The sequence below is a fragment of the Bacillus sp. z50 genome (genome assembly GCF_058313585.1).
On sequence record NZ_JBZFQL010000002.1, the window covers coordinates 1 to 57,671 of the forward strand.

General features: G+C 37.0%; 46 protein-coding genes, 17 tRNA genes and 2 pseudogenes (1 of these 65 running past the window's edge). 6 read left to right on the plus strand and 59 right to left on the minus strand.

Annotation, left to right across the window (positions count from 1 at the left end; all coding sequences use genetic code 11):
• Positions 1–739 precede the first annotated feature (739 nt).
• The 9 genes from AC4G3N_RS05830 to yneA all read right to left on the minus strand — a co-directional run bounded on the left by AC4G3N_RS05830 (position 740) and on the right by yneA (position 8,375).
• Complete coding sequence (locus tag AC4G3N_RS05830; RefSeq protein WP_066103996.1) at positions 740–955, minus strand: YneF family protein; 216 nt, start codon at positions 953–955, stop codon at positions 740–742.
• A 167-nt stretch (positions 956–1,122) separates the two neighbouring features.
• Complete coding sequence (gene sirA, locus AC4G3N_RS05835; RefSeq protein ID WP_491089883.1) at positions 1,123–1,566, minus strand: sporulation inhibitor of replication protein SirA; 444 nt, start codon at positions 1,564–1,566, stop codon at positions 1,123–1,125.
• A gap of 656 nt (positions 1,567–2,222) precedes the next feature.
• Entirely contained in the window at positions 2,223–3,707 is a 1,485-nt protein-coding gene (locus AC4G3N_RS05840; RefSeq protein WP_140461415.1) for a DUF4153 domain-containing protein, read from the minus strand.
• Positions 3,708–3,788: 81 nt separating this feature from the next.
• Complete coding sequence (locus AC4G3N_RS05845) at positions 3,789–4,430, minus strand: HAAS signaling domain-containing protein (RefSeq protein WP_490553348.1); 642 nt, start codon at positions 4,428–4,430, stop codon at positions 3,789–3,791.
• On the minus strand, positions 4,427–4,759 hold the full coding sequence (locus AC4G3N_RS05850; protein WP_066104010.1) for a PadR family transcriptional regulator: 333 nt from the start codon (positions 4,757–4,759) through the stop codon (positions 4,427–4,429). The genes AC4G3N_RS05845 and AC4G3N_RS05850 overlap by 4 nt, the downstream gene beginning before the upstream one ends.
• A gap of 120 nt (positions 4,760–4,879) precedes the next feature.
• On the minus strand, positions 4,880–6,886 hold the full coding sequence (gene tkt, locus AC4G3N_RS05855; protein ID WP_491089884.1) for a transketolase: 2,007 nt from the start codon (positions 6,884–6,886) through the stop codon (positions 4,880–4,882).
• Between the two features lie 138 nt (positions 6,887–7,024).
• On the minus strand, positions 7,025–7,255 hold the full coding sequence (locus AC4G3N_RS05860) for a DUF896 domain-containing protein (RefSeq protein WP_066104018.1): 231 nt from the start codon (positions 7,253–7,255) through the stop codon (positions 7,025–7,027).
• A gap of 76 nt (positions 7,256–7,331) precedes the next feature.
• Positions 7,332–7,982: a YneB family resolvase-like protein gene (locus tag AC4G3N_RS05865; protein WP_066104021.1), complete on the minus strand. Its 651-nt coding sequence runs from the start codon at positions 7,980–7,982 to the stop codon at positions 7,332–7,334.
• A 69-nt stretch (positions 7,983–8,051) separates the two neighbouring features.
• Entirely contained in the window at positions 8,052–8,375 is a 324-nt protein-coding gene (yneA, locus tag AC4G3N_RS05870; protein ID WP_491089885.1) for a cell division suppressor protein YneA, read from the minus strand.
• A 153-nt stretch (positions 8,376–8,528) separates the two neighbouring features.
• Here yneA and lexA point away from each other — a divergent pair, with 153 nt between their 5' ends.
• On the plus strand, positions 8,529–9,155 hold the full coding sequence (gene lexA / locus AC4G3N_RS05875) for a transcriptional repressor LexA (RefSeq protein WP_066104026.1): 627 nt from the start codon (positions 8,529–8,531) through the stop codon (positions 9,153–9,155).
• A gap of 195 nt (positions 9,156–9,350) precedes the next feature.
• On the opposite strand, the gene AC4G3N_RS05880 is transcribed toward lexA, so the two are convergent.
• The gene (locus AC4G3N_RS05880; protein WP_491089886.1) at positions 9,351–11,822 is read right to left on the minus strand and encodes a helicase-related protein; all 2,472 of its coding nucleotides are present in this window, start codon (positions 11,820–11,822) and stop codon (positions 9,351–9,353) included.
• A gap of 474 nt (positions 11,823–12,296) precedes the next feature.
• Between AC4G3N_RS05880 and AC4G3N_RS05885 the strand changes: the two genes are divergently transcribed.
• Positions 12,297–12,947: a 2OG-Fe(II) oxygenase gene (locus tag AC4G3N_RS05885; RefSeq protein WP_491089888.1), complete on the plus strand. Its 651-nt coding sequence runs from the start codon at positions 12,297–12,299 to the stop codon at positions 12,945–12,947.
• 223 nt (positions 12,948–13,170) lie between these two features.
• Here the strand turns inward: AC4G3N_RS05885 and AC4G3N_RS05890 are convergent, their stop codons facing one another.
• From AC4G3N_RS05890 to AC4G3N_RS05935, 10 genes are all read right to left on the minus strand, one after another.
• The gene (locus AC4G3N_RS05890; RefSeq protein WP_491089889.1) at positions 13,171–15,081 is read right to left on the minus strand and encodes an AMP-binding protein; all 1,911 of its coding nucleotides are present in this window, start codon (positions 15,079–15,081) and stop codon (positions 13,171–13,173) included.
• Between the two features lie 19 nt (positions 15,082–15,100).
• Positions 15,101–16,633 carry an acyl-CoA carboxylase subunit beta gene (locus AC4G3N_RS05895; protein ID WP_491089890.1) on the minus strand — a complete coding sequence of 511 codons (1,533 nt, stop codon included), beginning with the start codon at positions 16,631–16,633 and terminating at the stop codon, positions 15,101–15,103.
• A gap of 25 nt (positions 16,634–16,658) precedes the next feature.
• Complete coding sequence (locus tag AC4G3N_RS05900; RefSeq protein ID WP_066104044.1) at positions 16,659–17,432, minus strand: enoyl-CoA hydratase; 774 nt, start codon at positions 17,430–17,432, stop codon at positions 16,659–16,661.
• Positions 17,432–18,349, minus strand: a complete 918-nt coding sequence (locus AC4G3N_RS05905) for a hydroxymethylglutaryl-CoA lyase (protein WP_491089891.1) — start codon at positions 18,347–18,349, stop codon at positions 17,432–17,434. The genes AC4G3N_RS05900 and AC4G3N_RS05905 overlap by 1 nt, the downstream gene beginning before the upstream one ends.
• Positions 18,350–18,365: 16 nt before the next feature.
• Positions 18,366–18,581, minus strand: a complete 216-nt coding sequence (locus AC4G3N_RS05910; protein WP_066104050.1) for an acetyl-CoA carboxylase biotin carboxyl carrier protein subunit — start codon at positions 18,579–18,581, stop codon at positions 18,366–18,368.
• Between the two features lie 11 nt (positions 18,582–18,592).
• Complete coding sequence (locus AC4G3N_RS05915; RefSeq protein WP_139891593.1) at positions 18,593–19,945, minus strand: acetyl-CoA carboxylase biotin carboxylase subunit; 1,353 nt, start codon at positions 19,943–19,945, stop codon at positions 18,593–18,595.
• Between the two features lie 12 nt (positions 19,946–19,957).
• On the minus strand, positions 19,958–21,595 hold the full coding sequence (locus AC4G3N_RS05920; RefSeq protein ID WP_491089892.1) for an AMP-binding protein: 1,638 nt from the start codon (positions 21,593–21,595) through the stop codon (positions 19,958–19,960).
• Between the two features lie 34 nt (positions 21,596–21,629).
• Positions 21,630–22,772 carry an acyl-CoA dehydrogenase family protein gene (locus tag AC4G3N_RS05925; protein WP_140461404.1) on the minus strand — a complete coding sequence of 381 codons (1,143 nt, stop codon included), beginning with the start codon at positions 22,770–22,772 and terminating at the stop codon, positions 21,630–21,632.
• Positions 22,773–22,839: 67 nt separating this feature from the next.
• On the minus strand, positions 22,840–23,454 hold the full coding sequence (locus AC4G3N_RS05930) for a TetR/AcrR family transcriptional regulator (protein ID WP_066104057.1): 615 nt from the start codon (positions 23,452–23,454) through the stop codon (positions 22,840–22,842).
• A gap of 301 nt (positions 23,455–23,755) precedes the next feature.
• Positions 23,756–25,348, minus strand: a complete 1,593-nt coding sequence (locus AC4G3N_RS05935) for a long-chain-fatty-acid--CoA ligase (RefSeq protein WP_491089893.1) — start codon at positions 25,346–25,348, stop codon at positions 23,756–23,758.
• A 515-nt stretch (positions 25,349–25,863) separates the two neighbouring features.
• Between AC4G3N_RS05935 and AC4G3N_RS05940 the strand changes: the two are divergent.
• Positions 25,864–26,718: pseudogene (locus tag AC4G3N_RS05940) on the plus strand (tyrosine-type recombinase/integrase).
• Between the two features lie 912 nt (positions 26,719–27,630).
• Here the strand turns inward: AC4G3N_RS05940 and AC4G3N_RS05945 are convergent.
• On the minus strand, positions 27,631–28,389 hold the full coding sequence (locus AC4G3N_RS05945) for an SDR family NAD(P)-dependent oxidoreductase (protein ID WP_140461402.1): 759 nt from the start codon (positions 28,387–28,389) through the stop codon (positions 27,631–27,633).
• Between the two features lie 164 nt (positions 28,390–28,553).
• On the opposite strand from AC4G3N_RS05945, the gene AC4G3N_RS05950 reads away from it, so the two are divergent.
• Positions 28,554–29,465, plus strand: coding sequence for a LysR family transcriptional regulator (locus tag AC4G3N_RS05950; protein ID WP_491089894.1), 912 nt, complete (start codon positions 28,554–28,556; stop codon positions 29,463–29,465).
• Between the two features lie 491 nt (positions 29,466–29,956).
• Here the strand turns inward: AC4G3N_RS05950 and AC4G3N_RS05955 are convergent, their stop codons facing one another.
• The 8 genes from AC4G3N_RS05955 to AC4G3N_RS05990 all read right to left on the minus strand — a co-directional run bounded on the left by AC4G3N_RS05955 (position 29,957) and on the right by AC4G3N_RS05990 (position 37,288).
• Complete coding sequence (locus AC4G3N_RS05955; RefSeq protein ID WP_491089895.1) at positions 29,957–30,745, minus strand: 2-keto-4-pentenoate hydratase; 789 nt, start codon at positions 30,743–30,745, stop codon at positions 29,957–29,959.
• 19 nt (positions 30,746–30,764) lie between these two features.
• Complete coding sequence (locus AC4G3N_RS05960; protein ID WP_066104075.1) at positions 30,765–31,574, minus strand: FAD synthase; 810 nt, start codon at positions 31,572–31,574, stop codon at positions 30,765–30,767.
• 45 nt (positions 31,575–31,619) lie between these two features.
• Entirely contained in the window at positions 31,620–32,090 is a 471-nt protein-coding gene (locus tag AC4G3N_RS05965) for a flavin reductase family protein (protein WP_491089896.1), read from the minus strand.
• A 102-nt stretch (positions 32,091–32,192) separates the two neighbouring features.
• Positions 32,193–33,206 carry a 4-hydroxy-2-oxovalerate aldolase gene (gene dmpG, locus AC4G3N_RS05970; protein ID WP_491089897.1) on the minus strand — a complete coding sequence of 338 codons (1,014 nt, stop codon included), beginning with the start codon at positions 33,204–33,206 and terminating at the stop codon, positions 32,193–32,195.
• 12 nt (positions 33,207–33,218) lie between these two features.
• On the minus strand, positions 33,219–34,094 hold the full coding sequence (locus AC4G3N_RS05975; protein WP_491089898.1) for an acetaldehyde dehydrogenase (acetylating): 876 nt from the start codon (positions 34,092–34,094) through the stop codon (positions 33,219–33,221).
• A gap of 72 nt (positions 34,095–34,166) precedes the next feature.
• A complete protein-coding gene (locus AC4G3N_RS05980; protein ID WP_066104087.1) occupies positions 34,167–35,357 on the minus strand; it encodes an acyl-CoA dehydrogenase family protein in 1,191 nt (396 codons plus the stop codon).
• 147 nt (positions 35,358–35,504) lie between these two features.
• A complete protein-coding gene (locus AC4G3N_RS05985; protein WP_225983690.1) occupies positions 35,505–36,332 on the minus strand; it encodes an alpha/beta fold hydrolase in 828 nt (275 codons plus the stop codon).
• Between the two features lie 11 nt (positions 36,333–36,343).
• Positions 36,344–37,288 carry a VOC family protein gene (locus AC4G3N_RS05990; RefSeq protein WP_491089899.1) on the minus strand — a complete coding sequence of 315 codons (945 nt, stop codon included), beginning with the start codon at positions 37,286–37,288 and terminating at the stop codon, positions 36,344–36,346.
• A gap of 206 nt (positions 37,289–37,494) precedes the next feature.
• On the opposite strand from AC4G3N_RS05990, the gene AC4G3N_RS05995 reads away from it, so the two are divergent.
• Positions 37,495–39,345, plus strand: a complete 1,851-nt coding sequence (locus AC4G3N_RS05995; protein ID WP_491089900.1) for a V4R domain-containing protein — start codon at positions 37,495–37,497, stop codon at positions 39,343–39,345.
• Positions 39,346–40,529: 1,184 nt separating this feature from the next.
• Here the strand turns inward: AC4G3N_RS05995 and AC4G3N_RS06000 are convergent.
• From AC4G3N_RS06000 to AC4G3N_RS06085, 18 genes are all read right to left on the minus strand, one after another.
• Positions 40,530–40,601: transfer RNA gene (locus tag AC4G3N_RS06000), tRNA-Glu, on the minus strand.
• A gap of 3 nt (positions 40,602–40,604) precedes the next feature.
• Positions 40,605–40,679 (minus strand) — tRNA-Asn (locus tag AC4G3N_RS06005).
• A gap of 89 nt (positions 40,680–40,768) precedes the next feature.
• Positions 40,769–40,842: transfer RNA gene (locus tag AC4G3N_RS06010), tRNA-Gly, on the minus strand.
• A 90-nt stretch (positions 40,843–40,932) separates the two neighbouring features.
• Positions 40,933–41,006 (minus strand) — tRNA-Trp (locus AC4G3N_RS06015).
• Positions 41,007–41,014: 8 nt separating this feature from the next.
• Positions 41,015–41,098, minus strand: a tRNA-Tyr gene (locus tag AC4G3N_RS06020).
• Positions 41,099–41,110: 12 nt separating this feature from the next.
• Positions 41,111–41,183 (minus strand) — tRNA-Thr (locus AC4G3N_RS06025).
• A 44-nt stretch (positions 41,184–41,227) separates the two neighbouring features.
• A tRNA-Phe gene (locus tag AC4G3N_RS06030) sits at positions 41,228–41,303 on the minus strand.
• A 16-nt stretch (positions 41,304–41,319) separates the two neighbouring features.
• Positions 41,320–41,396: transfer RNA gene (locus tag AC4G3N_RS06035), tRNA-Asp, on the minus strand.
• Between the two features lie 5 nt (positions 41,397–41,401).
• A tRNA-Met gene (locus AC4G3N_RS06040) sits at positions 41,402–41,475 on the minus strand.
• 47 nt (positions 41,476–41,522) lie between these two features.
• Positions 41,523–41,615 (minus strand) — tRNA-Ser (locus AC4G3N_RS06045).
• Positions 41,616–41,625: 10 nt separating this feature from the next.
• Positions 41,626–41,695 (minus strand) — tRNA-Met (locus AC4G3N_RS06050).
• Between the two features lie 33 nt (positions 41,696–41,728).
• Positions 41,729–41,804, minus strand: a tRNA-Ala gene (locus AC4G3N_RS06055).
• Between the two features lie 13 nt (positions 41,805–41,817).
• Positions 41,818–41,894, minus strand: a tRNA-Pro gene (locus tag AC4G3N_RS06060).
• An 8-nt stretch (positions 41,895–41,902) separates the two neighbouring features.
• Positions 41,903–41,979: transfer RNA gene (locus tag AC4G3N_RS06065), tRNA-Arg, on the minus strand.
• An 18-nt stretch (positions 41,980–41,997) separates the two neighbouring features.
• Positions 41,998–42,083 (minus strand) — tRNA-Leu (locus AC4G3N_RS06070).
• Positions 42,084–42,097: 14 nt separating this feature from the next.
• Positions 42,098–42,172, minus strand: a tRNA-Gly gene (locus tag AC4G3N_RS06075).
• Positions 42,173–42,179: 7 nt separating this feature from the next.
• Positions 42,180–42,261: transfer RNA gene (locus tag AC4G3N_RS06080), tRNA-Leu, on the minus strand.
• 765 nt (positions 42,262–43,026) lie between these two features.
• Entirely contained in the window at positions 43,027–43,515 is a 489-nt protein-coding gene (locus AC4G3N_RS06085; RefSeq protein ID WP_491089901.1) for a hypothetical protein, read from the minus strand.
• Between the two features lie 471 nt (positions 43,516–43,986).
• Here AC4G3N_RS06085 and AC4G3N_RS06090 point away from each other — a divergent pair, with 471 nt between their 5' ends.
• The gene (locus tag AC4G3N_RS06090) at positions 43,987–44,721 is read left to right on the plus strand and encodes an alpha/beta fold hydrolase (RefSeq protein WP_491089902.1); all 735 of its coding nucleotides are present in this window, start codon (positions 43,987–43,989) and stop codon (positions 44,719–44,721) included.
• 342 nt (positions 44,722–45,063) lie between these two features.
• Here AC4G3N_RS06090 and AC4G3N_RS06095 read toward each other — a convergent pair whose 3' ends face one another.
• From AC4G3N_RS06095 to AC4G3N_RS06150, 12 genes and pseudogenes are all read right to left on the minus strand, one after another.
• A complete protein-coding gene (locus AC4G3N_RS06095; protein WP_491089903.1) occupies positions 45,064–47,067 on the minus strand; it encodes an FtsX-like permease family protein in 2,004 nt (667 codons plus the stop codon).
• The gene (locus AC4G3N_RS06100; RefSeq protein ID WP_491089904.1) at positions 47,057–47,824 is read right to left on the minus strand and encodes an ABC transporter ATP-binding protein; all 768 of its coding nucleotides are present in this window, start codon (positions 47,822–47,824) and stop codon (positions 47,057–47,059) included. Before AC4G3N_RS06100 ends, AC4G3N_RS06095 begins: the two co-directional genes overlap by 11 nt.
• A 186-nt stretch (positions 47,825–48,010) precedes the next feature.
• Entirely contained in the window at positions 48,011–49,027 is a 1,017-nt protein-coding gene (locus AC4G3N_RS06105) for a sensor histidine kinase (protein WP_491089905.1), read from the minus strand.
• Positions 49,024–49,698: a response regulator transcription factor gene (locus AC4G3N_RS06110; protein ID WP_139891068.1), complete on the minus strand. Its 675-nt coding sequence runs from the start codon at positions 49,696–49,698 to the stop codon at positions 49,024–49,026. Before AC4G3N_RS06110 ends, AC4G3N_RS06105 begins: the two co-directional genes overlap by 4 nt.
• A gap of 228 nt (positions 49,699–49,926) precedes the next feature.
• Positions 49,927–50,264, minus strand: a pseudogene (locus AC4G3N_RS06115) (GyrI-like domain-containing protein); the annotation flags it as partial.
• 376 nt (positions 50,265–50,640) lie between these two features.
• The gene (locus AC4G3N_RS06120; protein WP_491089906.1) at positions 50,641–51,138 is read right to left on the minus strand and encodes a hypothetical protein; all 498 of its coding nucleotides are present in this window, start codon (positions 51,136–51,138) and stop codon (positions 50,641–50,643) included.
• 435 nt (positions 51,139–51,573) lie between these two features.
• Entirely contained in the window at positions 51,574–52,320 is a 747-nt protein-coding gene (locus tag AC4G3N_RS06125; protein ID WP_491089907.1) for a hypothetical protein, read from the minus strand.
• Between the two features lie 130 nt (positions 52,321–52,450).
• Positions 52,451–52,759 (minus strand): HIRAN domain-containing protein, encoded by a 309-nt coding sequence (locus tag AC4G3N_RS06130; protein WP_490551703.1) that lies wholly within the window; start codon positions 52,757–52,759, stop codon positions 52,451–52,453.
• A gap of 278 nt (positions 52,760–53,037) precedes the next feature.
• A complete protein-coding gene (locus tag AC4G3N_RS06135) occupies positions 53,038–53,898 on the minus strand; it encodes a leucine-rich repeat domain-containing protein (RefSeq protein ID WP_491089908.1) in 861 nt (286 codons plus the stop codon).
• Positions 53,899–54,047: 149 nt separating this feature from the next.
• Positions 54,048–55,367: a hemolysin family protein gene (locus tag AC4G3N_RS06140; protein WP_491089909.1), complete on the minus strand. Its 1,320-nt coding sequence runs from the start codon at positions 55,365–55,367 to the stop codon at positions 54,048–54,050.
• Between the two features lie 303 nt (positions 55,368–55,670).
• Entirely contained in the window at positions 55,671–57,110 is a 1,440-nt protein-coding gene (locus AC4G3N_RS06145) for a glycoside hydrolase family 1 protein (RefSeq protein ID WP_491089910.1), read from the minus strand.
• A gap of 6 nt (positions 57,111–57,116) precedes the next feature.
• Positions 57,117–57,671, minus strand: partial view of a response regulator transcription factor gene (locus tag AC4G3N_RS06150; protein ID WP_491089911.1) — the 3' end only. It continues 1,017 nt past the right edge of the window; the window shows 555 of its 1,572 coding nt (coding positions 1,018–1,572); the start codon falls outside the window, past its right edge; the stop codon is at positions 57,117–57,119.

Below are 57,671 nucleotides of genomic sequence, written 5' to 3' on the forward strand. Positions count from 1 at the left end.
GGTGAACAGTTTAGCGGACGGGATCATTTGTCCCACTGCCCCTTACGTTCTACCCTGGCTACTGATAGATTAAATTCATATGAAAAAAGTTCAACCAGAAAGTTCTGGCTGAACTATATAATACGAACCGCCCCTTTAGCCGCATAAGAAAAGACCGTCAATTTGACAGCCTTGATTTTCTGCTATTACCCCAGTTTGTATAAGTACGTTTAATTGGAAATACCAAAAGGTAATTCCACAATCATAACCAATCTTTCACATATGTAACAAGTCCTAAAACTGCACCTAAACTAGAAGCAACAAACACAATAGCTATATTATTAGATTTACTATGACTATGCTTTTCATTACTCATTCTGATATCACCCCTCACTAATTATCCTTATTATACCATTTATGTGATTTTAGTTTATTTATCTTATTCAGCTAACCTGCCCGTTTCTACAATAAGGAGTTCAACATAAAAGAGCATAATCCTCGATACTTTGAGAGAAACTCTTAACGTTCCTTGCTCTCGAACTGGTAAACCTTTTTTTATCACAAAGATGTAAGTATCCTTCTATTACCTCTTTTAACAACATAAAAAGACCATCTCCTTCTGAATATTTCTCAGAAAAAAGACGGTCTGATGGAAGATTAACCAATTTGACTTATGTATCTCCAAAAAGATAAACCAAATTACAAAAATTAATCTATACAGTATGGTGACAACACCTTAGAATCCCAGATGGAACAAGGCTTATTTCCCTTGTTGTTTGTTCATCGCATTCATCATTTGATTTACTTTCTTTTGGGATGGCTTCATACCCATTTGTGTCATCATCATTTTAATCATTTGTTCATTGATTGGTGGGTTTTTCTTTAAATAGTCCATCATGTATTTACGAGCGATAAAGAATCCTAAAGCCACACCAGCAATCAAAGCAATCACTGCCGTAAGAATATAATATCCCATAACCTAAACTACCTCCTCCGTGCTGTCACAAAGACATTGTACTAAACCAAAGTAATAATACCATAATTATTGTGATATTTCTATCAGATTTTGACACAAACAGACATAATAGAATAAATTCCACGGCATTTATAACGATCTTATAGTGGAATCTGTTTTATTCTACTTCATACATATAACCTCTGTTTAATAGGTCTGAGCCATGCGCAACGTTCCTTAGTTATATCCAAGGCTAAAAAATATGGATTCCACTGCCTGAGCCATTCAAAAAATATGGTCTCACATTCATACGTTCCAGTAGCATGCAGAATCAATGAATGATTGCGATATCCTAAGCTTGCTTCGCTTTGGCCGACATTTCGCTTTCTGATATAATATACCCCATTTTCCATATAACAATCTTTATTTTCCATTAGTTGATATTCCATAAAAGAGGTAAAAAGCTGTGCATGAATCTTTTTAGTAACAAAGTTAATTTGCCTGCGGAGTATTTTTTTCTTATCCCCTTCAGATTGTTCATAATCCTGGAATAAGTTAAAAAACATATATTCTCGTCCATAATAATGACGTGCAAATTCATTCTCTATTAAATAAATAATATAAGTGCGCATACTCTTACCTCCAATTCTCTTTACATATAGTATAAAAAACTATTGTTGCATATTATGTAAAATGAACGTGCAGAGTTGTTCTAATTTTGTCGAGTAAATATTTTTTTGATTTTTCAAATTAATCTCTTATACCCATTATACATATGATTTACTCTTATCACCATTGATCATCTGTATAATTCTGTAATTTGACTAGCTACATATTCAGAACTGAAATGAAGTCCGTCTTTTATCCACCATATGATAATTCCCAATACTGATAAGCTAATATATCCGGTGATAGACTTTTTCTAATTTAGGGGCAAGTGATGCTTATTATTTCATGACATTATTGAGTGTCATCGCATTAATGATTACATTTTTTGTACCTTCTAAAAATTATATCCATTCCCCACTCGCTAGGATCAAGGGCAGCTGAGGAAAATAAAATTGATATATTTCATATTTTTAAATGGATTAGCCTACAGACATAAACACTTTAAATAAGCTTGTTTACAAAAAGCCTGGACCCATAAGTCCAGGCTTTTTACTTATTTATCCTTCAAAAATCAAATTAGCCAGTACTCCGTTTTCTGCTGGAATCCTCCAAAAACCGGTTGCCGTTATCTGATATCTACTTTATAGCAAGAATATGACCAGTACTGGATTAGCTGTTGTTAATCTCCATTTTCATGCTTAGTGAGGTTAAGACTTTCTAACCTATCATAAACTTCAACTCTGGAAAGATTATAGGACTGCCAAGTATAGTCAGTGTTCCTCATTTGCTCATATTGGACTGATAATAGATGTTTCAATTCACCAGAATTGGGGTCTGATTCATATAAGTCAATCAGTCCAGATAATCCTGTATAGGATAATTCGTTTAAATAATATAGATCAATTTTACCCGTTTCTTTATATCTACTTATATTTTTATCTACGATTAGTTGATCCAGTTGAACGATGTGCAATCCAGTGTAAAACAATAATCCGGTTAAAAAATAAAAATGTCTTAATGCAATTCGTTCAATCCAGATTTTTACTAATGTATAGGTAAAAATGACAACCAGATAAAGCATAATCGTATGTGCGAGTATTCTGAGAATCGTATATCCATAGGCCTCTTCATACATATAGAGGCGCATAAAAGCCGATGTTAGCATAACTCCGCTAAATACGATTAAAAGACTGAGAAGGACCTGTATAAGCCTTTTAGCAGCGTTCATTTGAACAGATACATACTTTAGGGTTCCAAGCAGTATGGACCAATTTATGAGGGTAACCAACAATAACTGGGCAAATCCTGTTCGCGCGCTTGAAGCATAGGTCATATCATTGAGAAGCGGGCTGCCAAAGAAATATTTAAACTGGACAATTGTAAATAATAAATAGACTCCATTAATCAGGACCAGAATCGTTGTCACAATGGTTGAATCAAACTGGACACTTCCTGCCTCTTTCATGTTAGAGGACAGTGTTTGCGGCTGTTTTAAATGTAATACATTTAGAAAACCATAAAACAAAAGAGCAAATAGGATAATAACTATCAATCTTCCAAAGAATTCACCTATTTGTACGGAAAATAACCAGTCAGGGATGTGCATAAATATCGCTTGAAAATGACTGTCTGCCGATACAAGCAATAGAATGATGATGATGAGTATCGGGAATGCAATAACAATTCCCAAACCGATGCTTTTAGCCATCCCCCCAGTTTCCCCTGCTCCCTCTTTTCTGAATTTTTTTAGGATGTAGGAGATGAATTGCTGATTGTATTTAATACTGTTTACCAGTTTTGTTTTCAATTGTTTAATAAAGTTGACTCTGCTCCAATCAATTTTTTGTTGATTTGTAATAAGTGTTAGCTGAGCTGCTACAAGAATTGGTATAACCAACCCATTCGTTAGATAAAAAAGGACATTAGATTGATAGAAATAAGATAAACCAAGAATCCAAATACAAACCATCAGAAGGCTTCCAATTCGCATATGAGTAAATTTCGTTTTCCGAAACCTCCAAAAAAACAGTCCATAAAAAGCAAATAAGAACAACGGATAGGAAATCCCTACTTCTCCATGTAAAAAAGATAACTCAGCAAAACAGGCTAGCACTATACATAACAGTAAAAATACTTTATCTTCTTTTTTAAACTGAATATCCATTTTAAGGATCCCCCTCTACCTAGTTATTCTAGGTATATAGTGATAAATATACATAGTTATTCTATGTATATAGGCAAATAGTCAAAGCGAGGCTTTCTTCCCCCATAGATACCCAGCAAAACTGACTGGATATAAGATAAACGTACAAAATACACATGCAATAATAAATGGTTTATCCAGTAAGGGGTCAAACCATTGATCCGGTACGAGGTTAAAGATAACCAAATACATTAAGATAATGTTAGGGATCACCGTAATCAAAAACGTTTTCTTAATAAGCTTTTTGCCCTGATGTCCAAATTCCTTGCCAATTTCATAACCAAGCAAGACCCAAAAACCAATATAGATGGCCATTAAAAGTACAGGAATCGATGTTAGCAAAGACCATATTTCCTTGGCCCAATTCCAATCATATGTATGGTTGATAAATGTTAACAAAATTCCGCTTATAAAGAGGGACAAGTTAATTCCTGCAAATATCCACCTTGTTTTTCTTGGTGTAAGGGTTAGTTCCTGTTTCCAGGATACAGCAACTTCTTCCGGTGTACCCAGCCGCATCGATAGCTCTTTATAGATTAAGTCGGGTGACTCATCCTCATAAATGATGTCGCAAGCCATTTCGGAAATATGTAACTTATATTCTTCCATAATAGCCGCTTTATCAGGATGGGCACCCAGCAATCGATCAAGCTGACTTAAATAATCTTCTTCAGCCCGTCTCATGTTTCTGTTCTCCCCATTACCTTGTTCATGACCTGGACATATCGATTCCATTCGTTTGTTTTAATCTCTAGCATCTCTTCGCCAGCCATGGTAATACGGTAGTACTTACGAGCGGGTCCCTTCTCTTGTTCAACCCAGTAGCACTCTATATATTCCTGTTTTTCAAGCTTATGCAAAGCAGGATACAGCGTACCTTCCTTCATCTGAAATCCATGGTCACTGCGGTGATCCATTTCTTTCACCAATTCATACCCATACATATCTCTTTCTTGCAAAAGCTGCAGAACAAGAAGTGATGTACTTCCTTTTACAAGTTCACGATTAAACATTTCTTCACCTACCTAGAATTATTAGGTACATATCAAACATACATCATTTGGAATTGTTTGTAAATATATTCATAAAAAAATCACCAGAGAAAGACCCTGGCGATTTTTTAAAAATATATTTTATTTTTGTAGCATTTCTTTTACTAAAGAAACCACATTAGATGGAGTGAATCCGAATTTTTCCATTAACAATTCACCAGGGCCGGAAGCACCAAAGCGGTCAATTGCCAATATTTCACCTTCATCACCTGTATAACGGTCCCATCCGAAAGATGTACCTAATTCAATTGCAAGGCGTTTCTTAACAGATGAAGGAATAACAGATTCTTTATATTCAGCAGATTGAGCTTCAAAACGATCAAATGATGGCATGCTGACAACTGATACATCAATGCCGTCATTCGCTAATATAGCCTGTGCTTGAACAGCCAATCCTACTTCAGATCCAGATGCCAACAATATAGCATCGGCAGTATCCTTATTGGAAGGTGAAACTACATATCCACCTTTAGCAACGCCCTCTTCAGCTAATTCAGCTGATAACGGTAACGTAGTTAAGTTTTGGCGGGATAATACTAACGCAGTTGGTGCAGACTTGCTTGTTAATGCCGCTTTCCATGCAGCTGCCACTTCATTGCTGTCAGCCGGACGGATAAGTGAAACATTAGGCATTGCGCGCAATGCAGCCAAGTGCTCAATTGGTTCATGAGTTGGACCATCTTCTCCAACAGCAATACTGTCATGTGTAAATACATATGTGACAGGAAGATTCATTAACGCTGCTAAACGAATAGCTGGACGCAGGTAATCAGAGAATACAAAGAATGTTCCTCCATACACATGCACACCACCGTGAAGTGCCATACCGTTTAATGCAGCACCCATACCAAATTCACGTACTCCAAACCAAATGTTACGGCCATCATAGGAGCCTGGCAAGAAATCTTTTTCGCCCTTCAGCATCGTTTTGTTTGATCCAGCTAAGTCAGCGGATCCGCCAAATAAAGATGGAAGATTTTTAGCGATTGCATTTAATACTTCTCCACCTGAATTACGTGTAGCAACGGCTTTTCCTGCTTCATAAACAGGAATATCCTTATCCCAGCCTTCAGGTAATTCGCCTTTAATTGCTGTTTCTAGTTGAGCAGCAAGTTCAGGGTATTCGTTTTTATAGCTTTCAAATAATTGGTTCCATTCTTCTTCTTTTTTAGCACCAGCTTTTACAACAGTTTCTTCGAATGTGTCATAAACTTCCTGTGGTACATAAAAATCTTCTTCGAATGTCCATTTGTAATATTCTTTAGTCAATTTCATTTCGTCTTCGCCAAGCGGAGCACCATGAACAGCAGATTTACCGGATTTATTTGGAGCACCGTATCCGATAACTGTTTTTACTTCAATCATAGTTGGACGGTCAAGATCTGTTTTTGCCTCTTCAAGCGCTTTAGCAATTTCATTCAGATCATTACCGTCTTCTACGCGAATGTATTGCCATCCGTAAGCTTTAAAACGCTCAGCAACACTTTCAGAGAAGCTCATATTTAATTCGCCGTCAAGAGAGATATCATTGGAATCATAAAGGACTACTAAACGTCCCAATTTTAAATGGGCAGCAAGAGAAGCAGCTTCAGCTGATACCCCTTCCATTAAATCTCCATCTCCGCAAATGCTGTATGTAAAATGATCTACAACATCAAAGTTATCTTTATTGTAGACTGCCGCCAAATGACGTTCCGCCATTGCCATACCGACTGCCATCGCAATACCTTGGCCAAGTGGTCCGGTTGTAGCTTCTACGCCTTTTGTATGTCCATATTCAGGATGTCCAGGTGTTTTACTGCCCCATTGTCTGAAATTCTTAATTTCTTCCATATCAAGGCCATAACCTGATAAGTGCAATAAGCTGTATAAAAGCATGGAACCATGTCCTGCTGATAATACAAAACGATCACGGTTAAACCAATCCGGATTTTTTGGATTATGGTTCATGAATTTGGTCCAAAGAGTATAAGCCATAGGAGCAGCTCCCATTGGCATACCAGGATGACCTGAATTAGCTTTTTCAATTGCATCGATTGAAAGAGTACGAATAGCTGTGATAGATAAATTATCTTTTTCTGTGAACATTGCCTACATCCTTTCAGATTAACCTTCTAATTTATATTAATGAAGTATAAACAGGTTGACAAGACTTTGTTGGTAAATGCTACAAAATCGTCACTCCTTAAGATATTTTTTTGGAGTCTAACCTATTATGCTATACCCTTAATGTAATTTATTATTACGTAATTTTTTTATTTTTTCAGGTGTGACATCCTTACCTTCTGGATCGATAATTGTCAAACCTTCAACCGTATTTCTCATTGAGGTACGAAAGGTTTCCAAATACTCTTTCCTCAGAAGAGATTGTTCAGTGGCTTCTTCTTTTGTAAGGCCAACTGTTTTTGATTTCTTAGATAATTCATTAATTCTTTTAATTTTATGCATTGGCAGCATGGTATTGCTCCTTCTATATAAAATATAAGTAGATATTGTCATCGTATAGAAAAACTGCGTAATTTTCAAGAATGAACTATTGATTAGTATTCTTTTTCATATATTCTGAATATCTTCGATGAATGGTGGCTTTTGAGAGATCATAGCCTTTTCTGTTTAAATTCTCCGTAATTTCAGCAAATGTTAATCCTTTAATACGCAGCTCAATAACCTCCTGTAAAGGTACCTCTGACCTTTCTCTTCCGCCTCCAAGATGTTGATTTGCTAAATTTCTTTGTGGTTTATATCCATTTTCAATTGCTCGTTTCATCCCTCTTCTGATTTTACTGTTTTGTAATTTTCGCTGATATTCCTCTACTATACTGATGATTTGCAAAAGCATGGCATCTGTTTCAGAAACCTCAAGCTCACCATTATGAGTAACCGTATATAATTTAACCCCTTCTTTATAGATGCAATGTAATAGAGCAATCTTGGCATTTCCTCTGCCCAGTCTTGTTTCATCCTGAATCAAGAGACCCTCGATTTCTCTATTTTTCATTTTTTCCAGCAAGATTAGAATGCCTTCTCGTTCTAAATCATATCCACTGGCTTGTTCTTTCTCGATTATTACCACCTCGAACCCCTTTATGGCAGCCAGTCTTGTTAACTCCTGCTCCTGCCTTTCCAGTGATGTTTCCTGTGAACTTTTATCTGTGCTGACTCTGCAATAAATTCCAACCTTCATTTTCTCTCACCATTCTTCTTTACATATAGATAAGGCCGGGAAACATTCCCGACCTTACTGATTATATAGTTATTTATCAGAATCTGCTAAGTGTAGCATTTCTGTATTTTCGTTCATTTTCTTTACAGGAATCACAATCGTTTGCCCTTCCTTTAAATGATTAATGTGCAAGTCATTATGTTCCTGAACCCAAGAGACAAATTCAGTCTGTGTCATTTCGTTGCCGTCAAAACGTTCAGCCATATCCCAAACTGTATCTCCTTTTTTAACCGTGATTTGTTGATAATCGTCTTTTGGTGCTTCAATATTTGTTACTATCATTGTAGTTATTAATAAGAAAAGACCTATAAAAAACAAGATTGAATAATTATAAGAAGTCCATAATTTTTTCATAAATAAACCCCCATCGAATGTATGTTCGTTTAATATAAATCAAGTATAAACCGAACAAACGTTTTGTGTCAATACAAAAAACGAACTTATGTTTGTACTGTTAAACAGGAAATGATATACTAAAAACAAGAAAAGCTAAAAGAGGTGCGGGAGATGACTACTAAATTATCCAAACGGCAACAGGATATTTTGCTATATATTAAAGAAGAAGTAAAAACGAAGGGCTATCCGCCTTCCGTTCGAGAAATTGGCGAAGCAGTCGGACTGGCTTCAAGTTCCACGGTTCATGGTCACTTAGCGCGATTGGAAAGCAAAGGACTCATCAGACGAGATCCTACCAAACCACGTGCTATTGAAATCCTGGATATGGATCCACATGACCATATTCCAAAAACAAATTCAGTTAATGTACCATTAATCGGGAAAGTAACTGCAGGGCAGCCTATTACAGCTATCGAAAATATAGAAGAATACTTCCCTCTGCCTGAGCATATGGCTCCTGCCGATGAAAATGTGTTTATGCTAGAAATTATGGGCGACAGTATGATTGAAGCTGGAATACTTAACGGTGACTATGTAATTGTTCGCCAGCAGCATACAGCAAACAACGGTGAAATTGTCGTAGCCATGACTGAAGATGATGAAGCTACCGTTAAACGTTTCTTTAAAGAAGATACTCATTTCCGTCTGCAGCCTGAAAATTCTATGCTCGAGCCTATCATTCTACAAAATGTCAGCATCCTTGGCAAAGTGATCGGGTTATACAGAAATATTCAATAAGAACGTTGGGACCGGCTTTCAGCCGGTTCTACTTTTGTGTTTAAAATCTATTATCTCTATTAAACTTATGCATTTAAGAATTGGCATATTCCATTTTATAAATAGATTAATACTTTTATTTATCTCGTTGTTTACATAATATTATTATGTGATACAAAAAAGCTTGCAACCATTTTGATTGCAAGCTTGAAGGTCCTATATATCCCATCCTTTGTAATAGTATCTTGATCGTTTACTCTCTTCATAACACGACTGGCAAATAGCAAATGGATAATTCCAACTTAACGGCTTATTGCATGACCGACACTTTGTTTGATATTTTTTAACCCCTTTTCTTAACTGATTATGTGCATCTGAACTGATTTCTTCTCTTACTCGCTCCCAATAGACCGTTTCACTTCTTCGATCTAATTTATACAAAAACAATAAATGCAATCCTACTGATTTATAAGATAATTCAAGTTCATCCAAGGAATCTTTCTTTATTAAAGGCTCTCTCAATTCTCTTCTATCCACAATGGCTTTCATATTATAGAGCCATTGATTAACGAGGCTCTCCTCATTCGCTGAAAAAGGTAAATGCAGAAAACCGTATAAATCAGTTATCGACATTCGTCCTTCTATTTGTTCATGGCGAATTAAATGATATAAAGCTTTTTCCTGAGTAAGCGGTGCTTTTGTTGTGCCGGAAGGATTTTTAAATTCATCCCATAATTCAAAGAATTGATCAAAACTCGAGTGATAACGTTTAAAACGTTCAAATACACCCTGTGTAGGTGCTATTGTAAATGTATTGATCGGCCGGTCTTCACCATTTAACAACCGTTTCATTAAACCAATTTGATCAGTAAATGCCACTCTTCCTTCATTATATATACCTTTACGGCCGGCACGGCCCGCTAACTGCTTTACTTCCTGGGAGGTTAATAAACGCCTTCTCGTGCCATCAAATTTATCATTTTCCAGAAAAACGACCCGCCTAATCGGTAGATTGAGCCCCATCCCGATAGCATCTGTAGATACAATCACTCGCGTCTCCCTGTTAATGAACCTCTGAATTTGTTTAGCTCTTGTCTCAGGAGGCATACTTCCATAGATTATACTTACTTTATGGCCGTTTCTCTCCAGCTTTGAAGCGGTTTGAAGCACTTTATTTCGAGAAAATACAATCAATGCATCTCCTGCCTTGGTATGTTCGATCTTAAAAGGTTTTTTCTCTACAATCAGCGGTATATCACGTTTGTATTCATGAATTTCAATATCATTTCCCTGAAGCAGATTTAAAATCATCCTTTTCGAATTGTGACTGCCTATGATGTGAACTTCCCGAGCACGCGCTTTATTAATAGCTCTAAACCAAGAAAACCCACGATCTTTATCTGCGATCATTTGCGCTTCGTCTATAACCATGACGTCGAATTCATCTTTCTCGGTAAACATTTCAATTGTGCAGGAATAATGCGTGGCATTTGCAATATCCTTTTCTTCTTCACCTGTCTTTAATGCACAGGCAATTCCGTTGTTTTTAAGCGTTTCATATACTTCAAGTGCCAATAGCCTTAAAGGTGCCAGGTATATACCAGATGCAGCTTCCCTTAATCTATTTAACGCCTGATAGGTTTTTCCGGTATTTGTTTCTCCTATATGCAGAATATATTTAGTGTTACTATAAACGGTTGTTTTGTATTCAACTCCAAAAATATCATCCAGTTTCTTTTGTTTTATTTCTTCCTGTTTCCTCAGCTCTTCTAATTTCTGTTCTCTTTTTTCAATTCTCTCTTTGTGCTGAGTATGGTATAACGGCATTTGTATATCAAATTCGTCCGGGTGGTTTCGAACATCTATAAGGTCCTCAATCAATTCCTGCTCTATTTCACTTTCATATTCCCATTGAAATTCACTAATATTAGCCCCAATCAATTGCCTGATCAACTTATGATTAATCGACCCTTTAAACAAATTCTCATATTGGTTTATGATCTGATTCGGCAATTCTGATACTATAAATGGGTATATGGTTTCGTAAACAAAGGTATCGATCAGATTTTGATAAATATATTCGTCAAAAACAGAATCATCCTGGTATACATCATATCCCCAATATAAGAGGTCGTTGAGCGTTTCAAATTGGGCTTGTTTGAACCCCTTCACATTTGCTATATCCCTTTGTAATTGATTTGCCACTTTATATCTGAGTTTTAAATAAAAATAAAGCTTGTTACTGCTCAAAATACTTAAGGCCTCATCTTTTATAACGGTATTCTCATAATTCCCTTTCAATTTTTTTAGCTTGACTGTTTCAAATAATTCATCCCATCGTTCATCTGTTTCTCCAAAGTAATCTTGGATCCAACTTTTCAGATCAAAGGATTTTAGTCCACTAAGTTCTTGTTCAACCATTTTATTTATTGCTTTCTTGGAGGCTCCTTCTGTTTCTATACCACGCAGCCCCAAAAATTTAATTTTTTCAGCTCTATTCATCCGCTGAAGCGTTCGACTCTTCCATGCTAAATTCCAAATTTGATCGAAATAGCGTTCTCTGCTCTCCAAATAATCATGTATAGCTGGCTTTGTTTCGCTTTCTTCCATATATAAGGAAATATCATTCAGAATATCATTTTTTGCTTTTTCAACTGCTTCTTTATACCCTTTATTCAATATGTCCATTATTCCGTTCTCCTTCAACTGCCATAAAAATTCTCTTATAAGGCTAATATATACGATTACCCGCATATCTATAAATTTAATACATTAGTTTACATAATATTATTATGTTCTACATTAATTTTTTTCTTAATTTTTGTATTAAATCCACTTGATTCATTACTTTATATAAATCATACATATAATATCACCGGATCAATCATAATTGTTCCATTGTGTTTGCTTTGATGGCGCATTTTCTGTATATACAGCAAAAGTAAAGTATTAAACAAAATAAACTCCCCATTCATTGAGGAGTTTTGATTTATAAAGTTCTTGAACTAAAATTTCGGCTTCCTTTCTTCAAATTCAAACTCATATATTATTATTTTGAAATTTACTCTTCCAAAAATAATTATGAGAATTCTAATCGGATTTATTAAAATACATGATAAAATAACAAATGGAACAGAGAAAAGATGGGAGAGGAAGCAATATATGACAACGACCATTCATCCACAAAAAGAAACGCCTATTTTCCCCCACACAGGTCATTTCATTGAGACAGAGAACAGACGAATTCCTATCTTAGCTCGTCACGGTGAACCACTTGTTGTGGTATTAGGAAACGTCTTAAGCGATGAGGAATGCGATACATTGATAGAGTTAGCGAAGCAAGATATGAAACGCTCAACCGTTGGAGCAACCCGTGAAGTAAACGGTATTCGCACGAGTACAGGTGCTTTCATTGAAGACGCCCAAAATGAAACCGTTTTACGCATTGAAAAACGACTAGCTGAAATCACTGACATTCCGTCTGAACATAGTGAAAATCTCCATATCCTTCGCTATACTCCTGGTCAAGAATACAAAGCACATTTTGATTATTTTGCTTCAACAAGTCAAGCAGCTCAAAACAATCGAATCAGTACAATTGTCTTATACCTAAACGATGTGGAAGAAGGCGGAGAAACGTATTTCCCTCACCTAGATTTATCAGTCGCTCCACAAAAAGGAATGGCGGTTTACTTTGAATATTTCTACCAAGACGAATCTCTGAACGAAAAGACCTTACATGGCGGTGCCCCGGTTACCAAGGGTGAAAAATGGATTGCTACTCAATGGATTCGGAAACAGCGTATTCGTTAACAGGACAGTAAAGCGAGGCAATGATGTATGCCTTGCTTTTTCTTTTGTTCCGATACATTCTATTAAATTATTTTAATCAAGTTAAATTTTCAAGAATACAACAATCCAATTATAGTAACTATAAAACTAATTAAAAAAGCATGGATGATATCCATGCCAACACTTAACTATTAGATAGCTGTTTACCAGCAAGTGATTCGCACACTTGCTTCCACCAGGGTTATCATTTTATTTTTATCTGATTGATTTCATGTACGATCTCCGGATTGACTAAGGAGGATAAATCACCTGCATCTTGGTTAAGGAAGGTAGATTTGATGACTCGGCGCATAATTTTCTGGTTTCTCGTTTTTGGCAGGTCGCTCACGAAGTAAATAGCTGAAGGCTTGAGTGCTTTTCCAAGCTGATTGCCCAAAAGCTTCATGAGCTCATTTTCTAGCTCTGTACTCCCCTTTACATTCGTTTGTAAAACGGCAAAGCATACACAGGATTCCCCTTTAAGCTCATCCGGAATACCGATAGCAGCCGCTTCAATCACATCTTCATGCTTAATAAGAATGGATTCATATTCAGTCGGACCTACTCTTTTTCCCGCTATATTCAATGTATCATCAGACCGCCCTTTAATCTCCCAAAAAACACCGTCTGTACTCACCCAATCCCCATGAACCCAGGTATTCTTATAGGTGCTCCAGTATGTATCCAAGTATCTTTCCTTCTCATTCCAGAAGCCTTTAGTCATGCCAACCCAAGGAGCGCGAATACAGAGCTCACCCACCTCGTTCGTAACAGCTTCACCCGATGAATTTAATACCGTAATATCCATGCCTGGCATCGGTGAATTAAATGTAACAGGAGCAATAGGCTTCAATAAAACATTTCCTAAAATGCCGCCGGATATTTCGGTGCCTCCTGAATAATTAATAATCGGGATTTTCTTTTTCCCAATCCTTTCAAACAACCAATTCCATGGATCCGGATTCCAAGGCTCACCCGTTGATCCAAACACTTTAAGAGATGAAAGATCATGAGAACCAATCGAATCATCAGCTCTTGCCATAAGAGAACGAATTAATGTAGGTGAAATTCCCAATTGCGTAACTTTCCACTTTTCAACTAACTTCCATATCTGATTTGCCGTCGGGTAGTCAGGCACCCCATCGTAAAGCATGATCGTAGCTCCGTTCATTAAACTGGCAAACAACTGAAATGGTCCCATCATCCAGCCCATATCCGTTATCCAGAGAAGCTTATCACCTTTGACCACGTCCATTGAGATTCTTGCATCAATTGCTGACTTTATCGGAAAACCGGTATGAGTGTGGACAGTTCCTTTTGGTTTGCCTGTTGTCCCTGAGGTGTAAATGAGCATGAATGGTTCATCACTCTTCATTTCTGCAGAGGTGTCCACCGGATCTGTTGCTTCGATTTGATTCCAGGATACAAATGATCCACGCATCCCAGTCTCTCCCACTACAACTACCTTCTCCAAATTATCCATTTCATCTAAAACATTTGTAACTGTCTTTAACATATCGACCTTTTTACCACGGCGAGTATAGGAATCTGCCGTTATAATCATTTTGGAACCTGCTGCGTTTACGCGTGTTTTTAGGGCATCCTCTGCAAAACCGGAGAATACAGGCGAGACAACCGCTCCAATTTTTGCGGCAGCCAGAATGGCAACAATAGTTTCCGGAATCATTGGCATATAGATGGTTATTCTGTCTCCACGTACTATCCCCTGTTCCAATAACCCTCCTGCCACTCTGCTTACCCACTCATATAATTGCGGAAAGGAGATTTTCTTTGTTTGTCCTAATTCATTTTCATATTCGATTGCATGATGATCAGAATATATCCATTTCTCTATACAAGAATCCACAATATTACAGGTTCCACCGACATACCAATCCGGGAATTCAATCCCATTTGATAGGTCCATTACTTTTTTATAAGGTGACTTCCAACTGAACCCTAATTCTTTTTCGACTTCGCCCCAATACCATTCGGGCTCTTCAATCGATTTAGCATAAAATTGGGCATAGTCTTTAAGGCTCAATTCTTGTATCCATTTATGAAGACGCAGGTTAGAAATCGTACGATGATCGGGTATCCAGGCTACTTGGCTCATGAAAGAACCCTCCGTTTCCTCAAACCGGATAAACCGGATGTTTTCGGCATGAAAAGACCTGATATTTACTTTCATATAAGCTAAATCTAGTGATTAATTGACTCCTTAAATCATTAGGTTCAACAATATCATCAATGATCATTTCTGAGGCGAGGCGATAAATATTAATATCTTCCTTGTACTCTTCTCTTTTTTCCATAATGAAGCCTTGACGTTCTTCTTCCGGGAGGGCGGCAATTTTATTGGCATACACAGCATTCACTGCCGCTTCTGGACCCATCACTGCAATCGAGGCAGTCGGCAAGGCAATACAGCAATCTGGTTCAAAGGCTGGACCAGCCATCGCATAAAGGCCAGCTCCATATGCTTTCCGAACAATAACAGAGATTTTTGGAACGGTTGCTTCACTCATGGCAGCAATCATTTTTGCACCATGCCTGATAATTCCTGCTTGCTCTACTTTAGTGCCAATCATAAATCCTGGTATATCGGCTAAAAAGAGTAATGGAATATTGAAGGCATCACATAGATTAATGAATTTGGCTGCTTTATCAGCAGAATCATGAAAAAGGACTCCACCCTTTACACGCGGCTGATTGGCAATAATTCCAACCGGTTTACCACCCATTCGGGCAAGGCCAGTAATTAATTCAGGTGCAAACATTTTCTTGATTTCACAAAAGGAATCCTCGTCTATTAATTGATTAATGAGATCATACATATTAAAAGGTGCATTTTGATTCTGAGGGATAAGATCTGCGATTGTTTTGTCTGATACTTGAGGTAGTTTTTCTTCGGTGCCTTTTGTTTTTTCGGCAAAATTGGCCGGGAAGTAGGATAGATATTTCCGGGCATATTCAATTGCCTCTTGTTCACTGCTTACAAGGACATCTCCGCAACCCGATATGGAACAATGCATTTTCGCTCCACCCATTTGTTCCAATGTGACCTTCTCTCCAATAACCATCTCTGCCATCCTTGGAGAACCGAGATACATGGAAGCATTTCCTTCCACCATTACAACGATATCGCAAAATGCTGGAATATAGGCACCACCTGCTGCAGAAGGCCCAAATAATAAACAAATTTGCGGGATTTTCCCGGACAGTTTTACCTGATTATAAAAAATTCTGCCAGCCCCTCGGCGTCCAGGGAACATATCTACCTGATCCGTTATTCTCGCACCGGCTGAGTCCACTAAATACAGCATAGGAATTTGAAGCTTATCAGCAGTTTCCTGAATACGAATGATTTTTTCAACCGTCCGTGCACCCCATGATCCTGCTTTAATGGTTGAATCATTGGCCATAACAGCAACCGTTTGACCATTTATTTTCCCTAATCCAGTTACCACCCCGTCAGCCGGTAAACCTTCCGCAGAATGATTCGCAAACAATCCATCCTCCGCTAAAACGCCTTCATCAAACAATAGCTCCAAACGCTCACGAACGAACAATTTGCCTGCTTCTTTATTTTTTTGATGATACTTCTCTTCTCCGCCTCCTTTTATTTTTTCTATTCGTTCTATAAGGTCGTTTTGAATTGTGTTCATCGTCATCTACCTTTCTATTGAGAGTTTATTCACCGGTATATACAGGCTTACGTTTTTCCTTGAATGCGATGAGTCCCTCCATACGATCCTTCGTTGGAATCGTAACCTGATAGCTCATTTCTTCAATTTGCAAACCATGTACTAAATCTGTTTCCATACCTCTTTCTATCGCTTTTTTAGCTTCCTTCACTGCGATAGGTGCATTGGCTGCAATTTTCCTTGCGATGGATAGGCTCATCGTCTCCAGTTCATCCGGCTTTGCGATTTGATTAACCAGGCCAATTTGCAGTGCCTCAATGGCATCTATCCTGCGAGCGGTGAAAATAAGCTCCTTTGCTTTGCTGATTCCAATTAATCTCGGCAGCCTCTGTGTTCCGCCTGCGCCTGGAATGATTCCCAGAGAGGTTTCTGTGAGCCCCATCTTAGCATGATGGCTGGCCACTCTGATATCACATGCCAATGCAAGCTCAAGCCCTCCGCCAAATGCTGCCCCATTAATGGATGCAATCGTCGGCTGCGGCATTTGGTCAATCATGGAAATGGTTTCCTTAATTAATCGGACCGCTTCACCTACCTGTGCTGGCGTCATATTTAACCGTTCTTTTAGATCAGCACCAGAACAAAATGCTTTGTCACCGCTTCCAGTAATGATTATGCAATGAATAGATGAATTTTCTTTATATAGACGCAGTGTTTGTTGCAATTCTTTTAACATCTCAATAGATAAAGCGTTGGATTTCTGAGGCTGATCTAATACAATCACCGCTACCCCGTCTTCTCGTATGGATTGCTTGATCATCAGTTGACCCTTCTCCCTTCTTTTTTCTCCTGGATAGCCATTTGTTTACTCGACAAAGGGATACCCATCTGTTTTTGAATATAATCTGCAGCTTCAGCTAACATCCTTCCATCAATACCCGTACGAATCCCCATCCTCTCAAGCATATAAACTAAGTCATCAGTGGCTACATTTCCTGAAGCTCCAAGTGCATATGGACAGCCGCCCAAACCGCCAAGCGAGGAATCAAAGATCGTATATCCTTTCTTTAAAGCTACTAATATATTAGCCAGCGCCATGCCGCGTGTGTCGTGAAAGTGTAGCGCAATACGATCCTTATTAAACCGTTTTGTTACTTCATCCAGTAAAAAATCAACCTGTTTTGGATGGGCAATACCAATTGTATCGCCAAGAGAGATTTCATCTACCCCCATCGCGAACAGCTTATCGCATATATGTAAGACAGCATCAATCTGAACTTCGCCCTCGTACGGACAGCCAAACACTGTCGATACATAAGCTCGTGTTGTTTTTCCTTCCTTTGATGCATCCTCTGCAACCTCCTGAAGAATTGGAAAGGTGTCTGCAATGGATTTATTTATATTTTTTTGATTATGTGCTTCACTCGCTGACATGAAAATAGAGACTTCATCGATATTTGCTAACAGCGCATTTTCCAATCCCTTTCGATTTGGCACTAGAGCCGCATAAGTGACCGTATCCTTGCGCTTGATTTTCCTTGATACCTCCAGCGCATCAGCTAGCTGCGGAATCCATTTAGGAGCAACAAAAGATGTAATTTCAATATAAGAAAGACCCGTTTCGCTCAACAGGTCAATCCATTCTATTTTTTGTTCAGTCGGAGCTATATTCATCTCGTTCTGCAAACCGTCCCGGGGGCCAACTTCTTTTATTTGTACAAATTCAGGTATCTCCAAAAAAGTTCTCTCCCTTCTAGTCAATACGGATTAAAACATCGCCCTCATTTACAAAATCCCCTTCGTTTACGACAACCTCTGTGACGAGTCCGTCTCCTTCAGCGGCTATAGGAATTTCCATTTTCATAGATTCCAAAATGACCATGTCCTGACCGTTTTCAACGGTATCTCCCTCTTTCACTTGTATTTTCCATACATTTCCTGCCATACTTGCTTTGATTTCTTCAGCCATTATTACCTCTCCTATCTGTTTTTCATTTTTTTAAGATTTGCTTCAATAAACCCAGTTGTTGTGTCTCCCGCCTTAAATGCTTCATGCTGGATGACCGTTAAAAGCATGGGTAGATTTGTTTTAATTCCCTGAATTTCATAGCTTTGAAGTGCCTTTGTCATACAGCTTATAGCTTCTTCCCTGCTTGATGCCGACACAATTAGTTTTGCAATCATCGGATCATAAAATGGTGTTACCTTAGAGTTACCACTGATAGCAACCTCATTTCGTACACCTGGACCATTCGGTAATTTCAGATGGGTTATTTGCCCGGGTGATGGTAAGAACGTAACGGGATCCTCCGCATAGACTCTCACTTCAATAGCATGACCCTCTAACCGAATATCATCTTGGGTAAAACGTAAATTCTCCCCATAGGCAATCCTAATTTGCTCCTCAACCATATCAATTCCCGTAATCTCCTCTGTTACCGGATGTTCAACCTGCAGGCGCGTGTTCATTTCAAGGAAATAGAAATTCTTTTGTTCATCCATTAAAAATTCAAAGGTACCGGCATTATAGTAGCCTAAATCGCGTACGGCCTTTAATGCTGTTTCGCCCATTCTTTTCCGTAAACTCTCATCAACAAATGGAGATGGTGCTTCTTCTACCACTTTTTGATTACGGCGCTGAATGGAACATTCACGTTCCCAAAGGTATACAGCATTGCCTTGCTTGTCAGCCAGCACTTGAATTTCAATATGTCTCGGGTTCACAATGACTTTCTCAAGGAACATATCCCCATTGCCAAAAAAACTTTGGGCTCGGTTTTGATTGCCTTCATATGCTTTTATGAGCTCGATTTCATTTGAGACTGACTGCATGCCAATCCCGCCTCCGCCAGCAGAGGCTTTCAGCATTACAGGATATCCGAGTTTCTTAGCTACCCTGACTGCCTCCTCCGCATCAGCAAGCGGGTATGATATTCCAGGCACAACCGGTACACCTGACTTCTCCATGGCCTCCCTTGCCTTTGTCTTTTGTCCCATTAGTTCAATGACATCCGGAGAGGGACCAATGAAAACAATATTTTCTCTTATGCATTCCCTCGCAAACTCACTGTTTTCACTTAAAAATCCGTAACCCGGATGGATAGCTTCCACATCATGCTCTTTCGCAATCTCTAATATTTTCGCGGTATTAACATAGCTTTCATTTACTCTTGGACCACCCAAAAGAAAAGCAAAATCTGCTTCCTTAACAAATGGTGCCTCTTGATCTGCCTCAGAATAAACCGCAACCGTTTCGATATTAAGGCGTTTACAGGTACGGATTATTCTTGAAGCGATTTCCCCTCGATTGGCAATTAATATTTTCTTAAACAATGCTGCTCCTCCTCACGTTCCCAAAATCTGCATGGATTGTTCCCGAAGCTTATATTTTTGAATTTTTCCGGAAGCTGTCATCGGATATTCGTCTATAAATTCGATATAGCGCGGAATTTTATGCCTTGAAATCTTCCCGTGGCAGTAAGTACGGATATCCTCGGCTATTATGGATGTGCCTTCTTTAGGAATGATCCATGCCATTACTTCTTCACCATATTTGGCATCTGGTACACCAATGACCTGGACATCAAGTACAGAAGGATGCTGGTACAAAAACTCTTCTATTTCTCTTGGATAAATATTTTCGCCACCACGGATAATCATGTCCTTAAGCCTGCCAGTAATAGCGCAATACCCATTTTCATCCATGACAGCCAAATCACCGGTATGAAGCCAGCCATCTTTGGAAATCGCAGCTGCAGTTGCTTCTGGATTTTTGTAATAACCCTCCATGACATGGTAACCGCGTGTGATTAACTCGCCATGCTGCCCCCGAGGCACTTCATTCTCAGTGCCAGGCTCGACGATTTTCACCTCAATATTAGGCATCGATCTGCCAATGGAGCTGACTCGCAATTCAAGCGGATCGTCCGTCCTCGTTTGAGTGATACCAGGTGAAGATTCGGTCTGTCCAAATACAATCGTTATTTCATTGGCCCCCATCTTTTCCACTACACCCTTCATGACTTCAATAGGGCAGGTGGAACCAGCCATTATACCTGTACGCAGAGTGGATAAATCGTATTCTTCAAAGTCCTCCAGGTTCATTTCAGCAATGAACATCGTTGGAACACCGTGAAGAGCGGTACATTTTTCTTCTTCAACAACCTGTAAAACACTGCGCGGATTAAACTCCTGCAATGGAATCATGGCTGCACCAACAGAAACGGCTGTTAATGTTCCTAATACACACCCAAAACAATGGAAAAAAGGAACTGGAATACACATACGATCTTCATTTGTCAGCTTCATTCCCTCAGAAATATTGATCGCGTTATTGACGATATTGCGGTGAGTCAGCATGACTCCCTTTGGAAAACCAGTTGTCCCAGACGTATACTGCATATTGATGACATCGCTGTCGTGTAAGGAATCTAGCCTTTCAGCCAATTCCTGCTCTGATGTGTGGGAGGCCATTTTTATCACATCATCCCAGCTGTACGTACCAGGATATCGATTCTCACCGAGCACGATAACATTTTTTAAATAAGGCAGCTTCTCTGATACCAGCTCTCCAGGAGGTGCATCTCTTAATTCCGGTATGACTTCATAAAGTGTTTCAATATAGGAATGATCCTTCACATTTTCCATTAAAATAAGTGTTTTTGAATCAGACTGCTGCAAAAGGTATTCTAGCTCTTTGGCTCTGTAACTCGTATTTACCGTAACGAGCACCGCTCCCATCTTCCCTGTCGCATATTGGGTAATCAGCCATTCAGGAGTATTAGTCGCCCATATGGCAAGATGATCTCCCTTTTCCATTCCAAGCGACATAAACGCTCGGGCTGCCTCCTTGCAAACTTCATTAAACTGTTTATACGTATACCGAAGACCTCGATCTGCATAAACAACTGCTTCTCGCTCCGCATTCTCTTGAGCTATTTCATCCAAAAGAGCACCCACTGTTTTCTGAACCAAATCCGCCATCTCGTTCCTCCTTATCACTTAAAAAAATATAAGGCTAGCAACCTAGTTGGCGGGATATTACAAGTCGCTGAATTTCTGATGTACCCTCGCCAATTTCCAATAACTTCATATCACGTAAGTAACGCTCCACTTCGTATTCACGCATATATCCATATCCACCATGAATTTGAATCGCCTGATTGCATGTACGGAATCCCATTTCAGAAGCAAATAGCTTGGCATAGGCAGATTCTTTTGTGAAATTCTTTTTTTGATCTTTAAGCCAGGCAGCCTTTAATACCATATTTCTCGCCAGCTCAATTTCCATTGCCATGTCTGCCAGCTTAAATTGAATAGCCTGAAACTTAGAGATGGACTGTCCAAACTGGATTCGTTCCTTACTGTAGGCAAGCGCTTTATCAAATGCTGCCTGAGCAATCCCGACCGCCAAAGCCGCGATTGAAATCCGGCCGCCGTCCAGTGTATATAAAAATTGTTTAAATCCTCCCTCGAGATCTCCAAGGACATTCTCCTTAGGTACCCGAACATGGTCGAGGATTATTTCTGATGTATTCGAAGCTCGAACACCCATTTTGTCGTAATTGCTAGTAATCTTTAGCCCTGGCGTATTAGTTGGTACAAGAAAGGCGGAAATAATATTTTTTCCGGTATTGGTCTTACCAGATACCGCAGTGACCGTAATCGTTTCTGCAAATCCGGCATTTGTAATCCAGCATTTTTCTCCTGTAATTACGTACTCATTTCCTTCTAGCACGGCCTTTGTTCTCGTCCCTCCGGCATCTGATCCGGCATTAGGCTCTGTTAATCCAAATGATGCTAAGGCCTTACCACTTGCTAATGGAGTTAAGTACTGTTGCTTTTGCTCCTCGGTTCCAAAATAATAAATCGGACTCGATCCAAGTGATACAGCAGCTGCATAGCTCAAGCCCGTACCTCCGCAGGCTCTTCCAATTTCCTCTACTGCAAGCGCATAAGAGATCGTATCTCCACCGGAGCCTCCGTATTCTTCCGGAAAGGGAATTCCGAGCAGACCTAATTCACCCATTTTCTTAAATACTTCTTCAGGGAATCTTGACTCCCGGTCTAATTCAATCGCAATTGGCTTAATTTCCTTTTCCGCAAATTCTCTTGCCATATTGCGGACCATCTTTTGCTCCGTGCTCAATTCAAAGTTCATTTTCATCCTCCTACTCTTTTGTGAAAGACCGACTGGTTGGTCTGTTATAGATATGTAAGCGCTTTAATTATGTGGTAAAAAAATGTCCGTATTTCCTTTTTGCCTCTTCGGTTAATAGAGCATGCATAATAAAGTCAGTAAAATACACAGAAATCTGATCCATCGGCATTGGCCCGTTTCGTTGATACCATTTTGAGGTCCAGTTCACAATTCCCAATATGGCAAGACCACTGATTTCAAAAGGAATCTCTTTTCGAAAATCTCCGGAATCCTGACCTTCTTTAATGACTTCGTATATTAATAGCCTGAACTCATCCCGCTTCAGTTTAATAGTTGAATCCAGTTCCGGTTTTAAATATTTACTTTCCTGATAAAAGACTGATATGTGAGATTGGTAGAGATCAAATACTTTCGTAAACGAGTAAATAATCTGCTGAAGTTTCTCTGGTGGAGTTTGATAATGGTGGATAGCCTCTTTGGCTTTACGTAAGACATAGGAGATAAATGTGTCGTGTATAGAGAAAAGCAATTCATCCTTTGATTGAAAATGGTGATAAAAACCACCCTTTGAAGTATCACTGGCCTGAACAATATCATTTACTGAAACACCATGAAAGCCGTGCTTTTCAAACAGCTTAACAGATGTATCCAGAATGCGATCCTTTAATTCCGTTTTCTTCACCCCTCTCCATGTTCATTTATTATGATTTAGATTCTAACTTAAACTTCTTGAAATTGTCAAATTATTTTATTTATTCAAATATTTAGGTTTTGATTGGATAGTTAAAATGAATGTGAAATCTACTTTGAGTGTAGTTCTTAAATTAAGTAATTAAATCGAAATATGTAGCACCATTAAATAGATTCTAAGAAAGTTAAAACTCGCTAATCAGATAGCGAGTCTTTTTTATATTGATTATACTTATTTTTCCTAATCTAATCCTACTAGTTACCTATCATAATAATCTTCAGTTGATATTTTATTAATTGACGAATTTCCCGCCTTTTCCGGCTGCCTCCCAGTAATCATTACGAAGGACTACCTTTTGTATTTTCCCAGAAGCTGTCTTTGGTAGTTCGCTTACAAAGGTTGCTCCTGTTATCGCTTTAAAATGAGCTAACCTCTCTCTTGTAAATGCAATTAATTCCTCTTCAGAAACGTTTCTTCCCTCTCTTTGAACAATAAAGGCATGCGGAGTTTCTCCCCACTTTTCATGAGGAACAGCGATCACCGCTGCTTCTAATACATCGGGGTGGTCATATAACACGCCCTCAACCTCGATGGAAGAGATATTTTCTCCTCCGCTTATGATAACGTCTTTCTTCCTATCGACAATATCAATATGTCCATATTCATCTACAGTAGCCATATCTCCCGTATGAAGCCATCCGTTTTTGATCGCCTCCATCGTTGCCTCTTCATTCTTCCAGTACCCTAACATGACTCCATTACTTCTTGTAATGACTTCCCCAATCTCTTTACCGTTATGCTCGACTTCTTCGCCATGCTCAGTCACAACTTTAACTTCACAGCCAACCATCGATATCCCCGCCTTCGATTTAATTCGGTATTGTTCCTCAGTAGATAATTCCTTTAATTCTGAGCGAACAACTGAAATCAAGCTTAAAGGAGAAGATTCAGTCATTCCATATACTTGTATGAAATCCCAGCCCAGCTCTTTTTCCACTCGTCTAACAAAGGCTGGCGGTGGTGCCGAACCGGCAATGACAACTCGAACTGCTTGTTCAATATTTGAGCTATTCTGGTCGTAATATTGCAGGAGTGCATTTAACACGGTAGGAGCCATATGCATAACGTTTACTTTATGTTTTTCGAGGGCAGAAAAAATCATCTCAGGCGTCGTTTTTCGAGAGCAGACCTGAGTAGCACCGTTAGCCGTATAATAAAACGGAGAACCCCAACCATTTACATGAAACATCGGTAAGACATGAAGTAACACATCTTCATCCGTTATGCGAAGATGATGCATAGTACTTAACGCATGAATATAGTTATTCCGATGAGTCAGCATGACTCCCTTTGGATTCCCGGTTGTTCCACTTGTATAAAGAAGGCTGGATACATCATCTTCTTCTAAAGGAAATCTCTCAAATGCCTCGTCACTTTGCTCTTCCAACCAAACATCATATCCTACCTCTTCTGTCTCTGAATCTTTATAATGAACAATAATTTTTTCAATCGTCTTTAGCTTATCTTTAATTGGCAAAATCAAATGGTAAAGGTCTTGATCAACGAATAAGATTTTCGATTCACTATGGTTTAAAATAAATTGATAATCATCTGGCTTTAATCGACTATTAAGTGGTACCATCACACCACCCAATTGGAAAATCCCATAAAAGCCCTCCAGCATTTCAACAGAGTTTGGCGCTAAGTAGGCAATACGATCCCCTTTTTGAACCCCAAAATTCTTTAAACCGTGAGATAACCGATTAACTCTTTCATTTAGTTCATGATATGTAAATACCCTATCTTCACATATGATAGCCTGCTTGTCCCCATACAAGCTTACGGCCCTGTCTAAGAATTGCGTAAGTATTAATGGTACGTTCATTTACTGTATCCCCCTTTTCCAAAATCAAAATATTCCGAATTAATTAGGCATAACATATTCACTGGACTTGCAGCAGTATATTCTTTCCAAGTGATGGGAGGAATCAATTTTACTTCTGATATTCACACGGAACATCAATCTCTTAAAATCTCTTCCCGCTAAAACACTCAACTATCTCCCAAATAATTAATTCGACAAGCAAGAACTATATTTCCTGCAATAATAATGAAAAAGAAATATAAAAAAGCAATCCGAAGAATGCTTGAATGAATAATCCGTTATTGTTTGCGGTCTATATGAAAAAATAGAAACTATCTTACTTTGATTAAATTTAGAAATTCAGACTAGTAAATTGACAGGGTGGGGGTCGCTGGTTCGAACCCAGTCGGGATCATACTTATAGTCGTAGCAAGGTTTGAATCAACTTTCTCATAACCTAAAATGTTATGGTCGTAGCAAAACCTGTTACGATACTCAACGACCACTTCACAAAATCATGTGAGGTGGTATTTTCTATGTTACTAAAGTTTGTTATCCAAGATTTTTATGAAGACAGAGAGTTTAAAAATGTAACTCCACAGACTATGGAAACTTACAAGTTAATCCTCAACGAAATGTTACGCTTTTTCAACGAGAATGAAGTTCTTATTGTTGAAGATGTCTCCCCTTCTCATGTTAAACAATACATAATTCACTGTAAGGACAAGGGTAATAAGCCTACTACCACAAACACTAAGTTACATCGTACAAGAGCCTTCTTTAATAATATGGTTGAATGTGAAGTAATTAAAAAGAGCCCTGCCACCAAAGTACCCAAAGCCAAAGAAGATATCCGAATAGATGTATTTACGGATTATCACATTAAACAACTGCTCCATTACTATAGAAGGATTAATAGAAAAAAGCCCTTTGTTGCCTATCGAGATCATACAAACATTATTGTTTTAATTGGTACAGGCATCAGGTTATCTGAACTTACTACACTAAAATGGACTGATTTAGACATAGGTAATCAAACCCTTTCTTTATTCGGTAAAAACCGTAAGCGCGAATCTATTCCTGTGACAGAGAAGGTTATTCACGAATTGTCTTCCTACCACCTATACTGTGAACAAGTATTTGGCCGTGAGTATTTAAGTGATTATATCTTTACTAATCGTTACAACTAAGAATTCACACCCGATGCCTTAAAAAATGTATTTAAACGGTTAGCACGAATTATGAATTTTAAAGATGTCAGATTATCAGCCCATACTTTCCGACACACCTTCTGTCAACGATGCATCCATTCTGGAATGAGTACATTTGCTATCCAAAAACTAATGAGACATTCCTCAATAGCCGTAACCGAAAAATACGCTGCCATGTAGGGAAATGATTTAAAAGAACAAAACGACAAGTATAATCCATTAAATACAGTGGAGGTATAATCAACACTCTTTAGATAGACTTTATGGTCTATCTTTTTTATGGTAGACAAATAGAAAATTGCTGTATCCCTTGATATGAATGACTTTTCGGTTAAGGCTGGGAATTTTCTATTATAGGTAAAGATACATCTAATCATTTAGAAAAGGCAATTCTGTATAATTAGAAACCACTAATATCAAGCGTTACAACAACGTTAGTTAAATAAGATGGGAATTTTGTATTACAAGAAGATATATGCTCAATCAACCTACTACTTTAGTAAAATAGATTTCAAAACTAGCTCTCCTTTCACTTTGTTTGTGAATATTCTAACATAAGTGAATCTTAAATATTATTAGATTATTCTTCCGCATCAAGGCCGATATGCTATAGTTTTTACACTACAGGATAGTATTCATTTCCAATTTAATTCTTAGATAATTTTATAAAAGTTCATTTTTTCTGATTTTTGGGTAGTCTATTTTTAGTAGTGAGTAGTGATTTTTAGCTTATTGTAGAAATGTTAATTGACTTTTGTAGTTTTTAAGGAGCTTTTAATATTTAGGAGGGAAAGTATGCTAGCAACGTTAATAATTTTTGTATGTTATTTGTCTATAGCTTGATAACTTATAATTTCAGTTCTTATGTATCTCTATTATTAAATTTTATAATACTATTAATAGGACTACTAAAAAAGATCAGAAAAATTCCGGAAGATATATAAGGATTATTTTTTCGTTGGTTGTTTCTATTCTGATTATACGTAAATAAAAATTTATTAAATTTCTAATAAAAAAGAAGCTATTAATTGAACAAAATAGCTTCTATTCACAAAATTTGTATAACCTTTAAATAGCATTTATTGATGGTGATTAAATTATTGTAGCTCCACCATCAATCACTAATTCAGTACCTGTTAAATAACTTGCTTCATCTGATGCAAGGAATAATACTCCCTGTGCCACTTCAATTGGTTCAGATGGACGGCCTAATGGAATAATGGATGTAATATGTTCAGAAGCTTTTTCATCTTCTAATGTACCTTTCATCATTGGTGTATTAATAAAGCCGGGATGAACCGAATTCACTCGAATATTAAATTTACCATAACTTGCAGCAACATTTTTTGTCATCGAACGGATTGCACCTTTTGTTGCAGTATAAGCAGTTGGACCTGCTGTACCAATCATTGCAGCTATAGATGATATGTTAACAATGGAACCGCTCCCAACTTTTTTCATAATAGGTAGGACGTACTTCATACCTAAAAAAGTACTTTTAAGATTGATATTTATTACCATGTCCCATTCATCCAATTCAGTTGTTTCTGGTGTACCAAATTGATTTTTACCACCGATCCCTGCATTGTTTATTAAAATATCTACCTTACCATAAGTAGCTACTGCTTGTTCAACAACAAATTCCCATTCTTCAGAAGAAGCTACATTATGCTTTATTGCATAGGCGTCTCCGCCATTACGAATAATTTCATTTACAACCTCTTCTAATTTTTCATATTGTACGTCAGTTGCAACTACTTTTGCTCCTTCTTTAGCAAATAGTTTTGCCTCTTCTGCACCCATTCCGCTTGCAGCTCCAGTAATAATAGCTACTTTATTTTGTAATCTCATTTCAAATCCTCCTTTATGACAAAAGAATATAATGTCAATGTCACAATAATTTAATTTGTGAAAATTTTAGTACATTTCTATTATAAATGAATTGTTATTTTAAATATATTTAATTATATTTAAGTTAACTTAGTTATTTTTTAAGTATATAAGGGGTGAATATATTGAACTTAGAACAACTAGCAAACATTGTAGAAATATCTAAAACAAAGTCTTTAACATTAGCGGCAAATAATCGAAATATCACTTTACCAACATTAAGCCAATCTTTATCACAATTTGAGAAGGAAATTAATATCAAATTATTTAAAAGGTCTCGATCTGGTACAATTCCTACTAAAGAGGGACAATTAATAATTAATAAAGCTAGGGAAATAATTTTAAAGATTGAGATTCTAAATGAAACCATCCAAATAATCAAGAATGAACTTAATGGAACCATAAGATTCGGTTCATTACCCGGTTTTATGCCCTTAATAATTGACTCCTTCTCAGATTTTAAAAAAACTTATCCTCTAATAAAATCCAACCTATTCGAAGGAAGTACAACACAAATATATGAGAAACTGTTAAATCAAGATATCGACATTGCTCTTTTAGCATTTGATGATAAAGATCAATTAGAAAAAAAGGAATATTACTTTGAAAAAGTAACTTCTTGTAAAACTGTGATTGCGGTAAATAATACATCTCCACTTGCCAAAAAGATATCAGTCACACTTTCAGATATTAGTGACTATCCAATAGCAATTCATGATGATTATAAAATAATGGATATTTTATCTAGTGATAATAATTTTGATAAGATAGATATTGCTTTAAGAACAAATAATTTAGATTCAATCCGTAAAAGTCTTTCAAATAATACTGCTATTACCATAGGCTTAAATTATAGTTTCATAACTGATCCTTATTTTATTCAACAAGAGGATATTGTTCTCATTGATTTAATAGTACCTTTTCCACAAAACCAATTTATTGGTTTTGTGAGGTTAAATAATACTCACTATTCAGAAATAACACGTGTTATGGTGGAATTTGCAAAAAAACAATTTAATAAATATATTGACATTTAAATTAGCAAACTTAAAAATCATACTTATGACTTTTTTTAAAATATAGGAATAAAAAATAAACCAGAAATCATGTTTAGAACTGCCAATTCCCAACATTAATTATGGTAGCTTTAATGCAAGAGCCTTTCATTTACCTAAAGGAAGAAAGTTATTAATGACATACATCAAAAACGAAGAGTTATACAATTAGAAGTAGCTAAGATTAAGACGGGGCATAATGGGACAAAATTGGATTTACACCTTTACATAACCGCCACTAAGTTCTGAAGCCTCTCTTAAGGATGCTGGTATTTAAAAAATCTGAAATAGAAAAAGAAGTGCAATAAAACAATATTGTAAATTATAGAAAATCCGCTTTCTAAAGGAAAACGGATTTTTTCTAACCTTATGAAAGGTTGCACTTCATGGAAGTAGCTGCCAATAGGTTTTATTTGCTAATTCAATGCTCTTAGTTTGATAGTTATTTTATCAAAGTCATATTAGGTCTAAATTTATTCCACAAAGTGAACATTTACTTCACCAATTTGTGTAAACTTGGCTGTAAACTGATCTCCTTTTTCTACTACTACCGCTGCGGATAAGGCACCTGATAAAATAACCTCCCCGGCTTTAAGTGTGACACCATATTCCGATAATTTATTCGCTAACCAAGCAACACATAGAGCCGGATCTCCTAAAACATCCATCCCTTTTCCTTCATTAATCACTTGGTTATTTTTTAAAAGTTGCATATGAATGCTAATTAAATTTACGTCACTTATGTGAACTTTATTTGATCCAAGAACATAAAGTCCACAAGAGGCATTGTCGGCAACCGTATCTTCAAGTTTTATTTTCCAATCTTTAATACGGCTATCAACAACTTCAAGGGCAGGTACAACATAATCTGTTGCCCGTAGAACATCATCTACAGTAACATTTGGGCCAACTAAATCTTCCTTCAGTACAAATGCAATTTCGCCTTCAATTTTTGGTTGAAATAATTGACTTAGGGAAATTTCTGCCCCCTCTTCTACATACATCGACTCTAAAAGATGTCCATAGTCCGGTTGATCTACACCTAAGAGATTTTGCATTGCAAATGATGTTAAACCAATTTTTTTGCCTGTGATACGATCACCTAGCATTGTTGCAATTTTAATTCGTTTGACTTGAATGGCATAGGCATCATCAATAGTCATTGTCGGCTCTTGTATTGTAAGTGGTAGAATTGATTGATGTTTTTCATGTGCTTTATCAAGCAGTTGAATTACATTAGATATTAATTGCTCTGTTACCATAACTCCCCTCCTCTAAAGATTAAATTCTAGTTAAACTTCTTGATTGGCTAGGCTGCAGCCAGTGAATTTTTACATTTCCCTTTGTTACCTTATTGAACGAATCCATAATTCGTATATTACCATGTTCGTTGACAGAAACAATTGACTTGATTTTATACTGACCGTACTCCAACACAACCTCATAAATCCCCTCATTAGGAAGCATCTTCGGCTCCATAGGTTTGAATTGATTTCCATCCCAAAGCATTTTAACGGTATAGTGCTTTCCAAGAAAATGAGGAATCTCATGCACATCGGTCGATAGTAATCGTTGTCGAATTGCTGTTGAACTAATTTTTTCACCTAAATAGTCTACACGTTGTACCTCGGTTACAGTAATTTGATATTTTGAATCATTGGGAATATGTTTAAGTTTTCCTGCACCTTTAGATCCATAAGAGAAATCAAAACCTGCAATCACATGTGTTACACCAAGATTTAGTAAATAGGCATCAACAAATTGTTTGGGTGACAGTGCTGCAAAATCAAGTGTAAAATCGACAAGATAAAATATGTCCACACCTAAACGATTGAGCATCATTTCTTTTTCAGAAAGTGTCGTTAAATGAGAAATACATCGCTTCCCGCCAGACAAGATATTGATAGGATGTGGCCTAAAACTCATTAGTGCTAATGGAAATCCACGATTATTTGCTTCTTTACGGGCAATTTGTATGACACGCTGGTGTCCCAGATGGACACCATCAAAATAGCCAAGTGCCATAACACAAGGAGTTACCTTAGTATAAATTCCCTGTAAATTTAGAGCATTAATTAAAATCGTTTTCATTAGCATAACTCCTTCTATCATCCTTGTTAGAGATTCCCATTTCCCTTATACTTCAACTAATTCCTCGAGGCTGCGATATTTTCCATTGAAAAATAATAATGGATCACCATCTTCAACCATAATGTTAGTTACTTTACCAATGAATAATGTGTGGTCACCTTCAACATGTTCAGCAGAAACTTCACAAGCAACTTGCACAATAGCCCCAGGGATAACAGGTACATCTGTTAAACGATTAAATGTTACCTCCTGATCTTTAATTTGACCTGCAAATACTTTAGAAATTTCTTCCTGATTAGAACTTAAAATATTGACTGAAAACTTTTTGGCTTGTTGGATTTTAGATAGCATACGTGCGTTTTCTTTAATCGAAATCACTACTAATTTTGGATTAAGTGAAACGGACATAAAAGCATTCGCTGTCATTCCATGTGTTACATCCTCTAGGTCTGTTAAAATGACTGTCACACCAGTTGCAAATTTACCCATTGCACTTCTAAATAAACGATCATCCATTTTTGAACCTCCCCTAATGATTTAACTTTTATAGATTTACTGGATAGCCTATTATTCGTATTTAAACATAAAGGATCTTCAAAACTTGCTTAAAAATAATTTTCAAGCCTTTACTGTTCCACTTTTCAACTCCGCAGCAACCTCTAAAATCATATCCTCTTGACCACCAACTGCTTTACGTTTACCGATCTCTATGAGAATATCACGTGCATCTACACCAAATCTTTCTGCAGCTCTTTGCGCATGTAATAAGAAGCTTGAATAAATACCCGCATACCCCAATACTAAGCTACCGCGTGTAATCTCTTGAGGTGTTGGCAGAATTGGCGCTACAATTTCTTCAGCTACATCCATTATTTTATATAATTCAATTCCTGTAACAATATTCATTTTATCCAATATGCTTACTAGTACTTCGGTTTGTGTATTACCAGCACCAGCACCTAAACAACGGATACTGCCATCTATACGATCAGCTCCATGTTCAATAGCAGTTAATGAATTTGCCACAGCCAGTGACAAATTATTATGTGCATGAAAACCTAGAGGAACGTTTATTTCTTGTTTCAATGCTTTTATTCGATCCGCTACCTGAATTGGAAGTAGAGCACCTGCAGAATCTACAATATAAATGACATCTGCTCCACCATTTTCCATAATTTTTGCTTGCTCTACAATTTTACTTGGTTCAGCCATATGGGACATCATTAGAAAACCAACTGTTTCTAGACCCAGCTCCTTCGCTAAGCTTAGATGCTGTAATGAAACGTCTGCCTCCGTGACATGTGTAGCGACGCGAACCATAGAAACACCTAAATCTCCTGCAAGTCTAATATCAGGCTTCGTTGCAATTCCTGGTAAGGAAAGTACAGCGATTTTTGAATTTCCGGCAGTTTCTACAGCAGCCTCGATGAGCTTAAACTCATCCGTATGTGAATGGCCGTACTGAACCGTCGATCCCCCAAGACCATCTCCATGAGCAACCTCGATATATGGTACGTTTGCTGAATCTAAGCCAGCAACAACTTTCCTAACCTGCTCAACTGTAAATTGATGACGGACCGCATGACTGCCATCTCGTAAAGCTACTTCTGTTATGATAATATCGCGTTTCATCGTATTCCTCCTTTACACAGTGGTCTTTGCCTTTGCCCATTCCTCAGCAATTTTAATAGCTGCAGCTGTTATAATATCCAAATTACCAGCGTAAGCAGGTAAATAATCAGCAGCACCGGCAACTTCCAGGAATACAGTGATACGATTTCCCTCAATGTATGGACGTGTTTTTAAGCGATACCCTGGAACATATTGTTGAACTGCTTTTTCCATTTTTCCAAGTGAGCCAATCAGTGCTTCCTTATCGATTACCGGCTGATCTACTAACAGATGAATCGTGTCATTCATCATAATTGGTGGTTCAGCAGGGTTTAAAATTAAAACTGTTTTTCCTTTTTTTGCTTTGCCGACAACCTCAATGGCACGTGAAGTGGTTGCAATAAATTCATCAATGTTCGCACGTGTTGCTGGACCAGCACTTTTACTTGCAATTGTGGCAACAATTTCCGCATATTCTACCTCATAAAGCTGAGATACTGCATAAATAATTGGAATTGTTGCTTGTCCACCACATGTCACCATATTTACGTTATCTGCTTGTTGATGTTCGTAAAGGTTCACTGTTGGTACTGTAAGTGGTCCAATTGCTGCTGGGGTTAAGTCAATTACTCTCTTACCGTGAGTTTTTAGTAGCTTTGCATGCTTCACATGTGCATAAGCACTAGTTGCGTCAAACACAACATCTGCAAGTCCTGGAGTTTGAAGAAAGCCTTCAATTCCCGTATCGATAGCTTGAAAACCTGCTTCACGTGCTTTTCGTAAGCCCTCGGAGTTGGGATCGATCCCTATAACAGCCGTTAACTCTAGAAAAGAGGACCGCTGAATTTTTTTCATCAAATCGTTACCAATGTTGCCTGACCCTAAAATGGCTACCTTTAATTTTGCCATGTCTAAATCCCCCTTGTTTACTCATATTTCAATTGAATAAACATTCATTTTTTGACTCGTTATTAAGGTGAATTAGCCCATACCAATTCCTTGATAGCCATATAAATTACGACCATATGTGTATAGTGCATCTTCATATAGAGACGTTATATGTGTGGCTACGGCAATGATGTCTCGTACAAACACTTCAATTGTGTCATTTTTTGTTAGAGATGCCCCACCGAGTGAGACCATTACTGTCGTAGCGATTTCTTGACAAATTTTAATAATTTCTGCACGTAGTGAAGAAAACTCCCCTTTTTCGTATGGACCTTCTGTTTCATAAGTTGCTAATAGATCGTAATATTGTTCCATTAAACCATTCGCTTTTTTATATTCCAACATAAGTTTAGCTAGAATTCGCTGACTACGAGGAGAATCTTTTTCATTTTCTCCATGTAGACGAACACGTGCTTCTGTTCTCTTTTTATATTCATCCAGCAAACGCCTAGCTCCACCTAATGCCATATTTGGAAACCCAAGATAGAATGCAGAGAAGTATGGTACATGGTAATAAGGATAATCGGGATCATAATTAGAACCCTCCGGTGGACGGCGTGTATCATTCGCTAATTCAAGTCTTAAAACGCGTCTTCTTGGAATAAATACTTCCGTTGCAATCACTTGGTTACTACCTGAACCACGTAAACCAAATGTATCCCAATTTTCATTTACTTTCACTTCATCTTTACGCATGAAACACATAATTAATTCTGGTTGATTTGATTCAGGTAATTGAGCAATTGCCCCTAAACCAATCCATTCTGCAAAGTTAACACCGCTTGTATAGTTATAAGTACCTGTTAAGCGAACACCGCCATCAACCACGGTTACTTGTCCAACTGGCGCGAAAACATCCACGATCAAACCGTTTGAATTTATAATTTCGTCTCTACCTTCTTGTGGAAGGTGTGCTGTTAAGGAGTTGTGTAAAGGGAAGAAATAACCTAACCATGCAGCTGAGATATTATGGTACGCGATAGTACGTACAATTTCTCCAAGGCCACGTAACGAAATTTGTGGACCACCATATTCTTTCGGTAGATTTGCACGAGTAATTCCTGATTCAATTAACTTATTAACATAGTTTCGAGAAACAGAGGCATTTATTTCGGAAGTTGCTACTTCTGATTCTGCTAGTAGGCCTGCTTCACGTGCTTTTTCAATAAGCTCTAGTTCAACATCTGTAAATCCTTTGGATTTTTGCTTTGTATCAACTGACATTTATAACCCTCCTATTATACGTTTTCAAGTTTATAACAAATCTTAGTTAGCGAAGATGTTATATTCGGAGTTTTAAATACTGGTGAGGCCACTAAAAAACATTAAAATCTCTTCTTTAGTGACCTCACGTTATTGTATTCTAGTTAACTAGAAGAACTCTTTAGCTGCTTTAATGAAATCTTCTCGCTTTTCTACCTGCAGCCAATGTCCGCACTGTGTAAATAAACGAAGCTCTGCATTAGGTAAATGTTCCATCAAATTAATACTGCTCTCTTTTGGAACAAATCGGTCATTAAAACCATGCAGTAGTAAGAATGGTTGTTTCATTTGACGTAATGCATTGGGAGGAATATGACCTTCCCCAGGCATAGGGAACATATTTTGCAAATAGGAATTGCGAATCTCTTCACGTTGAATAGTTTCATATCGAATTTCTAAAATATCTTCTAATGAATCTTGAATCGTTGCAGGATCATAAACAAACCAACTTGTTAAGTTTCGTAGGTTTTCATACGTTGGGTTTTTATAAAAACCAACCATTCGTATTATTTCCGGAGTAGGCGGTGTTTCTCCACCAGCACTGCCCATAAGTAAAACTTTTTTCACTCGTTCAGGTGCATACATAACAACATTTAACGACACATAACCACCCATTGAATTACCTACGAGACTGAATTTCTCTATGTTTTTCTTATCAAGTAGTTCAAGCAGTTGCTCAACGCGTAGCTGAGTCCATTCCCAAAATGATTTTGGGTGTACTTCGGGGTGTTTTGTATTTCCAAATCCATACATATCAGGAGCAATCACATGATAGTTCTTTGCAAGCTCTGGTAAAATATGTTGCCAATTACTTACTGAATTCGCTCCGGGACCTGAACCGTGTAGGAATACGATTACTTCCTCATTTTCTTGTCCTGCTTCACAATAGAACGTTTGAAACCGACCTGTATCTAAAGTTTCTGTTGAATAGCTCATTATAGTCCCTCCTATGCTTCTGTTGAATCAGCATCCATTCCCTGAAGATCTTGTCCCCAATAAGTTAAACCAACTTTTAAATCTTCAGGAGTCCACTTAATAGCCTCCCAATCAGGTTCAAAAATCAAATAACTTCCTGAAAATAGTTCCACACGATGACCACTACCTGGGTCTTTTACATATAAGTAAATTGCCTGTGAAATACCATGTTTACCTGGCCCAATAAGCTCAATTCCATTTTCACTTAAAATATCAGCTGCACGTAATATATCTTGGGCATTATCAAACCAATAAGCTAGGTGGTGTAAACGGTTAGGTGTTTTAGCTTCCGGTTCAGCCATAACAGCTATGTCATGAACCAATGGAGTTACACTTAACCAACCAGCTTGAATAACTCCATTTCCTAAATCTACATATTCACGCATTTTAAATCCCAAATTATCAATTAACCATTTATGAATTACTGATGGATCGTGTGAAGTCGCTAGATTCACGTGGTCAATACGACGAGGTGAAGCACCTTTTCTCCAAGATTTATAAGGTTGGTTCTTTAGCACGGATTTGCGGTCTTGATCTGGTTGCGTTTTTTCCATCTCATAATAAATTTCAAATGGATGCTCACTGGGTAACTCAAAGCGAATTGCTCTTCCTTGACCTGCTTCTTCACCCGATTCAACCCACTTCACTTCTGCTCCAGCCTCAGTTAGTAATTCAGCAAATTTCTCTACATCTTCAGGACGTTTTGTACGCCAACCAATGTGATCTACTTTTGATTTTTCCCCTTGTTTTAGCGATAGTGTATGGTGTTCAAAATCTCCCCATGCACGTAAATAATGTGTACCATTCACTACTTCTGTTTCTTCTAAACCTAAGACTTCAGAGAAGAACCATAGTGATTTTTTTAAATCCGGTGTGATTAAAGCAATATGACCTAGTTTAGCAATCTCTGGTAACATTTTCTTTTCCCCTTTTTTGTTTGTTTTTTATCATTTACACATTCAATATATTAGATATAAAATATTCTGAAAACAGACTAATTGTATTAATTTGAAAGCGTTTTCAGTATATTTCGTTTGGTTTTTTCTTTTTTATGGTATTTTAGTATTAAGAGAGAAATAACAATATTTTTTGAGGCACTTCTTACAATTAAGGGGGGAATAGGTTGGAACAACGTGTTATTTCTTTAAAAAGGACTACTTTTCATCTTGAAAATAGGGAGAAAGATATCGACAATATTGCAATCGTTAAGGCTTTAAGTTTTCTAAAAGCAGATATCATTGAAATAAATGGGATAGAGAAAGCAACAAAATTAATGTTTAATTATGGGTATCAATTAGGGGTTTCAGAAGCTCACCGAATGAGAGAAAAATATTTCGATATACAAGATCTACTTAAACAAGGGCCTACTCTTCATTGTGAAAAAGGACATATAAACGGTTCGATTTTCGAAGGGTATATTGAATTTTATGGTGATAAATCAGTTAAGGCTGTTTATGGTATAGGAACGTGGTTACAGTCTTACGAGGCAAAAGTTCATCTAGATTATTTTGGTCAAAGTGATGTACCAGTTTGTCATACACTTATGGGATTTGCTACTGGCTATATGAGCACCATTTTTCAGTTTGAAGTAAAGGTAGTTGAGAAAACCTGTGTAGCAAGAGGTGACGAAAATTGTACATGGGAGTTTTATACTGTTAACCCTTTACCTGATGAATCAAATGAAAACTCTGAAAATCAAGTATCGTTTGATCTGATTGAACTTGGCAATATTCAAAGTGAAATGATTCAAGCGATTATTGATGGAGCAACAGTAGAGGATATATTTAAAGAAGCTGAAAAAATTTTTGGCAGAACCTTTTTAATAGAAGATATATTTTATAACTTTATACATTCTACTAATTTATCAGAGATCGATAGACAATTAATTGAGCAGGATATGCAGATATATGACCAAAATGAAAGAAATCAATTAGGTACTTATTTTTTTGAAAAGCGTCAGCAACTTCCTTTTACAAAAAAGGTTGTTCAATTAGATAATCATGTTCGTTTAACAAACACGATTGTCATTAAAAATAAAGTCGTTGCATATTTGTCAGTTATATCGATGCATCCAACAACATTTTCATCATATGACTATTTAATACTATCTAAATTGACAAATGTAATTTCTGTTCTACTTATGATGAATTCTATTATAGAAAAATCAAAAGCAGAGAGTGAATCCAAGTTTACTAATGATATTTTGCATCAACGTTTATCAGATATAAATCAGATTCTTTCTAGGTCTCGCTACTTTAATATTGATATTAACCAACTATACACCGTTGCTATTGTGAGAAGGAATAATAATATGTATAGGATTCAAAAAGAGTTTGAAAACTTTGTTCGGGAACACTTAAAAAAACAGCGTATACTTATTTCTTTTAAGGAGATGGAACTAGTTATTTTGTTATTTCATCCTCTAAAAGATCATTCTATGGTTCAGAAGGTTTTTAGTAATTTAAGAGAAGCTTTAATGGAACAATTCCCTAATTATCCTGTTCAAATTGGTTACAGCGAGATAGGACATAGCATTTTGGAGGCAAACTCTCACTATAATGAGGCTGCAATTGCTCTCATCTCCAACCCCAACGCATCCATTACTGCATTTAAAGATATTAGTGTTTTATCAATATTTATTAATGATTTAAATATAGAACATATTAAGCAACTTGCGAATAATCGATTTGCAGGAATCTTTTCATTAAAGGAACAAAAACGGATTGAGCTCTTAGAAACTTTATATATATATCTAAATAATAATTTAAAAATTGAATCCACGATACGCTTATTAAAGATTTCAAAGAGTGGACTTCTCTATCGACTAGAAAACTTGAAAGAGTATTTGAAGACAGATTTTAAGGATCCTAATGAGAATTTCCAAATCCTTCTTTTATTGAAAGCGATGGAAATATATTTTAAGACTAGCAATACTCAAGACAGTAATTTTATTGTGGATTTTACAAATAGTTAATCCAATGGCGGCTAAAAGTTGATATAGAGGAATATCATACTAATAATCCAGATTAAACAAACGCACAGATCCTTGCTTCTGGTCTATATTTTTTCTAAGAATTCAAATTGATACTATGGGTTTCTATAAACAACGGAATTAAGAGATTCAGTTTGTATAAATAATCAATGGCACCCTGAATTAATGGACTGTTTGGACTCTATTTATGCATATATTGTGTATAAGATTCAGAATAGTAAATTGACAGGGTGGGGTCCATACTTCAGGCTTAACCCCAAGTGTATCAAGGTGTTGAGCCTTTTTCTATTTTCAGTAAAAACCCATTACTCCTGTATTTTTATACATTGGACAAATACTGCACAGAAGCTGCACACGATACTGCACAAGCCCAGTGTTTCCATTGGATTCAGCTGTCTCCATTATTTCTGTTAAATCCAAAATGTTCACCGAACCGATTCGAGTCCTCATCGAGCCTGACTTCTACGTGTGAATCTCCTTCTGTAATCACCTTTGAATCTGGGATTGTCGGGGAATGTTTCTCGTTATCATACGAGTAGGTAATCCACTCCCTTATGGATTCATCGGGATCGGGAGGTGTGCTATCGGCATCGCCTACGGTTTTTCCTGTGTATTTTTAGGATAGCATCCTCCTCTTCTCCCTCCCCCATTACATACACGTCTTCCCCGTATTCCTCAAGGGATGACTTGGACCAAGTTTTCTCATACTCTTTATAATCACGGATAACCTTAAAACGCAGGTTATTCACGGTTATTCAAACAACTGCTTTGTCACTCAATCAAAAGCACCTCTTTAATATTTCATATAGTAAATATATCACAATGTAATAGACAGGAATAAATGTAAAATATAGCGGGATAAGTTAGCTTATTAATTGAATTGAGGGAATAATAAAAACAGTGCACATTGAATGAAGGTGTGCACTGCTATTTTCATACTATATTTTATGCGTGTTTCTAGATTTTTATCTATTTTTTCATTTTGATACATATAAGGCCTTTAGAAACCTATTACGTTTTACTCAAAAGGAATTTTCTCTCAACTTTTACCATTAGAATCTGATAAGCATCCGTAGGTCACACTAAAGATAAAAGATTGCAGGTCAACAGCTATCAGAAGTTTGGTGGCAAATAAAAAAACCATGTACATCTTGTACATGGTTTTATGACCCCTACGGGATTCGAACCCGTGTTACCGCCGTGAAAGGGCGGTGTCTTAACCGCTTGACCAAGGGGCCAAATGGCTCCGCAGGTAGGATTCGAACCTACGACCGCTCGGTTAACAGCCGAGTGCTCTACCACTGAGCTACTGCGGAATAATAGTATGGGCGACTCAAACTATCGACCTGACACTTATCAGGCGTGTGCTCTAACCAGCTTAGCTATAGGCCCATTATGATATTTTTGGAGCGGGTGAAGGGAATCGAACCCTCATCATCAGCTTGGAAGGCTGAGGTTTTACCACTAAACTACACCCGCAACAATGGGAGGGCTGATGAAAAACGAACCCAAGAATGGCGGAACCACAATCCGATGCGTTAACCATTTCTCTCTAATCGCCATATTTATTGGCAGGGGCAGTAGGAATTGAACCCACACTGGAGGTTTTGGAGACCTCTGTTCTACCTTTAAACTATGCCCCTATTATAAATGGTGGAGGGGGGCAGATTCGAACTGCCGAACCCGAAGGAGCGGATTTACAGTCCGCCGCGTTTAGCCACTTCGCTACCCCTCCGATTATTTTGAGTGCCGGCAAGAGGACTTGAACCCCCAACCTACTGATTACAAGTCAGTTGCTCTACCAATTGAGCTACACCGGCATAATACTTAGGTAAGATTAAACATATTAAAACTTATTTTATAATGGTGGCTCAGGACGGAATCGAACCGCCGACACAAGGATTTTCAGTCCTTTGCTCTACCGACTGAGCTACTGAGCCAACTTCATTATGTAAATGGCGGTCCGGACGGGACTCGAACCCGCGACCTCCTGCGTGACAGGCAGGCATTCTAACCAACTGAACTACCGGACCATTTATTGCGGGGACAGGATTTGAACCTGCGACCTTCGGGTTATGAGCCCGACGAGCTACCAGACTGCTCCACCCCGCGACAATAATAATTTGTTTCCATATACTACAAGGTATTTAAGGTATATATGGCGGAGGAAGAGGGATTCGAACCCCCGCGCGGTTTAACCCGCCTCCCGGTTTTCAAGACCGGTCCCTTCAGCCAGACTTGGGTATTCCTCCATATAGGTTGTGTATCTTGTAGGACTCGAACCTGCGACCGGACGGTTATGAGCCGTCTGCTCTAACCACCTGAGCTACACCGCCAAAATCAAAATCCTATTGGGTTTAAGTAATGGTGGAGCCTAGCGGGATCGAACCGCTGACCTCCTGCGTGCAAAGCAGGCGCTCTCCCAGCTGAGCTAAGGCCCCATATTTTTTAGAATGGTCGGGAAGACAGGATTCGAACCTGCGACCCCTTGGTCCCAAACCAAGTGCTCTACCAAGCTGAGCTACTTCCCGCAAAGGAATGGCGCGCCCGAGAGGAGTCGAACCCCTAACCTTTTGATCCGTAGTCAAACGCTCTATCCAATTGAGCTACGGGCGCATTCTTGCAAAAAACTAGTGCCGAGGGCCGGTCTCGAACCGGCACGGTAGTCACCTACCGCAGGATTTTAAGTCCTGTGCGTCTGCCAATTCCGCCACCCCGGCATATCACTTGGCATTGGAGCGGAAGACGGGATTCGAACCCGCGACCCCCACCTTGGCAAGGTGGTGTTCTACCACTGAACTACTTCCGCATATAAGTGCGGGTGAAGGGAGTCGAACCCCCACGCCGTAAGGCGCCAGATCCTAAGTCTGGTGCGTCTGCCAATTCCGCCACACCCGCATGTTTATAGATGGTGAGCCATAAAGGACTTGTACCTGCAATCCTCGAGCTTCTAATTGATTAATTTCAAACCCTCTCGTTGACTGCTTTATTATTCTAATATGTATTTATCTATATTTCAATAAGTAATATATGGTAATATTAATTTATTTTTCTTCTTATATCAAAAAGATTAAAATTCCATGAATACATCTATCATACATAGGGATACAGGTTCCTCATATGTTGTTTGAACCCTTGCTTATACGCTATATAAACAACTCAAGATCCTTATTATCCTATTTATATTTTAAATTATCTTAGGAAGGCATAACTATCATGTTACAGTTTGAAACGGAAAGAGTGATATTCCTAGCACCATTAGAAATATAGATACCAATTCTAGTATAAAAAATCTCCTACCTTCTCCATATAACTTTTGAAGATTTCATGAATTGAATATTAACTTTTAGAGATTTTTTTCTCGTTTTTCCAATTAACTTTTACCTACTTAACAATACCTTTAATGATTCTAATATCAAAAACCAAAAAGTTGCCGTGTAATTACCATTAAATACAGTTGAAATATCAATCCTATTGATCATTAATAATTGTTCACTTCTTTTTTATCGCTATTGATATTTATTGCTTTATGATTCCATTCCTGATTACCAATTGGTAATGAAGAAGTAACTCTCATTCTTCGCTTCGTATGCACCAATCAAGCCTATAGAAACAGTTCTTTCATCAGTCTCCCTCTATTTTCTTTAAAATATGTAGGTATACTTAATTCATATGGTCATAGATAATAGCTTTAAATATCTGTTTGAGTTCTTTTGATGTTTTTCCGCGAAGCCATTCGACTTGGTCAATTGGCAGCGTGAGCTTAAGGGTGATCTTTTCATCAGGCATCTCGACTTTCCTGATGTCGGCAAGGGAAATCCCCTTGTCAATGTCTGGAAAATCAATCTGGTTCTCATCGATATGGTCAATGCCCTGGTGCTCAAAGGGATCATCGATCACGCAATTCAAGTTCAACTGCGGGAGACGACCAGGAATTGATTTTATGTACATGAATGAGCTGATTACTCGGTTATCGGTCAGCTCAATTTCAGCGATAATGCTCTCGCGACTGCTATATTTCTTTAGGGCTACCTCGCTCACGATGATGTCGAGCTCCAATGAAAATCCGGATGAAGTTTCCAAAATATATATCGCACTATTAAAAATATGGATTTCTTCGCCGTCAAGATTCACCGTTTTTACGCCAACCATGTCATTCCCCTCCAAAAGAGACCGTCGGGAACATTCCCCCACCCGGCTTATTTTCTTTCATTCTACTAAATCATGGTAGTTCCTCCAAGCATAGCTTCTCGACGATGGTAATGACATTCGGATGCTCCTTCAAAACCGAAGCGGGAAGGCCTCAGATATTTCGCCTTCTAATAGCTGTTTTACTATGGTACCTTCTTTTTTACAAAAACAAGCAGATGCATCACCCTGCTTTCCATGATGGTGTTGAACACCTTAGTGATTGCTTGCTCCGACACATCTTAAAAATTGGTGAAAAAACTGGCGTTTGCCTTGCGCGTCGATTCAGCGAACGAAGTAGACTTACAAATCTTACTTGATTAAGTAACCGAACCACCTGCTTTGTTGGTTTGGAAAGAATTTATACATAGCACGGAAGTTCTTTATGCTAAAATTGAAATTGTATATCATTAATGAAAGAGAAGAAGGCATTTTATGAAGAAGATTACTACAATTAGCTTAGGTATACTATTGATTATTTTTGTGTTGGGCCTTACGGGCTTCTATTTTTGGTCCCAACAAACGTACAAAGCATCAGAAGAAGTTACATCATATGTAGATTTGGATGACATACAGACGGAAGAAAACTGGCTTGTGTTCGAACCTATAGAAAAACCAAAAAGCGGGATCATTCTTTATCCTGGAGCAAAAGTGGAGCCTGAAGCATATAGCTACTATGCCCAAGGTTTAGCGGATAAAGGTTATTTGGTGATTGTCCCGAAAGTCAACTTGAACTTTGCCCTACTCGATATTAATCAGGCGGATTTAATTATAGATGAGTTCAGCGATATAACGAATTGGTATGTAGGTGGGCATTCACTTGGCGGCGTAGCCGCAGCATCTTATGCATACGATCATCTCGAAGATGTAAGGGGTTTAATCTTATTGGGTTCCTATCCAAGTGATTCCAGTAATTTTTCAGAAACTGATCTCCCCATCCTCTCCCTGTATGCCGAGTTTGATGGGTTAACTACTACTGATAAAATAGCTGATACAAAACATTTGCTTTCGTCTGAAGCAACCTTATATGAGGTTAAAGGCGGAAACCATGCCCAATTCGGTATGTATGGAACGCAAGATGGAGACGGAAAATCTACGATTTCAGCAAAAGAACAGCAGGATGAAATAATAGAAGAAACATTAAAATGGCTGAATCAATATCAAAGATAAGGGCCGATTTTTTTAACATATCTGATACTGTAATAGCCCACCCGTTTTACGGGCGGGCTATTTTAAACTTTTATCTTTCATTTGAGGTAACCGCGCCTCACAAGCGCTATTATTTCTGACTATTTTAAATAAAACCCATAGTCTCTTCACAGATGTTTTTCACTTATTCAATTACACTACTAATAATCTCGAACCATTATTCCTTTTACTAGTATGATTCCCCATAGATTCAGATATTCGTTCTGAAACAGTAAATTTTGCAATTTAAAATCACCTACAAGCTCTAATTTAAACAGTAAAAAAGCTGTGCCAAAACAACTCATTTTTGACACAGCTTCTCTTTTAATTTTTCACAATGCGCTTGTACCCTGAATATGTTGCTATGAAATAACCGCCATATACAATAATCATAATTAACGCCGTAAACAAAGCCGGTATGAAAACGGAAGGTTGACCCATCATCAGAAGTTCCTGATTGACCACTTTAATTCCAAAAATCGAATGGATGATTGCTAAAGACAATGGCATCATGAAGTAAATAAATACCTGACCGAATATCGCCTTGTTAATTTCCTTACTTGTTACACCTATTTTTCTTAGCATGCTATAGCGCTCCATATTATCACTCGCTTCAGATAACTGCTGAAGCGCCAGTACAGCTGCACTTGAAATGAGGAACACAATCCCAAGATAAATACCAATAAAGACAATCATTGTAGACGATCCAATACTTTGGTCATACAACATTTGCTTAGTCATTACGTTGACATAAAAACCATATTTAGAATAAACTTCTTCATTTTGAGTTAAATGATAAAGCTCGTCTTCATTCACTTGACTATTACTACTGTAATTAACATTAGACAGTGACATATTAGGTGTCATACCTTCAATAGCTTGATCTGGAACAATCACGGTAAATGCAACTCTTCCTGGATAATCATTTATATATTGTACGTACTCTACTTGACGATTAACAATCGTATAATCCATAGCGTTCAATTTAATGGACTGATTTTCTTTAATATAGGCATTCACTGCATCAAAATAAGTCTCATCATCTGATATGAGGAGTACTTCTCCTTTATTAAACGTTTTCGGTTCAATGTCTTGCATTTGCAAAAGCTTTACATAATCAGATTCTTTCATCAATAAGATTTTTTTACGAGAGATTGCCATATCAAAGTATTGTTCTAACTCTGCATTTGCAAAAGGACGCAATAATTCGTTATACGTAGAATCCGCTTCATATAATTCAAAGGAACTATTTTCACCCATCTCATCCAAGTCCATACCCAATATTTCAATCGCTTGATCTATATTCTTTATTTGCGTATCTTCTTTTCCATACAGGTAGAATGTTGCATCATACGGCACTTGATTTACAAGCTGTTTTTCTCCCGCCGTCTTTATGCTAAATCCTGTTGATAAAACACCAATTGTGAAAAAGAGCATTAAGCAAATGATAGTCATGGATACAAAGGTTGTATTTACCTTGCTGCTTATTTGGCGTAGAACAAACATATTTAAGCCTTTAAAATATATAGTATTATTTCTTTGCAGCATATTAAGAGCAAATCCAGAAAGAGACATAAAAAACAAAAACGTTCCAAGTGACCCCAGTCCAACGCAGGTCCACGTGACAGTCAAACTTTCTGTTAAACCATACTTTAAAATAACAGTATAAGCAATCCCAAGAGTAATGAAGGATAAAACAAAGAACGCGATTGATGTTGATACTTTTCGGATCTTCAGGCTTTCATTTTTTCTAGCGGCTGTTAGCAAGTCGATGAGCTTATACTTCGAAATCACTAAACTATTAAAGATCATAACGAACAGAAAGATAATCCCAAAATAGCTCATTGTTTTGAACATCGCTTCACTGGAAAAGACAACTTCGAACTTTGTCATATCTGCCTTAAATAACGAAACCACTAGAACGGACAATCCTTGAGATATAAATATTCCCAGTAGTAATCCGGCCATTAACGATAAAACACCTATAAAAAGTGTTTCCATTACAACTATTAACGATATACTATATTTACTCATACCTAGCGTCATATAAATTCCGAGCTCTTTTTTTCGTCGTCTGATTAAGAAATTGTTTGCGAATAAAATCAGAAACCCTAACACAATCGAAACAAAAACAGATACTATTGAAATTAATTGTGTTATCGATTGAATCATTTCCGACTGACTGGCGCTTAAACTAGACATAGCAGCCGAAGCTGAAATCGAATTAAAGCTATAAAATATACAGACTGCAAATGTTAATGTTAAGAAATAAATTGCATAATCCTTGAAGCTTCTCTTCACATTGCGAGCAGATAATTTAAATAACATTATTCGTGTCACCTCCGAGAAGTGTTACCACCTCAATGATACGGCCGAAAAATTCTTTCCTCGTATCATCACCTCTCACCAGTTCATTAAAAATCTCCCCATCTTTAATAAACAAGATTCGATGTGCATAGCTTGCTGTAAACGCATCATGTGTGACCATTAAAATTGTAGCCTGGAACTCCTTATTTAATTTCTCAAATGAATCTAGCAGTAATCGGGCAGATTTTGAGTCAAGTGCTCCTGTCGGCTCATCAGCGAGAATTAATGACGGGTTCGTTACAATTGCTCGGGCTGAAGCAACACGTTGTTTTTGTCCACCCGACAGTTGATATGGGAACTTATTTAATACCGCCGTAATCTCTAATTTATCGGCAACTTCATTTACTAGCTTTGTAATATCAGCCGGCTTACGACCTTGTATGGTTAAAGCGATTGCGATATTTTCAAACGCTGTTAATGTATCGAGCAAATTAAAATCCTGAAAGATAAATCCTAGCTCATCCCGGCGGAACTTCTCAAGCTTTCCAGCCTTTAATGTCGTAATATCCTGACCATTTATATGAATATGACCCGTTGTTACATGATCAATTGTAGAAATGCAATTCAACAGTGTCGTTTTCCCGCTGCCTGAAGGACCCATAATACCAACAAATTCCCCTTGTTTTACATCAAAACTTATATGATTAATGGCTTTTGACACATTTCCTTTATTACCATAGTATTTTTCTATATCTTTTACTTCCAAAACTGTATTCATAACAACCTTCTCCTCTCTTTTATGCTTTTAGTATATCCCCCCTACAGCAATACAAATATTGAAGTTGGTTGCATAAACCTTACATTTTTGAAACTTGCACTGGAGATTAATGGCGAAAACCACCATACAAATTCATACCACAAATCATTAATAATCTCATTTTCGTAATAAAAAAGAGCCTTTCTCTCAAGACTCTAATAAAACCAATTTACTTTTCGGGAAAATGATATTTACCTCGGTTCCTACATCCTTCTGTGATTTGATCGTAATCCCTAAATGCAGCTTATCTACCAACATTTTGCAAAGATATAGACCGATGCCTGTTGACTTTCTGTATATGCGTCCATTTTCTCCTGTAAATCCTTTTTCAAATACTCTTCCGACATCCTTTTCATCAATACCAATGCCATTATCAACAATATGAAGTATAAGATTATGCTCATGATTAGTCGTATAAATAGAGATGAAACTATTTTCTTTATAACAATAATTAATACTGTTAATGATTACTTGATTCACTATGAACTCAACCCACTTTTCGTCACTATAGACCACATCATCTATCTCTGATAACTTAAGCTGAATCTTTTTATGAATAAACGCTTTTGCATTTCGCTTAATTACTTTGGAAACACATTCTTTTAAACGAAATTCCTTCACAATATAATCCTTGCTGGCACTGCTGCTTCTCGCATAATACAAGGCCTGTTCAATATAATCCTCAATCTTCGTTAATTCCTCAGTTAAGCCAACAATCGGACCACCTTGATAATTCTCAATTATTAGCTTACTAGATGCAATCGGTGTCTTAATTTCATGGACCCACGCTTCAACATACTCTTGGTATTCCGATTGCATAGTCTTGTAGTGGTTGACATACTCATGCACCTGCTTGTCACTCGTCCGTAAAATGTCATATAAAATCTTTCCTTCTAAAAATTCAGGCTCATCCATAATTTCAGATAGCAAATATTTTTGATCAAGATTTTCAACATTTTCTATTACCCCATCATAAAAAGGTTTTTTCTTCATAAATTCAAGAAAATAAGAAGTAAGCAGCGGACCAAACCAGCATAACCCGACTATAACAATAACACCCTTTTGTATAGAAATAAAAGCTAAAAATAATGCTACCGTCATAAAAAGAAAAACATTAACCGTAATAAAAACGACTCTTTCCTTTAAAAATGCCCACAATGTCATGACATGATATACCCCAATCCTCGTCTCGTTTCAATCGGGTTTTCCATACCGATTGCCTCTATCTTTTTACGAAGTCGAGTAATGTTAACAGATAGCGTATTGTCATCCACAAATAAATCAGATGACCATAGATCCTCCATCAGCTGTTCTCTAGAAACAATAATTCCATTATTTTTCATTAAACAATGTAAGATTTTTATTTCATTTTTTGTTAGTTCCTCTTTCTTGCCTTGATAGGAAATTGTCCCATTAGCCAAATGCAGCTTCAAATCCTTGTAAGTCATTACAGCACTTTCTTGTTTTGCATATGTCCTTCTTAAAATATTTTCAATGCGTGCCAACAAAATTTGCGTGTTATATGGCTTCGTAATGAAATCATCTGCGCCTATATTCATGCTCATCAATTCGTCCACTTCCGTGTCTCTGCTTGTCACAATAATAATGGGTACCTGAGAGTATTTGCGGATTTCGCGACAAATATAATAACCGTCGTACACAGGCAAATTAATATCCAATAAAATCAAATGAACATCATCCTGACTTGCATAGTTCATGACATTTTGAAAATCATCCGGTGCTTCCACTTCATAACCATAATTTTTTAAAAATGCGGTTAATTCTCTACGAAGCGTCTCTGCATCCTCAATGATTAATATTTTTGCGTTTTGCATAGTGATCACCCCTTAACGAGCTTTACAATTGTTCATTCTTGAGCAACAAAAATCCTGCACCCTACAATGAAGCTAGGCTGTATTTTATATTTAGTCAATAGCTCATTTTTCATTATATTACTTTGAATATTGGATTATCGTGTAGAAAAACCCAAATAAATGATGTTTATCTTATCACAAATCAGATAAGGTTTGGAATTCTGCAATTCAGGAAATGTCCCTGCTCCGTTACTGTAAAGGAACTAATATTTCACACAAATGATTATCAATCATTTGTTTCTATAATTGGTTGTTCTCTAATGGATAGATTATTTCTTTCTATCTCCGAAAAAATATTGCCCCAAAAATTAACTGACTGCCTCTTTTGTATGATCAAGCAAGAAAACAGCATATTTCCCACCAGGAAATTTACCAACATGAGCTGGTTTTACCACATTAAAATCTTTATTTTTAACAACGCAAACTTCATAACAATATTCCTCTTTAGGAGTAATCTCTGGGTTATCTTACGGTATACCTAAAATTGTAGAATTATCAAATACTCCATTCAATTTTGCCGACTTTTTAATAATTAGAGTATGCTTTAATTAATCAGTTTCTTTGTCAACTGCCCGTTGATAAGCCTTTTTAATTCTGCTACATTTTATTTTAAAACTGGATTTCTTGTTGCTCCAAACATTTCCCAACCTATTTGTTCATTTACAAAAATAAAAGGAGAAACAGCATCTTTTGCCATTCTCCTTTTTATCATTTCATTGCTTGCATTTCTACTTCCGAATAAAGAGAAAGAGTGAATTTCCCACAAGTTATTCGGCTCAGCATCAAATAAGTCGTTAAGTTCATATCATTTTATTAAATTTCTTGCTAATCAAAACAATTTCACGGTATACACAAGGCTTTCTACCTGTATCTTGTTTAGCTCTTATGCAATTGCTAATAATCTTAATCAGAAAAGGACTTTGTATACTTAGGTAGCAAGTACCGGAATATCACCAACGCATGGACAATCCCAATTCCTGCAAAAAGAGCCCTCACAAACCATTCCTGCCAAAGCAGTATGATACCATTCATATCGCCACCACCAAAAAATCCACAAAGTACACTCAAATATAGCGGATCAAGCAGTAGCACGACTAGTGAGGTATACCATGCGATGGTCCGGAAAACCTTTGATTTTACTGAACAGATTGGTTTACAAAATATAATAAGAAGCCAACTGAAAACAAGAGTTGCAATCGCACCCGCCAGACAGAAAATTCCCATCTGAATATCTGTCATCAGGGTATGATATACATCCACCTGAACCCCCAGCCCCATGAAATTGATTTGCTTGAAAACCCCGTAATAAAAAGCTACTAGGAGGTGCGCCCCCTCATGGATGATATAGTAAATGATAATAGCCGCAATAATTCCAATATATTGTCTTACACTTCTGCTCATAATAGTCACCTATCTTACTTACCGTTATACTTTTATGAATGACAAATCTTTAAGCTAAACAATGCCTATTCAACAAACTCTTAGCCAACCATCAGCCTGTGATTAGATTGTGATCATTTGCATTATTTTTTCATTTGTATGTTAATTCACAAAGGTAGTATATAGCATATAGGCACCTAAAACAATACATTTTTCTATCTACACCTCTTTTTGCAGATTCACTCGAGTACTCTTTAAATATAACCATACCGTAACCCAGTAATAGCTATAGCAATCATTAATCGTAACGAACAAATGTTATTAAAGATAAACCCTCCTAATCCACTTTAAAAGGTGATTTAATAGCATACTAGAGCAGATAAACTGAAAATATTGTTAAAAGTGTCTCTACTAAAAAAGCCGCCCACTAAGGGCAGCTCTTCTACTTCTTTACTTTTAAAAAGAAGAATTTTTATTATCCATATGTAACTTTCGGGTTACAGCTACAATTCTTTCTTTAGGAACATCCGGATGCTTGTCCTTGATTATCTTGACACATTCAACCCAATTGATTTCAGATTTTAACAAAGAAGCGATTTCGTTTTCTATCATTGGATCTATTTGATAAATATCACAATCGGTTTCATCCGTTTCATTCTTTCCATCCACACTTTGGTCAATTTTATCAAACAGCAGCGAAGCAACAAGATGAATAGCTATGATAATTATTTTCACAGTTGTAGAAAGATCGATGACTGTAAAAAAGTAATCAAGTGCGCTAATAACTATATAACTGCCAGCGAAAGTTAAGATATTCGCAATCAACTTATTGACAAAGATATCCTTATAAATGTCCGTTACGGCATGAAGAAAGCTATCAATAATAGTCCCCACTCCCATATCTATAAGACACAACAGAAAAAGAAACAGAATTAAATAGATTAAATTCTCATAATACTGGCCTGTAAAATGAATAATCAAAGCATAAATAACCATGAGAGGTAGAAACAAGAATAAAACAACCGTCATAAGTAAAGAAGTGGATAGAAAAAAATTCTTCACAAGTATAGGCTCCAGTCTCCATAGCTCTTCTCCGCCTACGGAGGTTTTTGTTAAATTATAACAATTATTTCGCATAAAGTCAGCAACTGCATATGAATATCCTGCCTTTTCCGTTTTAGTTTCTACTTCCAGCTTAATCAAAATCTTGCGAGAGCCACCCACAGCCTCTACTAAAATAAGACTTTCACTTTAAGGACGGCGCATCTCTACTTCACTTACGTTTACACTTCTAAATTAATGCCATTCTTTCATTAGAGATAGGCAGATCTGGTTAAGCACTCTCTTCATTTCCTAATAATTTCACGATGATTGTATCCTTTACAATGAAAGCCACTTGTCCCATGCATACATCCTCGAATGTATCATAGATTCTGCCGGCACTGCGCGTTCCTTTTGCAACTGTCTGATAACTATTAGCCACATAACCAACCTTACCAATTGTATCGAGCTCGGCTTGAATTGCTTCATCATCATGCTTATTATCTAAGTCTTTTCTTAAGATTATCTTCTGACCAACCTTGAAAATATCCGCTCCAAAATAATGACAAACACCTACAACGGATATATATTTCTCTGCCATTTCTATCCCCTCCATGTGACACTTTTTATTACTTTACTCTCTATATATTTACGAATTTCACAAAAATAAGTTTCGTTGGTTCCTTGTTTTAACCTAGCTGGTTACAAAAAAGAGATAAGGCAGCTCACAGATCTTATCGGTTCTTGTATCTTCTTAATAGGACCTATTTTGTAGCTCCTCCACCTTTTAGTCTGTATGAATACCAATATATACACAATTAACAAGCCTTAGAGAATCGAAAAATGATTCCTGAGACTTTTAACGTTTCTTTACCATTATTATAATTCTGAATTTAACTCCTTCAATTTATGAGAGTAATGCTTTTTTTGATTAAAGTATACATATTCTAGTCTCTCACAATAGCTTAAATCGCCATCCATGATAGTCGTACCATCAAATACAAAGGAATCCAGTTTTTCTAAGTCCTTGATAAAGGATATTGAAGGAACACTACCACAGTCTAGTAAACGTATTTCTCTCAAGTCTTTAAGATTTTTTATTACACCAAAGTCTTGAATATTCTTACATTTCTCTACAGAAAAAATTTCGACGGGAGCAGTAAGAAATTGTAATGCTGTGATATTAGTTAAATTTCTCATTCCATACAGAGAAACTTCCTTTAAATTCTTCATCACTTCTATTCCTCTTAGTGTTTCTATATTGGCTTGAGATAAGGACAATTCTTTTAAATTTGCAATTTTGGAGAGCTCTAAAAGTGACTTTGATTGAGGTTTATAACTGAACAAATGAAGTCTGGTCAAATTCCGTAATTGATTAAAACCTTTTGTCTCACTTGGTATCCAACCAGTCAGTTCCTTTAATTCTACTAACTCCCCAATATCTATCTTAACTTTTGGATTTATATTAAGGCTTAACAGCTTGAGATTTTTTAAATACTTTATGCCATCAAAATTGTTAATAACGGTATTTGAAATATTCATCTTCTCTATAGAAGGACAATATTTTAGGAATTCAATATCCTTTTTGTTATAACTCCTGTCAATATGGATGTTTCGAAAGTTATGCATATTGATAACTTCAACCACTTCTTCCAGATTGTCTGATGATACAATAACTGTTTCATCTTGATCATCAGGGTATTTTATTAGTTCTAGATTTCCAAGTTTTCTTTTTTTCAATGTCACATTGCTCCTTTCCTTATCTAAATATCTCCCCGTATCCTTTAACATGGTGAGGGTCACTGATACGCCCTTTGCAGGAATAGAGACGCGACGGTAATTTTATTCCATTATAAAAAAAAGATGACCATTCATTAGGCCATCTTATATCATTCTTCTGTTGAGTCTCTTTCTAGTTTTGTGATTAACACTTTATCTACTCGAGCACGATCCATGTCCACAACTTCAAGTTGCAAGTCGTCTACTTGAATGGTGTCTTTGATTTTTGGTATATATCCAATTTTATTTATAATAAATCCACCTAATGTGTGGAAGTTTTTACTTTGGTTAAGAATCGTAAAGTCTTCCAAATCAAAATATCTAATAAACGTATCAATCGAAACAAGACCATCTGCCAACCATGAGTTTCCATCTCTCTCTATAATTTGCGGCTCTTCTTCATTATCCTTTTCAGGCATTTCTCCAATAATATTTTCCATAATATCATGAAGAGTGACAAAGCCCTCAATTCCTCCATACTCATCGATAATAACGGCTTCATGCTGGCCGGATTTTTTCAATGTTTCCAATGCCCGATATACTTTCATTTGTTCTGGCAGAACAAGTGTATCTTTGACTGAATCCGCTAAAGAAAAATTCTCTCCTGCCACAATTCTTGATAAAAGATCTTTTTTATGAATAATTCCTTGAAAATCATCTAAACTTCCAATCCCAACAGGAAATTTGGAGTAATAACTTTCATTAATTTTTTTCATGTTTTCTTCAAACGAATCCTCTAAATCAATGTAAACAAGCTGCGTACGAGGTGTTAAAATATCACTCAGACGTTTGTCCCCTAAATAGAAAATTTGTTCTACCATATCCTGTTCTATTTCTTCAACAATCCCACTATGAACACCTTGTTCAATTAATTGAGTTATTTCTTCTTCGGTTACATTCGGTTGGCTTGTGGGTTTTATTCTTAATAATTTTAATGCAAAATCAGTAGACCTACTTAAAAACCAAATAATTGGGCGTCCAACTTTTGAAAAATAATACATTGGTTTTGCTACTGCACATGCTACTTTTTCTGGATTTCCCATACCAATCCGTTTTGGAACTAACTCACCAATAATTAATGATAAGTAAGTTGAAAGCCCTACAACCACGATCAGACTTAGCTCATTACTGAAAGAAGCAAGAACATTAATTTTTTCAATATAAACAGCTAGCTGGCTTGCAATAGTTGCACCACCAAATGCACCTGTTATTACCCCAATTAATGTGATTCCGATTTGAATAGTCGACAATAATTGATTTGGGTCATCCGCTAATTTCAAAGCATAACTAGCACTGGAATTCCCATCATCTCGCAATTTTTCTAGTCTATTCTTCTTAGATGTAACAATTGAAATTTCGGTCATAGCAAATATACCATTTGCCACGATAAGTATTAACAAAATTACAATTGAGGTCCAAATGCTGTCCAAAAAAATCTTCACCGTTCCTTTATTATATTTTTCAATTGGTATAACGTATACCACACACCATAGTCTATTTCCCTATTATGTTCAAAACAAAATAATACATTACCTTATATATCATTTAAATGTATCTTTTGCAGAATTATTTTATATATTTTTTAAATATCGCCTTTTTAGCAGCTTAAAATAAGACCTGTCCATATAGCTGCCTCTCATCTAAGTATCCATTACTTTATCCATCAATTCTATTGAATCAAGTTGATTTCAAGGGCTTGGAGGTTAGATACATTCTGGAATGGTCATCCCAACTCATCTATAAAAATCATCATTCTCTGCTTCAAATTCTTTTGTTTCGATTACTTGTTTATACCAGTAAGCAGATTTCTTAAGTGCTCGATTGCGGTTATCGTCTAAATTAATTTCAACTAAACCATACCGGTTTTTGAATGCGTTCATGGGTGATACATTGTCGGTGAATGCCCATAGCATATAGCCTTTACAGTTGGCTCCTTCTTCGATTGCCTTTAAGAGCCATTTTAAGTGTTCGCTTATAAACTCAATTCGGTAATCATCCTGAATGATTTGTTCTTCATTCTTAAATCTGCCTTCGTTTTCTACACCCATTCCATTTTCAGCAATAAACCATTCAATGTTTCCGTACTCTTCTTTCAATCTGACTGCCATATCAAACATAATTTGCGGGTAGATTTCCCAGCCACGATATGGGTTCATTTTCTTACCTACTAGCTCGTGTTTTTCATAATAATATTCAGGGTGGAAAGGTGTTTCTTCATTCCATGCAGTTGTGCGTGCTTTGACACGGTGTGGGAAATATAGATTAATGCCTACATAATCAATCGTATTTTCCTTAATGAGCTGCAGCTCTTCGGTTGTATGTTCAAAAGTGATATCATGTTTTTCCATCAAATCAAATAATTCCTGCGGATACTCACCCTTAATGGCTGGATCTAAGAATACACGATTGAAGAATAGGTCATACATTCTAGCTGCTTTTTGGTCGTGTTCAGAGGATGAACGAGCATAGGTGACTTCAGGGTTTAGGATGGTCCCAATTTTGGCTCCTGTCTGATCCTTTAATCTCATTTCCTTAAATAACTTCACCACTTTAGCAGTAGCAAGCCCTTTATTATAGTTCCACTGCATCCATTTTTTTGTGTTCTGTTCATATGGCCAACGAATCGCATCTAAGTATATGCGTGTTTGAACTACAACTGGCTCATTAAATACGAACCAGTGTTTCACACGATTTCCATAACGTTCAAATACTTTTTCCGCATATTTTACAAATAGTTCAACCACATGCTTTGAGCCCCAACCGCCGTATTTTTCAAATAAATAAGCAGGCAATTCATAGTGCTCCAGACAGATCATTGGCTCTACACCATTTTTAATTAATTCATCAATAACGTTTCCAACAAAGCTCGCGTATTCTTCATCCACAACAGCATTCTCATAATCCACTAAAAAACGAGACCAATTGATTGATGTTCTAAAATGGGTAAGACCTATTTCCTTCATATAACTGATATCTTCTTGATAGCGATTGTAAAAATCAGTTGCATATGCGGGTCCATATCCGTTATGCCAAACATTCTTATTCTTTTTATACCAGAGGTCTAAGTATGAATCCTGAAACTCTTTTTTATCGGTCCAGCCTTCAGTTTGCCATGCAGAAGATGATGCTCCTAAAATAAAGCCCTTTGGTAGCTTCAATGTTATTTTTTCCATCTATTATTATCTCTCCCCAGTTTTTCTATCTTGCAGGTTTCTAAATTTCCGATAGTCCGTCGCGGTCATTCCTGTCAGTTTTTTAAACACTCCCACGAAATACTTATATTCATGGAATCCTACTTGTTCGGATATTTCGTTTACCTTAAAAGGAGTCTCCGCAAGTAAGATCTTTGCTTCATCCACTCTTAATTGGTTAACGTATTCATTGAAATTAACGCTTGTTTTCTGCTTGAATAGAGAACTAAAGTAATTTGGGGTTATATTAAGGACCTCCGCTACTTCATGAACTCTAATATTTGTTCTGTAGTATTCATGTATGTATTCCTTCGCGTGATTGATTAACAAATCCTGTTTGTCAAAATTCTTCAGCTCAGATTGGTATTTACGAATGGAGGAAAGGTCCAGATAAAAAAATTCTCTCAACAATTCGTATGAGTTATATTCATGGACATTTATACTCTCATTGTAACAAAGATCCCATTTCCTTACGTTTTTCCCACTCAGAGACTTATAGTGATCCAAAATTTTATTAAGCATCTCTCTGCAAACCTGAACAGC

Coding starts and splice junctions, on each gene's coding strand:
- AC4G3N_RS05830 (WP_066103996.1), bottom strand. CDS start 955: ATGGGATATTATATTCTTACGGCAGTGATTGCTTTGATTGCTGGTGTG.
- AC4G3N_RS05965 (WP_491089896.1), bottom strand. CDS start 32,090: ATGGATGATCGTTTATTTAGAAGTGCAATGGGTAAATTTGCAACTGGT.
- AC4G3N_RS05935 (WP_491089893.1), bottom strand. CDS start 25,348: ATGAACGTACCATTAATACTTACGCAATTCTTAGACAGGGCCGTAAGC.
- AC4G3N_RS05880 (WP_491089886.1), bottom strand. CDS start 11,822: ATGGACATATTGAATAAAGGGTATAAAGAAGCAGTTGAAAAAGCAAAA.
- AC4G3N_RS05890 (WP_491089889.1), bottom strand. CDS start 15,081: ATGAGCCAAGTAGCCTGGATACCCGATCATCGTACGATTTCTAACCTG.
- AC4G3N_RS05990 (WP_491089899.1), bottom strand. CDS start 37,288: ATGTTACCAGAGATTGCTAAACTAGGTCATATTGCTTTAATCACACCG.
- sirA (WP_491089883.1), bottom strand. CDS start 1,566: ATGCGCACTTATATTATTTATTTAATAGAGAATGAATTTGCACGTCAT.
- AC4G3N_RS05900 (WP_066104044.1), bottom strand. CDS start 17,432: ATGATCAAGCAATCCATACGAGAAGACGGGGTAGCGGTGATTGTATTA.
- AC4G3N_RS06090 (WP_491089902.1), top strand. CDS start 43,987: ATGAAGAAGATTACTACAATTAGCTTAGGTATACTATTGATTATTTTT.
- AC4G3N_RS06100 (WP_491089904.1), bottom strand. CDS start 47,824: ATGAATACAGTTTTGGAAGTAAAAGATATAGAAAAATACTATGGTAAT.
- AC4G3N_RS05850 (WP_066104010.1), bottom strand. CDS start 4,759: ATGTTTAATCGTGAACTTGTAAAAGGAAGTACATCACTTCTTGTTCTG.
- AC4G3N_RS05920 (WP_491089892.1), bottom strand. CDS start 21,595: ATGGCGGATTTGGTTCAGAAAACAGTGGGTGCTCTTTTGGATGAAATA.
- AC4G3N_RS05925 (WP_140461404.1), bottom strand. CDS start 22,772: ATGAACTTTGAATTGAGCACGGAGCAAAAGATGGTCCGCAATATGGCA.
- AC4G3N_RS05910 (WP_066104050.1), bottom strand. CDS start 18,581: ATGGCTGAAGAAATCAAAGCAAGTATGGCAGGAAATGTATGGAAAATA.
- AC4G3N_RS06120 (WP_491089906.1), bottom strand. CDS start 51,138: ATGAGCAGAAGTGTAAGACAATATATTGGAATTATTGCGGCTATTATC.
- AC4G3N_RS05840 (WP_140461415.1), bottom strand. CDS start 3,707: ATGGATATTCAGTTTAAAAAAGAAGATAAAGTATTTTTACTGTTATGT.
- AC4G3N_RS05960 (WP_066104075.1), bottom strand. CDS start 31,574: ATGAAAACGATTTTAATTAATGCTCTAAATTTACAGGGAATTTATACT.
- lexA (WP_066104026.1), top strand. CDS start 8,529: ATGACTACTAAATTATCCAAACGGCAACAGGATATTTTGCTATATATT.
- AC4G3N_RS06130 (WP_490551703.1), bottom strand. CDS start 52,759: ATGGCAGAGAAATATATATCCGTTGTAGGTGTTTGTCATTATTTTGGA.
- AC4G3N_RS05945 (WP_140461402.1), bottom strand. CDS start 28,389: ATGAGATTACAAAATAAAGTAGCTATTATTACTGGAGCTGCAAGCGGA.
- AC4G3N_RS06085 (WP_491089901.1), bottom strand. CDS start 43,515: ATGGTTGGCGTAAAAACGGTGAATCTTGACGGCGAAGAAATCCATATT.
- AC4G3N_RS05860 (WP_066104018.1), bottom strand. CDS start 7,255: ATGCTGCCAATGCATAAAATTAAAAGAATTAATGAATTATCTAAGAAA.
- AC4G3N_RS05895 (WP_491089890.1), bottom strand. CDS start 16,633: ATGAACACAATTCAAAACGACCTTATAGAACGAATAGAAAAAATAAAA.
- AC4G3N_RS05985 (WP_225983690.1), bottom strand. CDS start 36,332: ATGAGCTATTCAACAGAAACTTTAGATACAGGTCGGTTTCAAACGTTC.
- dmpG (WP_491089897.1), bottom strand. CDS start 33,206: ATGAAACGCGATATTATCATAACAGAAGTAGCTTTACGAGATGGCAGT.
- AC4G3N_RS05955 (WP_491089895.1), bottom strand. CDS start 30,745: ATGGTAACAGAGCAATTAATATCTAATGTAATTCAACTGCTTGATAAA.
- AC4G3N_RS06145 (WP_491089910.1), bottom strand. CDS start 57,110: ATGGAAAAAATAACATTGAAGCTACCAAAGGGCTTTATTTTAGGAGCA.
- tkt (WP_491089884.1), bottom strand. CDS start 6,886: ATGTTCACAGAAAAAGATAATTTATCTATCACAGCTATTCGTACTCTT.
- AC4G3N_RS06105 (WP_491089905.1), bottom strand. CDS start 49,027: ATGACATTGTGGGCATTTTTAAAGGAAAGAGTCGTTTTTATTACGGTT.
- AC4G3N_RS05865 (WP_066104021.1), bottom strand. CDS start 7,982: ATGAAGGTTGGAATTTATTGCAGAGTCAGCACAGATAAAAGTTCACAG.
- AC4G3N_RS05975 (WP_491089898.1), bottom strand. CDS start 34,094: ATGGCAAAATTAAAGGTAGCCATTTTAGGGTCAGGCAACATTGGTAAC.
- AC4G3N_RS06095 (WP_491089903.1), bottom strand. CDS start 47,067: ATGTTATTTAAATTATCTGCTCGCAATGTGAAGAGAAGCTTCAAGGAT.
- AC4G3N_RS05845 (WP_490553348.1), bottom strand. CDS start 4,430: ATGAGACGGGCTGAAGAAGATTATTTAAGTCAGCTTGATCGATTGCTG.
- AC4G3N_RS05885 (WP_491089888.1), top strand. CDS start 12,297: ATGACAACGACCATTCATCCACAAAAAGAAACGCCTATTTTCCCCCAC.
- AC4G3N_RS05980 (WP_066104087.1), bottom strand. CDS start 35,357: ATGTCAGTTGATACAAAGCAAAAATCCAAAGGATTTACAGATGTTGAA.
- AC4G3N_RS06110 (WP_139891068.1), bottom strand. CDS start 49,698: ATGCAAAACGCAAAAATATTAATCATTGAGGATGCAGAGACGCTTCGT.
- yneA (WP_491089885.1), bottom strand. CDS start 8,375: ATGAAAAAATTATGGACTTCTTATAATTATTCAATCTTGTTTTTTATA.